This window comes from Amorphus sp. MBR-141 (assembly GCF_053628695.1).
Genome location: NZ_JBRJGW010000015.1, coordinates 56,596 through 111,799 on the forward strand (window position 1 = coordinate 56,596; position 55,204 = coordinate 111,799).

52 protein-coding genes and 1 pseudogene (1 of these 53 cut by a window edge) are annotated in these 55,204 nt (G+C 70.0%); 31 read left to right on the plus strand and 22 right to left on the minus strand.

Annotation, left to right across the window (positions count from 1 at the left end; genetic code table 11):
- Positions 1–45 precede the first annotated feature (45 nt).
- Positions 46–1,359: an adenylate/guanylate cyclase domain-containing protein gene (locus ACSSVZ_RS18870; protein WP_453972285.1), complete on the plus strand. Its 1,314-nt coding sequence runs from the start codon at positions 46–48 to the stop codon at positions 1,357–1,359.
- Here the strand turns inward: ACSSVZ_RS18870 and ACSSVZ_RS18875 are convergent.
- Genes ACSSVZ_RS18875 through ACSSVZ_RS18885 form a run of 3 tightly spaced genes read right to left on the minus strand, consistent with a single transcriptional unit; the run spans position 1,275 to position 6,037 of the window.
- A complete protein-coding gene (locus ACSSVZ_RS18875; RefSeq protein WP_453972286.1) occupies positions 1,275–3,404 on the minus strand; it encodes a PP2C family protein-serine/threonine phosphatase in 2,130 nt (709 codons plus the stop codon). The two genes, ACSSVZ_RS18870 and ACSSVZ_RS18875, sit on opposite strands and share 85 nt — an antisense overlap.
- 3 nt (positions 3,405–3,407) lie before the next feature.
- Positions 3,408–5,282: a hypothetical protein gene (locus ACSSVZ_RS18880; protein WP_453972287.1), complete on the minus strand. Its 1,875-nt coding sequence runs from the start codon at positions 5,280–5,282 to the stop codon at positions 3,408–3,410.
- Entirely contained in the window at positions 5,282–6,037 is a 756-nt protein-coding gene (locus ACSSVZ_RS18885; RefSeq protein WP_453972288.1) for a hypothetical protein, read from the minus strand. Before ACSSVZ_RS18885 ends, ACSSVZ_RS18880 begins: the two co-directional genes overlap by 1 nt.
- 183 nt (positions 6,038–6,220) lie before the next feature.
- On the opposite strand from ACSSVZ_RS18885, the gene ACSSVZ_RS18890 reads away from it, so the two are divergent.
- The 4 genes from ACSSVZ_RS18890 (at position 6,221) to ACSSVZ_RS18905 (ending at position 10,939) form a co-directional block, all read left to right on the plus strand.
- Positions 6,221–6,910 (plus strand): hypothetical protein, encoded by a 690-nt coding sequence (locus tag ACSSVZ_RS18890; protein ID WP_453972289.1) that lies wholly within the window; start codon positions 6,221–6,223, stop codon positions 6,908–6,910.
- Positions 6,907–8,916, plus strand: coding sequence for an MFS transporter (locus tag ACSSVZ_RS18895; RefSeq protein ID WP_453972290.1), 2,010 nt, complete (start codon positions 6,907–6,909; stop codon positions 8,914–8,916). Before ACSSVZ_RS18890 ends, ACSSVZ_RS18895 begins: the two co-directional genes overlap by 4 nt.
- 227 nt (positions 8,917–9,143) lie before the next feature.
- Positions 9,144–10,178 carry an ABC transporter substrate-binding protein gene (locus ACSSVZ_RS18900; protein WP_453972291.1) on the plus strand — a complete coding sequence of 345 codons (1,035 nt, stop codon included), beginning with the start codon at positions 9,144–9,146 and terminating at the stop codon, positions 10,176–10,178.
- 83 nt (positions 10,179–10,261) lie between these two features.
- A complete protein-coding gene (locus tag ACSSVZ_RS18905; RefSeq protein ID WP_453972292.1) occupies positions 10,262–10,939 on the plus strand; it encodes a GNAT family N-acetyltransferase in 678 nt (225 codons plus the stop codon).
- Between the two features lie 70 nt (positions 10,940–11,009).
- Here ACSSVZ_RS18905 and ACSSVZ_RS18910 read toward each other — a convergent pair whose 3' ends face one another.
- Together ACSSVZ_RS18910 and ACSSVZ_RS18915 are read right to left on the minus strand one after the other, a co-directional pair.
- Positions 11,010–11,357: an STAS domain-containing protein gene (locus tag ACSSVZ_RS18910; RefSeq protein ID WP_453972293.1), complete on the minus strand. Its 348-nt coding sequence runs from the start codon at positions 11,355–11,357 to the stop codon at positions 11,010–11,012.
- Positions 11,354–11,797, minus strand: a complete 444-nt coding sequence (locus tag ACSSVZ_RS18915) for an ATP-binding protein (RefSeq protein WP_453972294.1) — start codon at positions 11,795–11,797, stop codon at positions 11,354–11,356. Before ACSSVZ_RS18915 ends, ACSSVZ_RS18910 begins: the two co-directional genes overlap by 4 nt.
- A gap of 250 nt (positions 11,798–12,047) precedes the next feature.
- On the opposite strand from ACSSVZ_RS18915, the gene ACSSVZ_RS18920 reads away from it, so the two are divergent.
- Positions 12,048–13,355 carry a hypothetical protein gene (locus tag ACSSVZ_RS18920; protein WP_453972295.1) on the plus strand — a complete coding sequence of 436 codons (1,308 nt, stop codon included), beginning with the start codon at positions 12,048–12,050 and terminating at the stop codon, positions 13,353–13,355.
- Between the two features lie 3 nt (positions 13,356–13,358).
- On the plus strand, positions 13,359–14,258 hold the full coding sequence (locus tag ACSSVZ_RS18925) for a hypothetical protein (RefSeq protein ID WP_453972296.1): 900 nt from the start codon (positions 13,359–13,361) through the stop codon (positions 14,256–14,258).
- A 58-nt stretch (positions 14,259–14,316) separates the two neighbouring features.
- Here ACSSVZ_RS18925 and ACSSVZ_RS18930 read toward each other — a convergent pair whose 3' ends face one another.
- From ACSSVZ_RS18930 to ACSSVZ_RS18940, 3 genes are read right to left on the minus strand one after another with little or no spacing between them, the layout of a single operon-like run.
- On the minus strand, positions 14,317–14,511 hold the full coding sequence (locus tag ACSSVZ_RS18930; RefSeq protein WP_453972297.1) for a type II toxin-antitoxin system HicA family toxin: 195 nt from the start codon (positions 14,509–14,511) through the stop codon (positions 14,317–14,319).
- Positions 14,508–14,813, minus strand: a complete 306-nt coding sequence (locus ACSSVZ_RS18935) for a DUF1902 domain-containing protein (RefSeq protein ID WP_453972298.1) — start codon at positions 14,811–14,813, stop codon at positions 14,508–14,510. The genes ACSSVZ_RS18930 and ACSSVZ_RS18935 overlap by 4 nt, the downstream gene beginning before the upstream one ends.
- Positions 14,814–14,865: 52 nt before the next feature.
- Entirely contained in the window at positions 14,866–16,041 is a 1,176-nt protein-coding gene (locus ACSSVZ_RS18940) for a vWA domain-containing protein (RefSeq protein WP_453972299.1), read from the minus strand.
- Between the two features lie 387 nt (positions 16,042–16,428).
- On the opposite strand from ACSSVZ_RS18940, the gene ACSSVZ_RS18945 reads away from it, so the two are divergent.
- Positions 16,429–16,596 (plus strand): hypothetical protein, encoded by a 168-nt coding sequence (locus ACSSVZ_RS18945; RefSeq protein ID WP_453972300.1) that lies wholly within the window; start codon positions 16,429–16,431, stop codon positions 16,594–16,596.
- A gap of 59 nt (positions 16,597–16,655) precedes the next feature.
- Here ACSSVZ_RS18945 and ACSSVZ_RS18950 read toward each other — a convergent pair whose 3' ends face one another.
- Together ACSSVZ_RS18950 and ACSSVZ_RS18955 are read right to left on the minus strand one after the other, a co-directional pair.
- The gene (locus ACSSVZ_RS18950) at positions 16,656–17,678 is read right to left on the minus strand and encodes a YcjF family protein (protein WP_453972301.1); all 1,023 of its coding nucleotides are present in this window, start codon (positions 17,676–17,678) and stop codon (positions 16,656–16,658) included.
- Positions 17,675–19,126 carry a YcjX family protein gene (locus tag ACSSVZ_RS18955; protein ID WP_453972302.1) on the minus strand — a complete coding sequence of 484 codons (1,452 nt, stop codon included), beginning with the start codon at positions 19,124–19,126 and terminating at the stop codon, positions 17,675–17,677. The genes ACSSVZ_RS18950 and ACSSVZ_RS18955 overlap by 4 nt, the downstream gene beginning before the upstream one ends.
- Before the next feature lie 487 nt (positions 19,127–19,613).
- Between ACSSVZ_RS18955 and ACSSVZ_RS18960 the strand changes: the two genes are divergently transcribed.
- Together ACSSVZ_RS18960 and ACSSVZ_RS18965 are read left to right on the plus strand one after the other, a co-directional pair.
- Complete coding sequence (locus ACSSVZ_RS18960; protein ID WP_453972303.1) at positions 19,614–20,714, plus strand: histidine kinase dimerization/phosphoacceptor domain -containing protein; 1,101 nt, start codon at positions 19,614–19,616, stop codon at positions 20,712–20,714.
- A 161-nt stretch (positions 20,715–20,875) separates the two neighbouring features.
- Positions 20,876–21,487 carry a LysE family translocator gene (locus ACSSVZ_RS18965; RefSeq protein ID WP_453972304.1) on the plus strand — a complete coding sequence of 204 codons (612 nt, stop codon included), beginning with the start codon at positions 20,876–20,878 and terminating at the stop codon, positions 21,485–21,487.
- Between the two features lie 29 nt (positions 21,488–21,516).
- On the opposite strand, the gene ACSSVZ_RS18970 is transcribed toward ACSSVZ_RS18965, so the two are convergent.
- Both ACSSVZ_RS18970 and ACSSVZ_RS18975 read right to left on the minus strand, forming a co-directional pair.
- Entirely contained in the window at positions 21,517–22,056 is a 540-nt protein-coding gene (locus tag ACSSVZ_RS18970) for a SixA phosphatase family protein (protein ID WP_453972305.1), read from the minus strand.
- Between the two features lie 246 nt (positions 22,057–22,302).
- A complete protein-coding gene (locus ACSSVZ_RS18975) occupies positions 22,303–23,148 on the minus strand; it encodes an AAA family ATPase (RefSeq protein WP_453972306.1) in 846 nt (281 codons plus the stop codon).
- 267 nt (positions 23,149–23,415) lie between these two features.
- Here ACSSVZ_RS18975 and dksA point away from each other — a divergent pair, with 267 nt between their 5' ends.
- Complete coding sequence (gene dksA, locus ACSSVZ_RS18980) at positions 23,416–23,832, plus strand: RNA polymerase-binding protein DksA (RefSeq protein WP_453972307.1); 417 nt, start codon at positions 23,416–23,418, stop codon at positions 23,830–23,832.
- Positions 23,833–24,296: 464 nt separating this feature from the next.
- Here dksA and ACSSVZ_RS18985 read toward each other — a convergent pair whose 3' ends face one another.
- Entirely contained in the window at positions 24,297–25,400 is a 1,104-nt protein-coding gene (locus ACSSVZ_RS18985; RefSeq protein ID WP_453972308.1) for a hypothetical protein, read from the minus strand.
- A gap of 1,136 nt (positions 25,401–26,536) precedes the next feature.
- On the opposite strand from ACSSVZ_RS18985, the pseudogene ACSSVZ_RS18990 reads away from it, so the two are divergent.
- The 9 genes and pseudogenes from ACSSVZ_RS18990 to ACSSVZ_RS19030 form a co-directional block, all read left to right on the plus strand.
- Positions 26,537–28,165 (plus strand): annotated as a pseudogene (locus ACSSVZ_RS18990) (ATP-binding protein); the annotation flags it as partial.
- Positions 28,166–28,314: 149 nt separating this feature from the next.
- Positions 28,315–28,626, plus strand: coding sequence for an XdhC family protein (locus tag ACSSVZ_RS18995; protein ID WP_453972309.1), 312 nt, complete (start codon positions 28,315–28,317; stop codon positions 28,624–28,626).
- Positions 28,627–28,633: 7 nt separating this feature from the next.
- Positions 28,634–29,347 carry an XdhC family protein gene (locus ACSSVZ_RS19000; protein ID WP_453972310.1) on the plus strand — a complete coding sequence of 238 codons (714 nt, stop codon included), beginning with the start codon at positions 28,634–28,636 and terminating at the stop codon, positions 29,345–29,347.
- Positions 29,344–30,966 (plus strand): NTP transferase domain-containing protein, encoded by a 1,623-nt coding sequence (locus ACSSVZ_RS19005; RefSeq protein WP_453972311.1) that lies wholly within the window; start codon positions 29,344–29,346, stop codon positions 30,964–30,966. Before ACSSVZ_RS19000 ends, ACSSVZ_RS19005 begins: the two co-directional genes overlap by 4 nt.
- Before the next feature lie 54 nt (positions 30,967–31,020).
- Complete coding sequence (locus ACSSVZ_RS19010) at positions 31,021–32,337, plus strand: cation:proton antiporter (RefSeq protein ID WP_453972312.1); 1,317 nt, start codon at positions 31,021–31,023, stop codon at positions 32,335–32,337.
- A 159-nt stretch (positions 32,338–32,496) separates the two neighbouring features.
- Positions 32,497–34,926 (plus strand): DNA topoisomerase (ATP-hydrolyzing) subunit B, encoded by a 2,430-nt coding sequence (gyrB, locus tag ACSSVZ_RS19015; protein ID WP_453972313.1) that lies wholly within the window; start codon positions 32,497–32,499, stop codon positions 34,924–34,926.
- 161 nt (positions 34,927–35,087) lie between these two features.
- Positions 35,088–35,546, plus strand: a complete 459-nt coding sequence (locus tag ACSSVZ_RS19020) for an Rrf2 family transcriptional regulator (protein WP_453972314.1) — start codon at positions 35,088–35,090, stop codon at positions 35,544–35,546.
- The gene (locus tag ACSSVZ_RS19025) at positions 35,533–36,435 is read left to right on the plus strand and encodes an NAD(P)/FAD-dependent oxidoreductase (protein ID WP_453972315.1); all 903 of its coding nucleotides are present in this window, start codon (positions 35,533–35,535) and stop codon (positions 36,433–36,435) included. Before ACSSVZ_RS19020 ends, ACSSVZ_RS19025 begins: the two co-directional genes overlap by 14 nt.
- 94 nt (positions 36,436–36,529) lie before the next feature.
- Positions 36,530–37,234: an ArsR/SmtB family transcription factor gene (locus ACSSVZ_RS19030; protein WP_453972316.1), complete on the plus strand. Its 705-nt coding sequence runs from the start codon at positions 36,530–36,532 to the stop codon at positions 37,232–37,234.
- Positions 37,235–37,291: 57 nt separating this feature from the next.
- Here ACSSVZ_RS19030 and ACSSVZ_RS19035 read toward each other — a convergent pair whose 3' ends face one another.
- Entirely contained in the window at positions 37,292–37,933 is a 642-nt protein-coding gene (locus ACSSVZ_RS19035; protein ID WP_453972317.1) for an MBL fold metallo-hydrolase, read from the minus strand.
- A gap of 284 nt (positions 37,934–38,217) precedes the next feature.
- Between ACSSVZ_RS19035 and ACSSVZ_RS19040 the strand changes: the two genes are divergently transcribed.
- On the plus strand, positions 38,218–38,430 hold the full coding sequence (locus tag ACSSVZ_RS19040; RefSeq protein WP_453961489.1) for a cold-shock protein: 213 nt from the start codon (positions 38,218–38,220) through the stop codon (positions 38,428–38,430).
- Between the two features lie 97 nt (positions 38,431–38,527).
- Here the strand turns inward: ACSSVZ_RS19040 and ACSSVZ_RS19045 are convergent, their stop codons facing one another.
- Complete coding sequence (locus ACSSVZ_RS19045) at positions 38,528–38,914, minus strand: DUF488 domain-containing protein (RefSeq protein ID WP_453972318.1); 387 nt, start codon at positions 38,912–38,914, stop codon at positions 38,528–38,530.
- 270 nt (positions 38,915–39,184) lie between these two features.
- Between ACSSVZ_RS19045 and ACSSVZ_RS19050 the strand changes: the two genes are divergently transcribed.
- The 3 genes from ACSSVZ_RS19050 to ACSSVZ_RS19060 all read left to right on the plus strand — a co-directional run bounded on the left by ACSSVZ_RS19050 (position 39,185) and on the right by ACSSVZ_RS19060 (position 40,904).
- A complete protein-coding gene (locus ACSSVZ_RS19050) occupies positions 39,185–39,532 on the plus strand; it encodes a BA14K family protein (RefSeq protein ID WP_453972319.1) in 348 nt (115 codons plus the stop codon).
- Positions 39,533–39,710: 178 nt separating this feature from the next.
- Positions 39,711–40,211 carry a tRNA (N6-threonylcarbamoyladenosine(37)-N6)-methyltransferase TrmO gene (gene tsaA, locus ACSSVZ_RS19055; protein WP_453972320.1) on the plus strand — a complete coding sequence of 167 codons (501 nt, stop codon included), beginning with the start codon at positions 39,711–39,713 and terminating at the stop codon, positions 40,209–40,211.
- Between the two features lie 75 nt (positions 40,212–40,286).
- Positions 40,287–40,904: a glutathione S-transferase family protein gene (locus tag ACSSVZ_RS19060; RefSeq protein ID WP_453972321.1), complete on the plus strand. Its 618-nt coding sequence runs from the start codon at positions 40,287–40,289 to the stop codon at positions 40,902–40,904.
- A 70-nt stretch (positions 40,905–40,974) separates the two neighbouring features.
- Here ACSSVZ_RS19060 and ACSSVZ_RS19065 read toward each other — a convergent pair whose 3' ends face one another.
- The 4 genes from ACSSVZ_RS19065 to serB all read right to left on the minus strand — a co-directional run bounded on the left by ACSSVZ_RS19065 (position 40,975) and on the right by serB (position 46,413).
- Positions 40,975–41,199 (minus strand): hypothetical protein, encoded by a 225-nt coding sequence (locus ACSSVZ_RS19065; protein ID WP_453972322.1) that lies wholly within the window; start codon positions 41,197–41,199, stop codon positions 40,975–40,977.
- A gap of 347 nt (positions 41,200–41,546) precedes the next feature.
- Positions 41,547–43,199, minus strand: coding sequence for an energy-dependent translational throttle protein EttA (gene ettA / locus ACSSVZ_RS19070; RefSeq protein WP_453972323.1), 1,653 nt, complete (start codon positions 43,197–43,199; stop codon positions 41,547–41,549).
- 279 nt (positions 43,200–43,478) lie between these two features.
- Entirely contained in the window at positions 43,479–45,362 is a 1,884-nt protein-coding gene (locus tag ACSSVZ_RS19075; protein ID WP_453972324.1) for a KUP/HAK/KT family potassium transporter, read from the minus strand.
- 157 nt (positions 45,363–45,519) lie between these two features.
- Positions 45,520–46,413 carry a phosphoserine phosphatase SerB gene (serB, locus tag ACSSVZ_RS19080; RefSeq protein WP_453972325.1) on the minus strand — a complete coding sequence of 298 codons (894 nt, stop codon included), beginning with the start codon at positions 46,411–46,413 and terminating at the stop codon, positions 45,520–45,522.
- Here serB and miaA point away from each other — a divergent pair.
- From miaA to ilvN, 3 genes are all read left to right on the plus strand, one after another.
- A complete protein-coding gene (gene miaA, locus ACSSVZ_RS19085) occupies positions 46,391–47,341 on the plus strand; it encodes a tRNA (adenosine(37)-N6)-dimethylallyltransferase MiaA (RefSeq protein ID WP_453972326.1) in 951 nt (316 codons plus the stop codon). The two genes, serB and miaA, sit on opposite strands and share 23 nt — an antisense overlap.
- Before the next feature lie 251 nt (positions 47,342–47,592).
- A complete protein-coding gene (locus ACSSVZ_RS19090) occupies positions 47,593–49,368 on the plus strand; it encodes an acetolactate synthase 3 large subunit (protein ID WP_453972327.1) in 1,776 nt (591 codons plus the stop codon).
- 57 nt (positions 49,369–49,425) lie between these two features.
- On the plus strand, positions 49,426–49,962 hold the full coding sequence (gene ilvN, locus ACSSVZ_RS19095; RefSeq protein ID WP_453972328.1) for an acetolactate synthase small subunit: 537 nt from the start codon (positions 49,426–49,428) through the stop codon (positions 49,960–49,962).
- A 51-nt stretch (positions 49,963–50,013) separates the two neighbouring features.
- Here ilvN and folK read toward each other — a convergent pair whose 3' ends face one another.
- The 3 genes from folK to folP are packed head-to-tail and all read right to left on the minus strand — an operon-like array spanning position 50,014 to position 51,702.
- A complete protein-coding gene (gene folK / locus ACSSVZ_RS19100; RefSeq protein WP_453972329.1) occupies positions 50,014–50,511 on the minus strand; it encodes a 2-amino-4-hydroxy-6-hydroxymethyldihydropteridine diphosphokinase in 498 nt (165 codons plus the stop codon).
- A complete protein-coding gene (gene folB, locus ACSSVZ_RS19105; RefSeq protein WP_453972330.1) occupies positions 50,508–50,888 on the minus strand; it encodes a dihydroneopterin aldolase in 381 nt (126 codons plus the stop codon). The genes folK and folB overlap by 4 nt, the downstream gene beginning before the upstream one ends.
- Complete coding sequence (gene folP / locus ACSSVZ_RS19110) at positions 50,881–51,702, minus strand: dihydropteroate synthase (RefSeq protein WP_453972331.1); 822 nt, start codon at positions 51,700–51,702, stop codon at positions 50,881–50,883. The genes folB and folP overlap by 8 nt, the downstream gene beginning before the upstream one ends.
- A 183-nt stretch (positions 51,703–51,885) precedes the next feature.
- On the opposite strand from folP, the gene ACSSVZ_RS19115 reads away from it, so the two are divergent.
- The 4 genes from ACSSVZ_RS19115 to ACSSVZ_RS19130 form a co-directional block, all read left to right on the plus strand.
- Positions 51,886–53,001 carry an ATP-dependent DNA helicase gene (locus ACSSVZ_RS19115; protein WP_453972332.1) on the plus strand — a complete coding sequence of 372 codons (1,116 nt, stop codon included), beginning with the start codon at positions 51,886–51,888 and terminating at the stop codon, positions 52,999–53,001.
- Positions 53,002–53,153: 152 nt separating this feature from the next.
- On the plus strand, positions 53,154–54,173 hold the full coding sequence (gene ilvC, locus ACSSVZ_RS19120; protein ID WP_453972333.1) for a ketol-acid reductoisomerase: 1,020 nt from the start codon (positions 53,154–53,156) through the stop codon (positions 54,171–54,173).
- A 120-nt stretch (positions 54,174–54,293) separates the two neighbouring features.
- Positions 54,294–55,025: an NUDIX hydrolase gene (locus ACSSVZ_RS19125; protein WP_453972334.1), complete on the plus strand. Its 732-nt coding sequence runs from the start codon at positions 54,294–54,296 to the stop codon at positions 55,023–55,025.
- A gap of 32 nt (positions 55,026–55,057) precedes the next feature.
- A protein-coding gene (locus ACSSVZ_RS19130) for a PhzF family phenazine biosynthesis protein (RefSeq protein ID WP_453972335.1) crosses the window boundary here: on the plus strand, positions 55,058–55,204 show its 5' portion. 768 nt of this gene lie beyond the right edge of the window; only the first 147 of its 915 coding nucleotides appear in the window; its start codon is at positions 55,058–55,060; its stop codon lies beyond the right edge, outside the window.

Sequence of the window (55,204 nt, forward strand, 5' to 3'; positions counted from 1 at the left end):
GGTAAGCCTCGACATTGAAAAGATCGAACGAAAAGGCAGACTTCGGTGAGTTTGGACGAGCAGCGCCGGGACCAGCTTATCTCCGAGCGCATCCTGGAAAGCATGCGCGACGGGGTCGTGACCATCGACCTCACGGGCCGCATCATCACGTTCAACGCGGCGGCGGGGCGGATCCTGGCCAAGCGGCCAGACGAGGTCGTGGGCAAGTCGTTCGGCGAGATCTTCCTCGCGGAGGAGAGTTTCGACGACTTCAACGAGGTGGTGTTCAAGGCGGTCTACGAGGCCGAAACGACCCATTCCACCGAAATCGCGCTTTCGGTGGAGGGACGCAAGCTCAACCTGTTCGTCTCCTCCAGCTTCCTCACCATCCACGGCGAGAGCGGCGAGGAAGAGCGCTACGGCGTCGTGGTGGTGTTCTCCGACATCACCGAGGAACGCAAGCGCCGCAAGATCAAGCGGCTGTTCGGCGAATACATCGATCCGCGGATCGTCGACCGGATCCTGGCGCGCGGCGAGGTCGACCAGACCACCAGCCGCCGAGACTGCATGACGATCTCGTTCGTCGACATGCGCGATTTCACCGGCTGGAGCGAACGCCTCGACGCCGACTGGCTGATCGACCTCCTGAACCGCTTTCTCGCCGCGATGGCGCAGCCGATCGCCGCCAACGGCGGCATCACCGACAAATATATCGGCGACGCGGTGATGGCCTGCTGGGGGCCGCCGTTCACCGACGCCGACACCCAGGCGATCGACGCCTGCAACGCGGCGCTCGGGCAGATCGCGGCGCTTGCCGGCCTGCGCAAGGACCTCGCCGCGGCGGGCTTCCAGACGCCCGACCGGATCAACGCCGTGGTCGGCGTCGCCACCGGCGAGGTGATCGCCGGCGACGTCGGCCCGGAGGCCAGCCGCAACTACACCGTCATCGGCAATGCCGTGAACCTCGCCGCCCGCCTGCAGGAGGCGGCCAAGTTCCTCGGCCACCCGATCATCGTGTCCCAGGAGACCGCGCAGCGCGCCGGCGACGCCTTCGTGTTCCGCGAACTCGAGCGCATCGTGCCGCGCGGCAGCCACATCGCCGAGAGCGTCTACGCGCTGCTCGGCCGTGCCGACGAGGTCGACGAGGCGGCGCGGGCGGTGGCGGGCCTCCACGAGAAGGGCCTGGCGGCGATGTATGCGCGCGACTGGGCGGCGGCGGCCGCCCGCTTCGCCGATTGCCTCGCCCGCGACCCCGACGACGCCTCGGCGGCCATCCAGGCGCGGCGCGTCGCGCACTACGCCGACTGTCCGCCTCCGGCCGACTGGGACGGCGTCTGGACCAAGCCCGGGATCGTTGCCTCCGTAGACGTGCCGAAGTAGCGCAGCGTCAGGCAGGTGATGTCGTCGGCCTGATCGGCGCCGCGCTCGAAGTCGCGCAGGGCCGCGAGCACGGCCGGGCCCAGCCCGTCGACAGGCGTGGCGCTCGCCTGGCGATCCAGCAGCGGCTCCAGCCGGCCCTCGCCGTAGGCCTCGCCGTCGATGTCGAAGGCTTCGGTCACCCCGTCGGTGAACATGAACACCGTGTCGCCGGGCTGCAGGGTGAGCGAATCCTCCCGGTAGACGTGCTCCTCGACCACGGCGAGAGCGGGATCCCCGGTGCTCTTCAGCGGGGTCAGCCCGCTGCGGCCGCGATGGATCAGATAGGGCGGGTTGTGGCCGCAGTTGGCGTAGGTGAACACGCCGGTCTGCAGGTCGAGCACGCCGTAGAACAGCGTCACGAACATCATCTGATCGTTGTCGGCGGCCATGAACTGGTTGACCTGGGTGACCGATGCGGCGGGCGAGTGGGTAAACAGCGCCGTCGCCTTCACCAGCGTCCGGGTGATCGCCATGAACAGCGCCGCCGGCACGCCCTTGCCCGACACGTCGGCGACCGCGATGCCGAGGCGCCGCTCGTCGATCATGAAGTAGTCGAAGAAGTCGCCGCCGACCTCCTTGGCCGTTTCCATGATGCCGTCGATGGCGAAGGTCTCATGGGGCGGCAGCGGGTGGGGCAGGAACGACTGCTGCAGTTCGCGGGCGATCTCCAGCTCCTGCTCCAGGCCGGCCAGCCGGGCGCGGGTGATGATCGCTTCCTGGAGCTCCTTGACGAGGGCGGTGAGGCGCGTGTGCTGGTCGGAGATCCGCGCCGACATCCGCTGCAGCACGGTCGACAGCACGTTGAGCTGGTCGTCGGTGGTGTGCTTGCCTCCCGGCAGGGTGGGATCCTGCTTGCGCCGCACGGCGGCCTGCAGGTCGTCGATGATCTCGGCGCGTCCGTCCACCTCGAGCGTTTCGGCGAGCCGCTCCAACTGGCGCCGGATGACGCGCTCCTGGCGGCGGCGCTGGCGCTCGACCTGCTGCTGCTGCTCCTGCAGCGCGATGGTGTTGCGGCGGAACACCGACACCGCCTCCGAGATCTTGCGGATCTCGCCGCTGCCGGTCTTGTCCAGCATCTCGTTGACGTTGCCCTTGGACAGCCCGTCGAGCACCGAGATGGCGTGCTCCAGCGGCTTGAAGGCGTGCCGCATGTAGAAGTAGAGCGCGATGATCACCAGGATGGTGAAGCTCGCCACCCCGATCAGGCCGGCGCGCTCGAGTTGCTGGCCGGTCTCGAGGATCTCGGTGGAATCCCTGAGCGTCACCAGCGTGCCGATGGTGCCGCCGGCCATGTCCGGCACCGGAACGCCGGTGGCGAGAAGCAGGCGCTCGCCGGCGCGGACCACCTGGGCATCGGCGGTGCGCGGCGGAATGCGCGGGTCGACCTCGCGCCACAGCAACGGCGCGGTGCCCTCCACGAGCCGCCCGCGCAGGGACACGAGATAGCTCGGTTCGCGGATGGTGCCGGTGAAGCGGCCCAGGGCGCGGTCGGCGTCGCTGGCGACCACCACGATCCCGGTGATCTCGTCGTCGTGGAAGACGGGGGCCGCCGAAGCCACGACATAGCGGTCGGGATCGGCCTGGCGCAGCCCGCCCAGATGGGTGCGGTTGGCCAGGATGGTCCGGATCGCCGTGGCGTCCAGGAGCGACCGCTCGTCGATCTCCGGAGCGCTCGAATAGAGCAGCTGGCCGGACAGGGAGACGACCTGAATGTTGTCGGCCGTCTCCGGCGGAATGTCGACGCCGGCGATCGCGGTGGAGACCGTGTCGCGGGAGAGCGTCTCCGACCCGGCGAGGGCCGAGGCGATCTCCATGGCGACCAGCCGCAGGTCGTCGGCCTCTTCGGCGACCAGGCTTTCCCACAGCGAGCGCTGGCCGTCGATGGCGATGCGCGCCAGCCGCTCCTGCTCGAACTGGGAGCGGGCGTAGCCAACGGCCACCAGGCTGGCGATCACCAGCAGGAACGCGATCGACAGGAAGAGGGTGATGCGGGTGCGCAGCAACATGGCTCAGCTCCCCTTTCCGGGGGCGGGGACCCGGCGGACCGGTGGCCGGTGCCACGCCGACCAGGCGAACGAGGCAGCCCCCAGCACGGTGGCGACGGCGGCCGTCAGGACGAGGGGCTGGCTGCCGGTGACGTAGCAGAGGCCGTCCAGGCCGCCGGCCAGCAGCAGGCCGGCGGTCAGCGCGGTCGCCGTCGGCAGCGTGTAGGCGCGGGCGCCGAGGCTGGACCCGACGAGGCCGAACCCCAGCCCCGCCAGCACCGAAACGACGATGGGCGGCACCATCGGCAGCGTGGCGAGCCAGGCGGCCGCCACCGCCAGCACCGCGCCGGCGACCACCGGGAGCCGGACCGACAGCCACCACGGCAGCGCCATTGCCACGGCGGCGACCCCGAAGTGCATCGCCAGGCCCACGTAGTTCTCGCGCATCATGTGACCGGACAGGTGCACCTCCAGCCACGTCGTCAGGGCGAGCACCGCCACCAGCGCCGCCCCGAGCTCGGCAGCCGACGGGGTCCGCCAGGCGAAGGCCGCCCGGCTGGTGGGGCGGGGCGCCTGAAACAGGCTGACCAGAGCGAGAAACGCGATCGCGCCGCCGATCACCACGAAGCCGTTCCGCCGGCCGAAGATCTCGGCGAGGAGGCCGCCGAGTACCGGCCCGGCGCCCCAGGCGCAGAGGAGCAACAGGGCGCCCAGCCACGGCAGGCGGCGCTGCCCGCCGTCGCGCACCAGCAGGCTCCAGACCGCCAGCCACAGGCCGAAGCCGACGGCGATGCGCGCCGCCGCGAAGGGCAGGGTCTCGTGGATCGTGAACGTCGCCGCGGTTCCGGCGGCGGCGATCAGGAGGCCCAGCACGGTGCCGGCCCGGGGCAAATGGACGGCGACGAGGTAGGCGGCCAGCACCCCGAGCAGCCGCCCGAGCGCATCGCCGGTGAGCGCCAGCCCGATGGCGACGTCCGCGAGCGGGTCGGTGCCGATCCGGTCGGCGGCAAAGCCCGCCACGAGGGGGCGCGCCGCCTCGATCAGGATGACGGCCGGCAGCACCAGCCAGCCGTTCCACCCGACGTGCCGGGCGGGCTGGCTGAGATGGTCGAACCGATAGGCCGCCAGCGGCTTCAGGGCCGCCTCGACGCGGCTGGTGAAGGCATGGGTGACATCTATGGCCCGGATTTCCTCGGCCAGGGCGGCGGCGTTCCGCGCCTGTCTGCGCACCGGCGCGATCAGCCGCGCGGCGGAGCGTCCGAGCGGCTGGAGGGGGCTGTCGTCGGGCGGCGGGCTGTAGTCGCCGAACCCGCCGCGTCCGACCGAGCGGCTGGACGCCACGAAGCGGGCGCGCGGCAGGTCGACCATCTCCAGCCGGTAGACGCGCATCCAGACGGCGGCGAACAGCCCGGCAAGGAGGCTCGCGGCGATCGCAGCCGACATCAGCCGCATGCGCACGGTCCGGGCCACCCCGTAGGACGCGTCGATCTCGATGCGTCCGATGGTCGCCTCGTTCAGTTCGATCGGGACGGCGACGGTGCTCTGGAACGGCTGGTCCGGCCACCGGCTGCGCTGGAACAGGACCGTCCCCTCGGGATCGGTCACGGCGATGCCGTCGATCTCGGGGTTCGCCATGATCACGTCATCGAGGTAGTCGTCGACCGAGTAGAGGTCCGGCAGCGGGATGCCGAGCCCGACGGCCCGCGACATCAGCCCGCCGATCGAGTGGCCGATGGAGGCGACGACGTCGTCGGATGCGTTCCTGAGGCCGGTCCGGTCGAGGCGCGCGCCGGTCGCCAGCATGAGCGTGCCGACGGCGGCCACCATCAGGGCCAGCAGGAGACCGAGCGTTCCCGCCCAGAGGGTCGATTGACGTGCGCCGCTGGTCGACCTTGCCATCAGATTTCGCCGTCGATTTGCCGAAGGGTGTCCACGCAGGTGCCGATCTCGTGCCTGACCCGGTTGACCGTCGATATGGCCCGGGGCAGGGCCATGGCCGCCGGGTCCGCGTCGGCGGCGAGCTCGCCCTGCTTGTCCACCTGGCGGGCGAGGCGGCGGAAATGACGGGCGAGGGTCGTGCCGGCCCCGAGGGCCAGCAGCAGCGCGAATGCCAGCCCGCCGACCAGGTAGGGCGCCGCCCGCAGAAGGATACCGGGTAGCAGGTGGCCGGCCGGCGGCTGCACCGAATCGTCGAGGATCAGCGTGATCCAGCCGGCGGTCTGGCCGAAATCGTTCTCGATCGACGTTCCGATGACGACCGTCTCGAGATGGTCGACGCGCCACGGCCGGCCCGGGGAGCGATCGTCGATGGCGCGCTGCCAGGCCGGCGGGATCGGCTCGCCGACGGCGCCGCGGTCGGTGGAGTAGAGCGCCGTGCCGGTCGGGCTGAGCACCTCGATCGCCAGCAGTTCGCTGTTGTTGGCGACCGTCTGTTCAAGGATCCGTTCGATCGGCTGCAGCTCGCTGAGCGGCAGGCCGAGGCTGAGATTGCGCTCGATCGTCTGGTCGAGATCGGCCAGCACGAAGCCGATCTGGGCATCGACGAGATCGCCTTCGCCGCGCTCCAGAACCCGCGTCATCGAGGCCACGAGGAGGACCAGGGCGAGCGCTGCGGCGGTGAGCAGGATCGCGCTGAAAGGTCTGGAAACGCTCATCGGAGAACCGTGCCTTTTTGGCCTGACGGGCGTGATCGTAGTCGGGTGTGCGTGCCGATGACAGTGACATTCCCAGCCGTCGCGCAGTGGTGGCGGCCGGATAATTGTGGTACCCGACGCGTCAATAGTCGCATTCTGCGAACAGATCTACGCGTACGGGGCGATCACGGGAAGAAGGCCAGCATGCGGCGACTCGCATTCGTCTTGATGGTGGCGTTGACGCCCGTCGTCCTGGCCGCCGTGGCGCTCGGCGCGTACCTCAATTACGGCAGCATCCGCCAGAGCTATCTGGACATGGTCGGGGCGCGCCTCGAGACCGTGGCCCGCCGCATCGGCTCGGACGCGGAAGCGGCGCTGTCGATCGGCATCCCGCTGGCCGGCCAGGCGACCTTGCCCCGCCTCCTGCAGCGCGAGCGCGAAGCCGATTCGATCCTGCTGTCGATCGACGTCACGGACACCTCGGACGCGATCCTCTATTCCAGCGATCCCGACCGCGTCGGCACGCGGGAGGCCCCCGATCCGGCGGTCTCCGAATCCCGCGCCGCCGACATCGAGAACGCCTTCGCCACGTCGGCCGGCACCGTCGTCGTGCGCGCCTCGCGCGCCGCGCTGAACCGGGAGCTGGACACGCTGGCGGCGGGCATCCAGCAGACGGCGCTCATCGCGATGGTGGCGGCCCTCCTCGGCTCGTTCGCCGCCGTGCTGCTGGGATTGCGGGTGTTGTGGGCGCGGGTGTCGCGCACCGCCCAGACGGGCGCCGGCGCGGTGGTGCCGCGCGAGACGGTGGCGACCTTCCGCATGGTCGACGACGCCCACCGCGCCATCGCCCGGCACCTCGCGAGCGCCGATCATGCGCCGGAGGCCCGGTCATGATGCGGCGCTTCGACGTCATCATCCTCGGCCTGGTCACGGCGGTGCTGATCGCCGCGCTGGGGGCGATCTCCTGGCAGTCGATCCGCGGCGCCGAGCGCCTCCTGCTGCCCGCCCTCGACAGCAAGGCCGACGTGGTGGCCCGCTCGCTCGCCGGCCTGGTGGCGCAGGCGCTGGAGCTGGGCATCGAGCTCGACGACCTGGTCGGCGCCGACGAGGTGCTGTCGGATGCGCTGAAGGAGAACCCGCAGTTCGCGTTCGCCGCCATCGCGGCGCCCGACGGCCGCGTGGTGGCGCTGTCCGGCGGCACGGCCAAGGCCGGGCCGATGACCGATGTGGCGCAGCTCTCCGAGGAGATGCGCACCGTCTCGCTGCCGGTGACCGTCGACGGCCGGACGGCGGCGACCATCCTGGTCGGCATTCCCAATGCGGTCGCCGAGACGCTGCTGCAGCGGCTCTGGCTCGACATCGCCGTGCTGCTGCTGGTGTCGCTGCTGGTGACGCTGGAACTGCTGTCGTTCGCCTTCACGATCTCCTCGGCGTCCCTGCTGCGCGGGCTGGCGCGGCGGCTCGATGCCCTGGTCAAGCACGACTTCCGGCCGCACGCGCCGCTCGCCGGCACCGGGCCGCTCGCCGAAGAGGTGGAGAACGTCGATCACGAGATCGCCCGGGTGCGCGCCGAGCACGCCCGGCTGACCGCCGAGGCGACGGCGAAGCGCGACGAGGAGGCGCTGGCCGACCTCGACGTCATCGGCCGGCGCTATCATCTGGCGACCGAGCGCACCGACCCGCCGGTGAGCCTGCTCGCCGTCCGCGCCCCGGTCTTCCTGTTCTTCTTCGCCGAGGAGCTGACGCGGTCGTTCCTGCCGAACTACATCAAGGGGCTGGCCGAGCCGATCGCCGGGCTGTCGATCGAGATGGTGATCTCGCTGCCGATCGTGCTGTTCATGGCGATCGTCGCCATCGCCCAGCCGACCCTCAACGGCGTGACCGAGCGCTACGGCCGCGGCCGCTCGCTGCGCGTCGGCGCGCTGCTGGCGCTGGTCGGGTTCGTCGGCACGGCCTACGCCGGCGACATGCTGCAGCTGATCCTGTTCCGCTCGCTGACAGCCATCGGGCTCGCCACGGTGTTCGTCTCGGCCCAGGGCTACATCGTCGACCGCACCGGCGCGGTGAACCGGGCGCGCGGCATCGGCCTGTTCGTCTCCGGCATCATGGTGGCGATGCTGTGCGGCCCGCCGATCGGCGGCATCGTGGCGGCACGGCTGGGCCCCAGCGCGGCGTTCCTGGTCTCCGCCGGCCTGTGCCTGGCGGCCTATCTGTGCGCCACCGCAGCGCTGCCGAGCGACCGGCCGCGGCCGGAGACCCTGTCGCCGGCGCTGCGGCTGTCGCAGGTGGGGGCGGTGCTGCGGCGGCCGATCATGGTGCTGCTGCTGGTCGGCTGCGCGCTGCCGGCGAAGATGCTGCTGATCGGCTTCTGCTTCTACTACCTGCCGCTGTCGCTGTCCGCCGCCGGCTTCGATTCCGCCACCATCGGCCGGGTGCTGATGCTCTACGGGCTCGCCATGGTGATCATCATCCCGCTGATCTCGCGGGTCAGCGACGACGTCGGGCGGCGCGGTTTCTTCGTGGTGCTGGGGGCGCTCCTGTCCGGGCTCGCTGTCGCACAGCTTTATCTGTGGCCCGAGCCGTGGGGGGCGGCCATCGCGGTGCTGCAGATCGGCATCGCCCAGGGCCTGTCGACGACGCCGCAGTCGGCGCTGGTCGGCGAACTCGGCGGCCGCTTCGTGCCGGACCTGTCGCAGGGCGGGCTCTACGGCGTCTTCCGGCTGATCGAGCGCGCCGGCACGGCGATCGGCCCGGCGGCGATGGCCTTCGTCTGGGGCGCCTACGGGGCCGAGGCGGCGGTGCTCGGGATGGGGCTGCTGGTGGCGCTCGGCGGGCTGCTGTTCGCCATCGCCGCGGTCGCCTCCAGCGGCGGCACCGAGGCATCGGCGACGCCGCACTGATTCGGTGCGTTTTTCCGGCACGGCTACATCGCCGCGTCGCGAAGCGGCGTCACCATCGTGCCGGGCAAGGACGATGGGGGGCGAATCGGCGGCGCCGGAGCCGGACGCGCAACGGCGCGGCGGCCGGTTTTCAGCGCGCCTTGCGATCGCGTATGATCGAACCGAGCGCGTGTCATGATCGCAGGTCGCGCCGACCCGCGATCGGCGCGCTCCAGGAGGGGGACGAGATGACCAGCCGGATACTCACGCGACGCGGCCTGCTGGCCGGCGCCGGGGCCGTGGCGCTGTCGGCCGGCCCGCTCGCCGGGCTCGCCCGGGCCCAGGACGCGGCCAAGCGCGACACGCCCTTCCGCATCTACCAGATCACCTACCGCGGCCCGACCGACGTCGAGCGCGGCTTCGCCGACTATCTCTCCCAGCGCGGCATCCCGGTGGAGATCATCGCGCGCAACGCCGACCTGGATCCGTCGCGGGTGGCGGGGTTCGTGGAGGAGATCAAGCGGCTGAAGCCGGACCTCGTCTACACCTGGGGCACGCCGGTCAGCATCGCCACCTACGGCAAGGACACCGATCCGGACCCGGCCAAGTACATCACCGAGATCCCGGGCGTCTTCACCATGGTGTCGACGCCGGTGGGCGCCGGGGTGGTGCCGAGCCTCGCCTCGTCGGACCGCAACATCACCGGCACGTCGCACGTGGTGCCGCCGGAGCCGCAGATCCGGGCGATGCAGTCCTACCGGCCGTTCAAGACCCTCGGCGTCCTCTATACGACGACCGAGCAGAACTCGATCGTCATCGTCTCGTCGCTGCGCGAGATCGCGGCGCGGATGGGCTTCCGGCTGGTGGAGCGCACCTTCCCCGTCGGCGACGACGGCAAGCCCAGCGCCGCCACCGCCGGCGAACTGGTGCGCGAGCTGCACGCCGACGGCGCGGAATGGCTCTACTACCTGCCCGACACGTTCCTCTCCACCAACATCGACAAAGTGGCGCCGGTGGCGACCAGCCTCGGCCTGCCGGGCTTCTCGGCCACCGAGCTGCTCAAGAACGACGCGCTGGTCAGCCTGATCAGCCGCTATTACTCGCTGGGCCAGCTGACCGCCTACAAGGCGGAACAGATCCTGGTGGAGGGCGTCGCGCCGGAGGCCATCCCGATCGAGACGCTGAAGCGCTTTTCGCTGATCATCAACATGCCGCTGGCTCGCGAGCTGAAGCTCTATCCGCCGCTGGCGATGCTGAACTACGCCGAAGTCATCACCGGCTGAGGTTCGGATTCGATACGTTGAGCATGTCCCGCCGGGAGCGGGAGATCTGAACGGCAAATGCTCCAGCTTTCGAGGATGCCCGCATGGCCGCCGCCGCGACGCTCGACGACCCCATCGAAACCGTCACGCTCGGCGTGGGCGACATCGCCGCGATCGACCACCTGTTCCGGGCGACGGTGGCCGCCGTGCCCGATCCGGCCGCCGTCCGGCCCGACGAGCCCGCCTTCTTCGAGGACGTGCTGGCGCGCGGCGGCGAGATCATCGGCCTCACGGTCGCAGGCGCGCTGATTGCCTATGGCGTGCTGCGCCCGGAGTTCGGCGACCAGCACGACCGCGACGGCCTGGGGCGGCTGGTCGACCTGGATGCCCCGCTGTTCGTGGTCGACGGCTCGGCGGTGCATCCCTCGTACTGGTCGCGGTCGCTGCAGCGCGTGCTGATCCGCGAGCGCATCGACCGGGCGGTGCGCCAGGGCGGCCGCGCGGTGATCGCCAAGGTCTCGCCGGCCAACCTGCCGAGCACGCGCAATCTCCTGCGGGAGAATTTCCGCATCGTCGCGCGGGTGCGCAAGCCCTACGGCTGGCGCTACGTCCACCAGCGCGCGGCGGTCGACTTCGCGCCGACGCCGGAGGCGGAGATCTGGCGGTTGGCCGCCGACGTCGACGCGGCGCAGGCGCTGTTCGACGACGGCTATGGTGCCGTGCGCTTCCGCATCGGGCCGGACTCGCTGCCGGAACTGGGCTTCGTCAAGATCGACGCCTGAGCGCGCCAGGCCTCTCCGTCCGGATCGGGGCGGTTCGCATGACAGATGCGTTCGGCAGGGGGCGGTGGGCTCAGCCGCGGGTCGCGGCGATGGCCTCTTCGCGGGTGTCGTGGACGGGGAACAGCGAGATGAAGCCGGAGATCTCGAAGACGTCGCGGATCGTCGGGCCGAGTTGGCAGAGCGCCAGAACGCCGCCGGTGGCCTTCACCTTCTTGCCGGCGATCAGCACCACGCGCAGCCCGGCGCTGGAGATGTACTCAAGCTCGGCAAAGTCGAGCACGAGGCGCGTCTTGCCTTCCTGGATCTTCTGAAGAACCTGGGATTCGAACGCCTTGGCGTTGGCGCTGTCGACCCGGCCGACGGGCGCCAGCACCACGACGTCGGCGACCTCTTCTTCGGTCACGGTGAGTGTGGTCAATGCGTCTCCTCCTTCAGGGGCGGCGTGTCGTCGGCAATGCTGAAGCGGACGACATTGGTGTTCCCGACACGGGTATAGGTCAATTCGCGGGTGAACTTGCGGCTGAGAAAGACGCCGAGGCCGCCGATGTTGCGCTCTTCCAGCGGGGCGTTGACGTCCGGGTCGGGCAGGCCGGTGGGGTCGAATTCGGGCCCGGAGTCGATGACCTCGCCGGTGACGAGATCGTCCTCGCGCGCCAGCCGCAGCGTGATCGGGTCGCCGTCGGCGCCGTCGTAGCCGTGGTTGACGATGTTGGTCAGCAGTTCTTCCAGCACGAGCGTGAGAACGAAGTTCGTGCGCGGCGACAGGTCGTGCGCCTCGCAGAACGCTTCAATGTCGGGCTCGACCGACATGACGGCATCGATCGACGCTTCCAGTCTGACATCGATCGCTTTTGGCATCCGTCCCGAACTCGACGCGCGGCCGTTCGAAGGGAACCTTTCTCCCTCGCCGGCACATCCGCGACGACCGTACCAACATTCAATCCCAACACCAAGCCAATCGGCATCGGGTGCTCGCCGAAACGTGAGCGAACCTCGTGAGTTGGATGTGGTTGGGATAGGAGCGCACGCCGCTTGCGGCCTGTCCGGCTGGACAGGCGGGGCGAAGTGCGGTCTCGTTTGGCGAAATCCACGGCCGGTCAGGGGCGTCATGTCGCAAGCACTCAGGGCGGGCCTCGCACGGCTCGACACCACCACGCGGATCACCCTCGCCGTGCTGGCGCTCGCCTCCGGTGTCTACACCTATCTGGGCGTCCGCGACCTCCTGGAGGGGGAGGGACTGCCGGTGTTCTTCGCCGCGGTGGTCTATTCCACCGCCGTCTCCGTCGGCATCTACGCCTTCTGGTCCTATCTGCTGTTCTTCCTGCCCCACGTGCGCAGCTGGAAGGACCGTCGCACGCTGTCGGTGGCGCTGGTGCTCGGCTGTGCGATGATCGTGGCGATGTCGTCGTGGCTGAACGCGGCGGCGCTCGCCGGCGGCGCCGCGTTGGAGCAGCACCTCGCCACCACGGCGGAGGAATACCAGCACCGGCTCGACGCGGCGCATTCCAACGCGCTCGCCGCCCAGGGGCTGCTGCCGGACATCGAGCTCGCCTCGTCGCGCTTCCGGCGCCTCGCCGAGGAGGAGGAGGCCGGCGGCGCGCTGACCGGCACCTCGGGCTCCGGCACCGTGGTGCAGTTGCTGCGGCAGATGGCGTCGGATCTCGCCAGCCTGGCGGGCGAGGTGCGGGCGTCGCGCGAGGTGGTCGACCAGCTCTACAAGGACGGCGGCGAAAACCTTGCCGCCATGCGCACCATCGTCTCGGCGCAGGGCCCGGTGGAAGAGCGCTCCAACGCGTTCGGCGAGGAAGCGGTGGCGCTGGCCGGCGTCATCGCCAGCCTGCAGCAGACCTCGATCGCCCCGGCGGTGAAGCGCGCCGCGGACGATCTCGCCGCCACCTTCGTCGCGCCAGCCGCCGGCGGCGGCAGCGCCGATCTGGCGGCGCGCCAGAGCGAGGTCGTCGGGCGCGTGCAGGACGCGGTGGAGGCCCAGGCGAACGCCCTGGCGGCGGCGGCCGAGCAGATCCTCGACCGCGAGCCCGTGCAGCCGCTGCGCTTCACCGCGCTGTCGACGCCGGAGGCGGTCGTCCGCTACGCCCGCGACTTCCTGCCGAGCTGGGCCGGGGCCATTTCGATCGATCTCCTGCCGGCGGTGATGATCCTGATCCTCGCCGGCGTCCAGTCGGCCATCCGCCGGGAGGAAGGCGAGGAGCTGGAGGAACACTCGATGACCGCGGGCGAGCTGATGCGCGCCATGCGCATCTACCACCGCATGCGCGACGAGGAACGCGACATTGAGGCCGGCGTGCCCGAGGACGAGCGGGGGGGCGACGCGGCTGCGGGCGCGCGCGATCACCCGCCGCAGGTGACGCGGTTGGCCGATGCCGGTCCCCGGCGCACCGCCCCGCCGGGAGACTAGGCGGTGGCGGCGCGCGGACAGCGGCCCGGCGGTCGACCGGAAGATGCCGAGGGCCCGGCGCGGCCGCGCCGGCTGCAGGCGATCGAGGACGGCATCCTGAAGCTGGTGTTCGCCGTGCTGCTGGTTGGCACGGCGGTGGTGCTGGGCGCCGACGCGCGCCCGGGCATCGAGGCGGCCCGGGAGGCGCTGCCGGACACCCTGTCTCCGGCGCGCACCGGCCCGATCCCGATGGCGCCGCCGGCGCCCGGCGACCAGGTCCGCCGCTACAGCCCGTCGGGGGTGCCGGCGCTGCCCGAAGACGGGCCGGATCCGCTGCCCGGCCATGTCGACCGGCCCGGCGGCGATGCTCTGGTGCAGCCGATGGAATTCCGGCGCGGCACGGAAGGCCGGGCGAGCGCCGTCGGCCGCATCGATGTCGGCACGGCGAGGGTCTTTGCCGATTTCCTCGAGAGCCAGGGCGACGAACTCACCGTGCTGGTGCTGCACTCGCCGGGCGGCTCGGTGCGCGATGCGATCGCCATGGCCCGGGCGCTGCGCGAGAAGGGGATCGCCACGGAGGTGCCGACGAACGGCTACTGCGCCTCGTCGTGCCCGCTGGTGTTTGCCGGCGGCGTTCGGCGCAGCGTGGGGGAGCCGGCATGGCTCGGCGTCCATCAGGCGTTCACGGCGGGCGAGGAGGAGGGCACCGTCGCCGACGGGCTTGCCGGCGGCCAGCGGATCAGCGCCGAGGTGCTGGCGCTGCTGGTGGAGATGGACATCGACGCGGCCGCCTGGATCCCGGCCATGCGCACGCCGAAGGACCGGCTCTACGTCTACACGCGGGAGGAGCTTGCGGAGTACGGGTGGGTGGCGGAGGGGGAGGTTGCTGCGGCGGAGGGGGCGCCGGGCGAGGCCTCGAACTGACCGTCAGCCAAACTCGGGTCGGTCAAAGTCAGACGCCCGGAGTGTGCCCCCAGATATCTCAGAAAGCCTTCGGAAGCCCGGCCTGCTTGAGAACGGCGTTGGCCGTGTGGCGCGACTTGATTTTCTTGTCGACGGTAATTTTCCGGTCAACCAGCGGGCTGTGCCACATTTCGTGATCGCCCTTTCCGGAGCGAACGAAATAACACCCGGCCGCTTGCAGGAGCTTTCTGACGTCTGGCCCGAAGTCGCTCACGCGGCCGTTGAGTAACGGGCCGATGTGGTGCGGTGCGCGATCACCTCGATCGGAAGTTCGCCGCTCTGTGCGCCATCAACGAAGCCGTTCTCTTCGATCAGATCCGTGACGAGCACGGGAAGCCGTTCGATGAGGGCTTCTAGGGTCTCCGCTTCGCCGGAGAGCCCCGGTAGGTTGGCCTCCTCGACGTACCAGACGGACGCGTCCGGATCGAAGGCGACGTGGACCGTCACGCTTTTCTGCACGACCCCGCTCCTTTGCAACTGATCTTCGCCCCGCACTTCGGTGCGCTCAACCAGCATACATGGAGTGCTCTCCCCACGAAATCGCGCGTTTTCGAAGGGCTTTCGGGTCCTACCGCGCCAGGCCGCGCATGGCCGCGTCGAGGCCGTCGAGGGTGAGCGGGTACATGCGGTCGCCGATGAGCTGGCGGATCAGCTGGATGGACATGGTGTACTGCCAGTGGGTTTGCGGCACCGGGTTGATCCAGGCGAGGCCCGGATAGGTGCGCACCAGCCGCTCCAGCCAGACCTGGCCGGCCTCCTCGTTCCAGTGCTCCACCGAGCCGCCCGGCATGGTCACCTCGTAGGGGCTCATGGAGGCGTCGCCAACCACCACCACCTTGGAATCGGCCGGATAGGTGTGCAGCAGGTCCCAGGTCGGGATGCGCTCGGCGTGGCGGCGCCGGTTGTCGGTCCACACGCCCTCGTAGAGGCAGTTGTGGAAGTAGAAGTGGTCGAGCGACTTGAACTCCATGCGGGCGGCGGAGAACAGCTCCTCGCAGACCCGGATGTGGTCGTCCATGGAGCCGCCGACGTCGAGGAACAAGAGCACCTTCACCGCGTTGCGCCGTTCCGGCCGCATCTGGATGTCGAGATAGCCCTTTTCGGCGGTGGCCCGGATGGTGTCGTCGAGGGCAAGCTCCTCGGCCGCCCCGGTGCGGGCGAAGCGGCGCAGGCGGCGGAGCGCGATCTTGATGGTGCGCGTGCCGATCTCGACGGTGTGGTCGTAGTCCTTGAAGTCGCGCCGGTCCCAGACCTTCACGGCGCGGCGGTGGCGGCTCTTGTCCTGGCCGATACGCACGCCTTCCGGGTTGTAGCCGTAGGCGCCGAACGGCGAGGTGCCGGCCGTGCCGATCCACTTGGAGCCGCCCTGGTGGCGGCCCTGCTGCTCGGCGAGCCGCTCCTTCAGCGTCTCCATCAGCTTCTCGAAGCCGCCGAGCGCCTCGATCTCGGCCTTCTCCTCGTCGGTCAGGAACTTCTCGGCGAGCTTGCGGATCCACTCCTCGGGGATCTCCGCCTCGACCGCGTCGCCGACGGTCTCGATCCCCTTGAAGGTCTGGGAGAACACCCGGTCGAAGCGGTCGATGTTGGTCTCGTCCTTCACCAGCAGCGCGCGCGACAGATAGTAGAAGTCCTCCACCCGCTTGTCGGCGAGATCGGCCTCCAGCGCCTCCATGAGGGTGAGGTACTCGCGCAGCGACACCGGCACGCCGGCGCGCTTCAGGTCGTGGAAGAAGGTGAGGAACATCGACGCTCTCGACGGCTGTGGGTCCGGGCCGTTCCCGGTCCGGCCGGCGCTGCCTGGCCGGAAGGGAGCGGACCAGCTTTCTGAATCGCCCGTGCTTCGGCGGCCGGAAAAGACAAGCCGCGTGGCCGAAAGCGGATCCGGTCGAAGCTTACACCACGCGTGCCCGCAAGGCACGCGGCGCGCCGCAATCGCCCGGATCGTGACCGGCGTCACATGCGGTTGCGGGGCCCGGCAGTAGCTCACCTCCCGGCGACGACGTAACTGGGGAGGCAATCATGAGCCATGCGAACCTGCATCGGGGGTCGGTCGGATGAACCCGGCCGGCTGCCCGGCTGCCCGGCTGCCGTCTGCGTCTTTGCGCCGCCGGCGATCCAGCGGGAATTGACCTTGGCGGAACGGGCCCGCCTGCCCGCCGACATGCGGTCGCTGCCGGACCGGCCGCTGATCTGCCAGGCGTGCGGGTGCGTCTACTGGCGCGACCGGGGCGGCTTTGCCCATATCTTCGGGCACCTGAACGAAGATTTCCGGCCGCATCGCCCTCTCGCCGGACGCTGACGGTGATCTGGCTCCGGCGCACCAGCCGCCTTGTCGGGGCCTGGCGAGCCGGAGCCAGGTCATCGCTTGCCCTTGGCGTCGTCGCCGCTCGTCGATCCAAGCTCGGAGACGATGTCGGAGACGCGCGGCCGGCGGGTGGTCACGAACGGCAGCGGCCGGCAGACGTCGATGGCGGCGAGGCCCAGGCGGGCGGTCATCAGGCCGTTGACGACGCCCTCGCCGAGCCGGGTGGAGAGGCGCGACACCACCGATCCGCCGACGACCTCGTGGAGAAGGGAATCGCCCGCCGCCATGCCGCCGGTGACCGCGAGGTGCTGGATCGTGTGGCGGGCCAGCCGCAGGAAGCCCAGCGTGCCCGGGCGGCCGGAATAGAGGGCGGCCAGCCGGCGCATCAGCCGGAATGCCTCGATCGCCACGTAGAGGATGTCGACGAGAGCGCGCGGCGACAGGGCGGTGACGACTGAGACCCGCTTCGCCGAGGCGATCACCAGGGCGCGGGCCTGGGCGTCGATGGGGCTCAGGATCTCGCGCTCGGCGAGCCCGATCAGGTCGCGCCCGTCGATGATCTCGTCCATGTGGCCGGCGAGGGCCGTGCGGCCGCGCGCCGTGGAGGGGCGGGTCGAATAGAGCGTGACCAGCGACCGGCAGACGCGCAGCGCGGCGTCGCGGTCGTCGGTGTCGGCCGCTTTCTGCCCGTCGACCCGCAGATGCTCGATCTTGGCGATGCGGCGGAGCGCGATCGCCTCCTTGATGACGACGCCGAGCGCGCCGACGGCGGCCATCGCCGCCAGCACCACCGCCACCCAGCCGAGCCAGGGCGCGCGGTCGAACAGGTCGGCGATCAGCCGGTCGACGGCGAAGCCGACGCCGAGGCTGACGAGGCCGCCGAGACCGATGGAGAACACGGTGCCGAGCGACCAGCCGCGGCGCGGCGCGGCGGCGGGATCGTCGCGGGGGATGAGGTCGCCCTTGCTGGCGATCTCCTCGAAGCCGGTCTCCGGATCGGCCTCGAACGGCGGCGGGGCGGAGGAGATCTCGGCCTCCTCGACGCGGAACGCGGTGGGACGGCGGGGCCCGCTCATGCCAGACGGTCTCCGATGAGGAACTGCAGCACCCGGTCCAGCCGGATGTGCGGAAGCGACAGGGTGGTGCCGCTGGCGGTGGTCTCCAGCCGTGGCGGGCGGAAGCGCAGAAAGGCGAGCGCGCCGGCATCGCCGGTCTCGGTGCGCAGCACCGAGCGGGGCTCGGACGGCAGGTCGCCCGGAAACAGCGCGATCTCGGTGTCGCCGTCGTAGACGGTGCCGTCGACCCGCTCGCCGGGCAGCGGCGTGCCGATGATGGCGGGAAGCTGCTCCAGGCCCTGGCGGACCCGGCCCTCGCGGGTGGCGCGCACGGCGGCGATGGCGGCCACGTCGACCTCGGCGCCGGCGAAGGCGGCGCGGCTGGTGGCGCTCTCCACCAGGGTGGCGAGGATCGCCTCCAGCTTGTCGTGGTCGGAGTGGTGGATGTGGTCGGCCTTGGTGGCGGCGAACATCAGCCGGTCGACGCGGCGGTCGACCAGGCGGGTCAGCCAGGACAGCCGGCCGGGGCGGAAGCAGGCGAGCACCTCCGACAGCGTCGACTGCAAAGCGCGGACCGCCTCGGGGCCGGCGTTCAGCGCCGCCAGCACGTCGACGAGGACGATCTGCCGGTCGAGACGGGCGAAGTGGTTGCGGAAGAACGGCCGCACCACGTGGGATTTGTAGGCCTCGTAGCGCCGCTCCATCATCGTCCACAGGGCGTCGCGCGCGACCTCGCCCGACGGCGGATCCAGCGGCGCGAAGGTCAGCGCCGGCGAGCCTTCCAGATCGCCGGGCATCAGGAAGCGGCCGGGCGGGAAGGTGAGCGGCGTGGTGGAGTCCTCGCGAACCGCACGCAGGTAGCCGGTGAAGGCTTCCGCGAGCGTGCGGGCGGTCACCTCGTCAGCCGGCTTGCCGGAGTCCACCCCCTGGAGCGCGGCGAGCCAGGGGGCGGCGCTCGCCGCATGGAACGGCCGGCGGGCCTCCGACAGGGATTCCCGCGCCCAGGTCCGATAGTCCTTGGCGAGCAGCGGCAGGTCGAGCAGCCATTCGCCCGGATAGTCGACCAGATCGAGGTGCAGCCGGCCCGGCCTGAGGTTGCGGTTCAGGAAGGAGGCGGACTCGTACTCGATGGTGACGCGAAGTTCGGCGATGCGGTGGGTGGAGTCCGGCCAGATGCGGTCGTCGATGAGGGCGCGGACGTGGTCCTCGTAGGCAAAGCGCGGCACCGCGTCGTCCGGCTGGGGCTCGAGATGGGCGCGCGTCAGCCGCCCCTGGGCGTAAGGGGCGAACACCGGCAGCCGGCCGCCGTGCACCAGATTGTGGACGAGCGACGTCAGGAACACGGTCTTGCCGGAGCGGGCAAGGCCGGTCACGCCGAGCCGGAGGCTCGGGGACACCAGTCCGCCGGTGCGGCTTGCCAGCGTCTCGATCGCGAGCCGGGCATCGTCGGTCAGGGTGGTGAGTTTCATGCGCGGTGCGGGGGCGCCTTGCTGGAGACTGTCGGATCGGCCGGAGCCGGGCGGTAAACGGGAAGCCGGCGGGAGGGAAACGCCGCTCGCGCGCGACGCCGTGCGCCGGCCCCAACATGGGCATTCGCGCCGCCGGGTGGAAGACTGCCACGGAACATGTGCCGCCTCCCGGCAATTGTGCAAGACGCTGCGCCGGGGCCTGTGCGCGTCCGGATCGGTCCGGTCCGGACACTGCGTGCGCCAGAGCGCGCTGAGATCAGCTCCGATCGACAGGGTCTCACAGGACGCGATCGATTCTCATATCCTGGAGCGAAATGCGGATGGAAAAGCGGTTTCCCCTTTTCCGCATCCCGCTCTAGGCTGCCCATCGGCCTGCGCGCCGGGGCGGCGCGACAGATTCCCGCCGCAGCGGCTGGTTCCGTCCTCCGGTTCCCGATAGACCACTGGTTCCCCACACGTTCGTTGCCGAAGGTTTCAGCAGCACCCCATGGAAGCGCGTTCCCATCCCCGCCAGAGTGACCGTCTCAAGGCGCTTCATTCCTACGAAATCCTGGACACGGACCGCGAGAAGGACTTCGACGACATCGTCGGCCTGGCGGCCGAGATCTGCGGCGCGTCGATCTCGGTGGTGACCCTGGTCGACGCCGACCGCCAGTGGTTCAAGGCGGAGACGGGTCTCGGCGTCAGCGAGACGCCGCTCGGCTCGTCGATCTGCTCGCACGCCATCCTGGAAGAGGACTTCATCGAGATCCCGGACACGCTCCAGGATCCGCGCACCCTCGACAACCCGCTGTGCGGCGGCGACTCGGGGCTGCGCTTCTATGCCGGCGCGCTCCTGAAGACCGACGACGGGCTGCCGCTGGGCACGCTGTGCGTGCTCGACTACAAGCCGATGCGCCTGACGCCGCTGCAGCGCGATGCGGTTCGCGTGCTGGCCCGCCAGGTGATGGCGCAGCTGGAAATGCGCAAGGCGCTGAACGCCGCCAAAGTGCTCCGCCAGGAGGTCGATCACCGGGTCAAGAACTCACTGCAGTCGCTGTCGGCGCTGATCCGCCTGCTGGATCGCCAGGCGCAGTCGGAGGAGACCCACGCGGCGCTGTCGACCATCCATTCCCGGATGGAAGCCGTCGCCTCGCTGCACGCCGAACTCTACCGCACCGATGCCGGCCCGGTCGTGGACCTGGCCCGCTACAGCTCGAACCTCGGCGCGCATTTTTCCACGGTCGCCCCCCAGAACGTCACGCTGGAACTCGACGTGGAACCCATCGACGTCTCGTCGCGGCAGGCCGTGGCGGTGGGTACGCTGATGAACGAGTTCGTCGCGAACTCCTTCAAGCACGCTTTCCCGGGCGATCGGACCGGCACCGTCCGGATTTCCATTTCGCAGACCCAGGGCGGCCAGTCCGTCCGCCTGGTCTGCCGGGACGACGGGGTCGGGCTGCCCGACCCCGAAGCAACCGCGCGCGGAGGCATCGGGATGAAGATCGCCCAGGTGATCTGTTCCGAGCTGCAATGCGAGCTGAACGTCAATTCCTCGGCGGGCGGGCTGGCGGTGTGGCTGCAGTTCCAGAAAGAGCCGACCTACTGACGGGAGCCGGCTCCCCGGTGGGCGCCGTCGCGATCGTGCCGGCGGGGGCGAACGGGACCGGCCCGGACGATCGATTTCTGCAGCCACGTCCCGGCGATCCGGTGTATGCAGCCGATGGCAAAAGGCTGCGGCCGCCCGACCTCGCTTGCGGAGCCTGACCGGTGCTTCTCGATTACCTCCCCTACGCCATCGCGCTCGCCATTGCGGCGGCCATCCCGGGCCCCGGCATCGCCGCAACCGTCGGCAAGGCGCTCGGCTCCGGCTTCCGCCCGGCGTTCTATTTCATGAACGGGCTGGTGCTCGGCGATCTCACCTACCTGACCTTCGCGGTGCTCGGCCTTGCGGCGATCGCCGACGTGTTCGGCGAGGTCTTCGTCGTGGTGCGGCTGGCGGGGGCGGCCTATCTCGCCTGGCTCGCCTGGTCGTTCTGGCGGGCGGGCATCGACCCGGAACGGGTGCATGCGCGCCAGGGGGCGGGCTTCTGGCCGTCTTTCCTGTCGGGCTTCACCATCACGCTGGGCAACCCGAAGACGATCATCTTCTACATGGCGCTGCTGCCCACCGTGGTGGATCTGCATTCGGTCACGCCGCAGTCCTACGGCGTCCTGGCCGTCGTCACCGTGCTGGTGCTGTATGCGGTGGTGATCCCCTACATCGCGCTGGCGACGCGGGCGCGGGCGATGCTGCGCAACCCGCGCGCCCTCAAGCTGATGAACCGCAGCGCCGCGGCCGCCATGGCCGGTGCCGCCGCCGTCATCGTCGCGCGGCACTGACGCGCCTGAGCCTGACGGTCCGGTTCGCGCTACTTCCTGCCGCGCTTGCCGGCGTCGCCGTCGAGATCGCGCGGCCGGACGAAGGAGACGAGGCGGCCGCTGTCGGGCTCGAGCGCCGCCCACTCGGCGATGTCGAAGTCGATCACCGCCAGCGCCCCGGTCGGGAAATGCGATTCCAGGCTGTGCACGAGCCGGTCGTCCCCGTCGCTGATCAGGTCGGCCGCGCATTCCTGGATGCCCGGGTTGTGGCCGATGACCAGCACGCTCTCGCCGCCGCCGTGGACCCGGACGATGCCGGCCACATCATCCGCCTCGGCGTCGTAGAGCTCGTCCAGCAGCCCGACCGCGAGCGGATCGGGAAAGTGCGGGACACAGGCGGCCAGGGTTTCGCGGGTGCGCTGGGCCGTCGAACACAGCACGTGCTGGGGAACGCAGTCGTTGGTGACCATCCAGGCCGCCACGAGGGGGGCGGCCGCCCGGCCCCGGGCGTTCAACGGGCGATCGAAATCGCGCAGCGCCTGATCATCCCAGGATGACTTGGCGTGCCGGAGCAGCATCAGGCGGCGCATGCGGTTTCTCCTGTCGATCCGGTGACCGTCCCGGACCGGGAACGGGCCTCAACTCAGTCGGACCCAGAACCCTTCCCGATCAGGTGGCATCACCCGATCGAAGGGAAATGGCTCAAGAATCAATTCCTTGAGCAATTCCTTTTCGTTCAGATCGCTTCGATTTGAACGGGAAACGCTCGCGGGCGGGAGGAGGAAGGCGGCATACCGGCTCTGCGCCCGCATCCCGCTCCAGGATATGATCGTGATCTAGCGTCCGTCGCGGCGGGCCATGAAGGCGAGCCGCTCGAACAGGTGCACGTCCTGTTCGTTCTTGAGGAGGGCGCCGTAGAGCGGCGGGATCAGCTTCTTCTGGTCGTGCTCGCGCAGCACCGTCTCGTCGATGTCCTCGTTGAGCAGCAGCTTCAGCCAGTCGAGCAGCTCGGAGGTGGAGGGCTTCTTCTTCAGGCCGGGCAGCTCGCGGACCTGGAAGAAGATCCCGAGCGCCTCGCTGAGCAGGCGCTGCTTGATGCCGGGGAAGTGCACCTCGACGATCTCGGCCATCGTCTCGGGATCGGGGAAGCGGATGTAGTGGAAGAAACAGCGGCGCAGGAAGGCGTCCGGCAGGTCCTTCTCGTTGTTGGAGGTGATGATGACGATCGGCCGCTGGCGGGCGCGGATCGTCTCGCCGGTCTCGTAGACGAAGAACTCCATGCGATCGAGCTCCTGCAGGAGGTCGTTCGGGAACTCGATGTCGGCCTTGTCGATCTCGTCGATCAGCAGGACGGGACGCTGCTCCGCCGCAAATGATTCCCACAGCTTGCCGCGCCGGATGTAGTTGGCGATGTCGGAGACGCGCGGATCGCCGAGCTGGCTGTCGCGCAGGCGCGAGACGGCGTCGTACTCGTAGAGGCCCTGATGGGCCTTGGTGGTCGACTTGATGTGCCATTCCAGCATCGGGGCCTTGAGGCCGCGGGCGATCTCGTGGGCCAGCACGGTCTTGCCGGTGCCGGGCTCGCCCTTCACCAGAAGCGGCCGCTCCAGCGTGATGGCGGCATTGACCGCCACCCGCAGGTCCTCGGTCGCGACATAGTCCGCTGAGCCTTCAAATCGCATGTCGGTCCTCGTGGTCGGTCGGGGAGGTCAATCAGGGGCGCGGGCAGGGGCGCGGGAGCGCCCTCCCACGACACCGGCGGCCGGGCGCGGCCGGGGCGCGGGACGGCTCACGAATATACGATCGGACCGGTCGCGCAAAGCGGACCGAGCGGCCGTCACGGGTCGCCCGGGTAGAGGGGTGTGAATCCTGCATCCTTATGGCGTTGTCCCGCCGGAAGGCCGCCGCTATAAAGGCGCCGCTTTCAACCCGAGTGCCGAGGACCTTTTATGGCGGTTGAGATCGACGCAGACTACCGACCCTCGGAGGACGAGCCGTTCATGAACGAACGGCAGCGGGGGTACTTCCGCAAGAAACTGCTGGTCTGGAAGGAAGATATCCTTCGCGAGGCCAAAGAGACGCTCGAGCAACTCCAGGAGGATTCGAGCAACCATCCCGACATCGCCGACCGTGCATCGTCGGAGACCGACCGGGCGATCGAGCTCAGGGCAAGGGACAGGCAGCGCAAACTGATCGCGAAGATCGATTCGGCGCTGCAGCGCATCGACGACGGCAGCTACGGCTACTGCGAGGAGACCGGCGAGCCGATCTCCCTGAAGCGTCTCGATGCACGTCCCATCGCCACCCTGTCGATCGAGGCCCAGGAACAGCACGAGCGGCGCGAACGGATCTACCGGGACGACTAGAGACTTCCGACCAAGGAGACTTGCCGCATCGGCCTTTTCTCATGGCGGGTCCGATGCTGCAGACAAGGGCGGGGTCGGCCTTGCGCCCGCATCCCGCTCCCGAGCCTTGAAGCGGACCGGCCTCGCAGCTTCGGGTCAAACCGACCTGACGTCATCGTGATCCGAGGCCGTTCGCGGCTCGAACCGACTGGAAGGACCGGAACTCCGAATGGCCACTCTGGCCGGCCGGGCCTCCGCGTGTCTTCAAAAATGCCGGTACCGCAAAGCGGGAGCCGGCTTTTTTTTGGCCGGACCGTCGCGCTCGGGGGCGTGACGGACAGGACGGCCGCGCGGGGCCGGCTAGCGGGACCTGAAGCGGGGCATTCCTCGCCGACCAGGGGAGGCCACCTGACTGAAATGCTCAAGGTATTGATTCTGAAGCCATTTCTTGTCGGCCAGGTGATTCCACCTGACCGGAAAGGGCTCTAGCGCTCGCCGACGCCGCGCAGGAGGCGGGCCATCTCGTCGTCGAGATCCAGATCGTCGCCGTCGCCATCGGCGCTGGACTCACGCTCGGCCGTGTCCTTCGGCTGAGCGTCGGGCTGCGGCTGCGTGTCGGCCTGGGCGGCGGGGGACGGTGCAGGCGGAGACGGACGGACGGCCTCGGGCTTCGGATTGGCGGCAGGCGCCGCGTCGGCTGCCGGCTCGGCGGGGGCCTTCGGCTCGGCAGCGGCCGGCTGGGGATCTGCCGGCGGCGGCGCCACGAAGGCGGGGGCGGCCGGCCGGCCCTCGGCCGGGGCCGGCCGTGCGGGCTGCGGGGGGGCGGGCATGTCGGTGCCGGCAGGCCGCACGGTCGGCCGTGCGGCCTGGGGCGGGCGGGCCGGCTGGGGCGGACGCGGTGCGGCTGCCTGGGGCGCAGCAGGGCGCGGCGGTTGCGGCGGTTGCGGCGGTTGCGGCTGCCGGCCGGCGGCGGCCTCGTCGGTCGACGCGGAGACGCTCGTCGGGCGCCAGCGCCGGGGTTCGGCGGCCTCCGGCTGTCCGGCCGGACGGGGCCGGGCGGTGGGCTGCTGCACCGGAGCACGGGCGGCGGGGGTGCCGCCGTTGGCCGGGCGCGCGGCGACGGCGGGGCGGGCGAGCGGGGCCGGCGCCGGGGCAGGCGGAACCTCGGGCGCCGGGGCGGGCGCGGACGGTTCGAACTCGGTGGCGGCGGCGCCGCTGTCGGCCTCGTCCTCGTCGCCGGCCATCCTGCGGCCGCGGGTGCCGCGTCCGAGCGTGTCGGCGGCGGCGTTGCGGATGATGTTCTCCTCCACCACCACGTCCACGGGCCCGCCGATCAGCAGCAGGTGCTCGACGTGGTCGCGGCGCACCAGCACCAGCTGGCGGCGATGGTCGATGTCGGTGGTGTCCATGACGGCCAGGCGCGGCTGGCGATTGCGCTTGGCGCGGCCGAGGCGGCCGGACGTGAGGCCGCGCACGAAGGCGAGGATGGCCCAGACGATCGCGAACAGGATCGCCGCGGTGAAGACGAATAACACGCCGCGGGCGAAGCCCGGGTCGATGCCGAAGGTCGTCGCGAGCCAGGTCGCCATTCATTCCCCCAAGTTGCAGACGCCGAACATCCCCGGGCCGTGTCCGGCGATCCGGACTGCAAAGCGGGCCGCCGGGCGCCGACGGTACCGACCTTATCCGGACACGTCCCATCCGGTTAAGCAAAAATCCGGCCGGGTTGGCAAACGCTGAGTTTTCCACGTCCAGGATTCCGGCGCCGGTCTTTGACACCCTGGGGCGGTTGCGCGCCGCCGGCAGCGGCCCCGAAATGCGTCCCTCTGCTTGCCACAATCTGCCGTGCACGCTTGAACGATCAGCCGAAGCCGGTGATTCGCGGCGGCGGGACGTCCGGGCGGGATCTGCCGGGACCCCGGATCAGGGATGCGGACCGGGCGCCGCCGTCTTGCCGTCAGGCGTCATCGCCTGATCTCGAACGGCGCCGGCGGCCGGAGGGAGACGAGGGCGCATGGTGGATATCGGACCAGCCGGGGAACGGGGCAACGCCTTGCGCGACGGCGTGCGCGGCGTGGGGCCCGACGCGTTCCCCGCCGCCGCCGACACTGCCGCCTTTGACACTGCCGCGCGCGGTGGGGCGACGCTGGTGATCGCCGCCGCCGTGCTGGCGGTCGCCGCGGCGGTGGGCGGCGCGGTGCTGCTCCTCGCCGACGACGCGGTGGCGGCCGGGCCGCTGGCCGGCATCGGTGCGCTCGTCGCCGGCGTCGCCATCGCCGTCCTGGCGGGGCTGCGGCGGCGGACGGAGCGGGCAGGCGCCGTCCATGCCGGCGCGCTGGTCGATGCGCTCGCCGCCCCGGCGCTGCTGGCGACGCCATCGGGCGTGCCGCTGCACGCCAACGCCGCCTATGCCGACATCAACCGGTCGCTGGGGTTCGCCCGCCTCGCCTCGCCGCTGCGCTGGGCGGCGTCCGACGCCGAGACGGCGGCGCTGCTCTACGCGGCGCTGAAGCGCGCCCGCGGCGGCGCTGCGTCCGACGCCGCGATCCCGCTCGTCCCGCCGGCAGGGGCCGGCGCCCCTGCCGAGGTGCGCCTCAACCCGGTGCGCGACGGCGACGGCGCGGTGGCGGCGCTGCTGTTCGTGATCGGGACGCCGCCAGCCGTGGCCGCCCCCGCCTCCGATCCGGTCGCCGTGCCGACCGCCCCGCCCGCCGACGGGGCGCTGTTCGCGCGGATCTTCGAGACGATGCCGGTGGCGGTGGCGCTGGTCACCGGGGCGGGGGCCGTCGACGAGGCGACGCCGCGCTTCTGGCGGCTGCTGGCGAGCGGACTGGACGGCGCCCGCGAGACGACCTCGCCGCTGGCGGAGATGATCGCGGAAGCCGACCGCGACACGGTCGCCGAGGCGATCGCCCGCGGTGCCTCGGGCGAGGCGCAGCCGGCCCCCATCGACGTGACGCTGGCCGGCACGCCGCCGCGCGACGTGCGCCTCTACGTGGCGCCGTTCCCCGAGGACGGCGGCCCGGCCGGCCGGGCGATCCTCTACGCCGTCGACACCACCGAGCAGCGCGCCCTGGAGATGCAGTTCGCCCAGAGCCAGAAGATGCAGGCGGTCGGCCAGCTCGCCGGCGGCGTGGCGCACGACTTCAACAACATCCTGACGGCGATCATCGGCTTCTCCGACCTGTTGCTGATGAACCACCGGCCGACCGATCCGTCGTTCGCCGACATCATGAACATCAAGCAGAACGCCAACCGGGCGGCCGGGCTGGTGAAGCAGCTGCTGGCGTTCTCGCGGCGGCAGACGCTGCGGCCGAGCCGGCTGCGGCTGACCGACGTGCTCGCCGATCTGTCGGTGATGCTCGACCGGCTGCTCGGCGAGAAGGTGCCGCTGACCGTCGTGCACGGCCGCGACCTGTGGCCGGTGCTGGCCGACCAGAGCCAGTTCGAGCAGGTGATCACCAACCTGGCGGTGAACGCCCGCGACGCGATGACCGACGGCGGGCAGCTGATCATCCGCACCTCCAACGTGCCGGCGGCGGAGATGGCGCGCCACACCGACGAGGGCACGGCGGGGGCGGACCACGTGCTCATCGAGGTGGTCGACACCGGCACCGGCATTCCGCCGGACGTGCTGGAGAAGATCTTCGAGCCGTTCTTCTCCACCAAGGAGGTCGGCCGCGGCACCGGGCTCGGCCTGTCGACGGTCTACGGCATCGTCAAGCAGACCGGCGGCGCCATCGTGGTCGACAGCCGGGTCGGCGAGGGCACCACGTTCAAGGTGTTCCTGCCGCGCGCCGGCGAGGTCGCGCCGAAGCTCGTCGCCCCGGTGCTCGCCGACGCCGACGCCGACGGCGCCACCGCCGCCGTGCTGGAGGCGCTGGAGGCGGACGCACCGCAGCTGCAGGACGACGAGGCGCCCGCACCCGCTCCGCCCGCCCCGATGGAAGACCTGACCGGCAGCGCCACCATCCTGCTGGTGGAGGACGAGGAGACCATCCGGGCCTTCGCCACCCGGGCCCTGTCGGCGCGCGGCTACCGCATCCACGAGGCGGCGACCGGCGAGGATGCGCTGGCGATCGCCCGCGAGCTCGGCGGCGACATCGATCTCCTCGTCTCCGACGTGGTGATGCCGGAGATGGACGGGCCGACGCTGGCCATCGAACTGCGCGCGATGGCGCCCGACATCCCGATCATCTTCATGTCGGGCTACGCCGAGGACGTGTTCTCGCGGGCGCTGCCGGACGAGCTGGAGTTCGCCTTCCTGCCGAAGCCGTTCTCGCTGAAGGCGCTGGCGACCGCGGTGAAGGACGCGCTGGAACCGGCCGAGGGGTCCAAGGGGTCGAAGCCGTAGCGGGAAGTCTTTCCCGCCTGCGCCGGCGGGGCCTCTCCGCTCGGGCCACGGCGGGTTGCCGGGCCGGCTTGGACTCGCGCTCCGCCACCGCCATATTCCGTGGTATACAGCCGCCGGCGACGGGTGCGGCTCCGACACGGGAGAGACGGATGGACGATCCCCTGAAGATTGCAGAGACGTGGCGCGAGGCGGGACATCAGGTCGCGCTCGCCACCGTGATGGACACCTGGGGCTCGGCGCCCCGGCCGACCGGCAGCCACCTGGTCATCGACGAGGAGGGCCGGTTCGAAGGCTCGGTCTCGGGCGGCTGCGTCGAGGGCGCGGTGGTCGCCGAGGCGATGGACGTGATCGCCACCGGCAAGCCGCAGATGCTGGAGTTCGGCGTGGCCGACGAGACGGCGTGGGAGGTGGGCCTGTCGTGCGGCGGCACCATCCGCGTCTACGTCGAGAAGGTGAATTGAGGCGGCCATGGATCTGGCACTCCTGAAGGCTCTCAACGCCGAGCGGGCCGCCCGCCGCGCCGCCATCCTGGTCACCGACGTCGATACCGGCGATCAGCGGCTGGTGAAGGAGGCCGACGACCTGTCTGGAGATTCCCTCGCCGAGACGCTCGCGTCACGGTTCCGCTCCGGCAAGTCCGGCCGGATCGAGGCCGAGGACGGACATTCGGTCTTCCTGACCGTCAGCGTTCCGCCGGCGCGGATCCTGATCATCGGCGCCGTGCACATTTCCCAGGCGCTGGCGCCGATGGCGAAGTTGGCCGGCTTCGACGTGACCATCGTCGATCCGCGCACGGCGTTTGCCACGCCGGAGCGCTTCGAGGGTGTGCGGCTGCTGGCCGAATGGCCCCAGGACGTGCTGCCGGAGATCGCGCTGGATCCCTATACCGCGGTGGCGGCACTCACCCACGACCCGAAGATCGACGACCCGGCGCTGCAGGCGGCGCTCACGACCGGCTGCTTCTACGTGGGCGCGCTCGGCAGCCGCAAGACCCACGGCAAGCGGCGCGACCGGCTGCTGGGGCTCGGGCTGAGCGAAGCGGCGCTCGACCGCATCGCGGCGCCGATCGGGCTGCCCATCGGCGCGGCGAGCCCGGCGGAGATCGCGGTGGCGGTGCTCGCACAGATCATCGAGGCGCTGCGCACCCGCCCGGCCCGGGAGCAGGCGGGGCTGGCGGCGTGAAGTTCGGCCCGGTCGCGCTCGCCGACGCGGAAGGGGCGGTCCTCGCCCACACGGTCCGGCTCTCCGCCGGCGTCCTGAAGAAGGGGACCGTCCTCGACGGCGAGGCAATCGCGCGCCTCGGGGGCGACGGCATCGCGGAGGTGGTGGCGGCGGTCCTGGAGCCGGGCGACGTCGGCGAGGACGACGCGGCGGCACGCCTGGCCGGGCGGCTGGCCGGCGGGATGGTGCGGGCCGACGCGGCCTTCACCGGGCGGGCGAACCTGTTTGCCGAGGCGGCCGGCGTGCTGGTCGTCGACCGGGACGCCGTGAACCGTCTAAACCGGATCGATCCGTCGGTGACGCTGGCGACGCTGCCGGCGTTTCAGGCGGTGGAGGCCGGCCGCATGGTGGCGACCGCCAAGATCATCCCGTTCGCCGTGTCGGCGGAGGTGATGGCGCAGGCGCTGGCCGTGCTCGACGCCGCCCAGCCGATCCTCTCGGTGGCGCCGTTCCAGCCGATGAAGGTGGGGGTGGTCTCGACGCTGCTGCCCGGCCTGAAACCGAAGATCGTCGACAAGACCCTCGCCGTACTGACCGACCGGCTGGCGCCGGCGGGCGCCGCGATCGTGGCGGAGGAGCGGGTCCCTCACGAGGCGGCCGCGCTGGCGTCTGCCCTCGCTCGCGTGTCGGCGGCCGGCGCCGACCTTCTGATCGTGTTCGGCGCCTCGGCGGTGGTCGACCGCCACGACGTGATCCCGGCGGCGATCGAGGCGGCGGGCGGAACGGTCGAGCATTTCGGCATGCCGGTCGATCCGGGCAACCTCTTGCTGCTCGGCCGGCTCGACGGCAAGCGGGTGATCGGCGCGCCCGGCTGCGCCCGCAGCCCGAAGGAAAACGGCTTCGACTGGATCCTGCATCGCACGCTGGCCGGCCTGGAAGTGACGCGCGACGACATCGTCGGGCTCGGCGTCGGCGGGCTGCTGATGGAGATCGTGTCGCGCCCGCAGCCGCGCGCCGAAGCCGTGGTGGAACGCGAGGCCGATCGCGGCCCGGTCGCGGCGCTGGTGCTCGCCGCCGGCCGGTCGTCGCGGATGGGCAGCCCGAAGATGCTCGCCACCGTCGACGGCGTGCCGCTGGTGCGCCGGGCTGCGGAGACGGGGCTGGCGAGCCGGGCCGACCGCGTCGTCGTCGTCACCGGCCATCGCGCCGACGACGTGGCCGACGCGCTCGACGGCCTCGACGTCACGTGCGTGAACAATCCGGCCTTCGCAGACGGCCTGTCGACGTCGCTCGCGGCGGGGCTCGCGGCGCTCGGCGACGACGTGGCGGCGGCGGTGGTGCTGCTCGGCGATATGCCGATGATCGAGGCGCCGATGATCGACCGGCTGATCGACGCCTTCGATCCCAACGCCGGAGCGCTGATCGTGGTGCCGACCCATGACGGCCGGCGCGGCAACCCGGTGCTCTGGTCGCGGCGGTTCTTCCCCGAGCTGATGGCGGTGGCGGGCGACAAGGGCGGCCGAGAGATCCTGGCCGACTATCCCGACGCGATCGCCGAGGTCGAGCTCGGCGCGGCGGCGGCCGTCGACATCGACACGCCGGACGCCCTGCGCGAGATTGGCGGCAGGCAGGCCGACTGAGGTCGCTTCGCGGAGCGGCACGCGAGGCGTGAACCGGCGACGGAGAGGATCTGCATGACGGTCGAAGCGGTGGCCCTGGCGGCGTTCGGGATGCTGCTGTTCGCGCTCGTCGGCGATCGGCTCGCCCGCTCGCCGCTCAGCCCGCCGATGGTGTTCATCCTGTTCGGCGCGGCCATCGGTCCGCTGTTCCTCGGTGTCGTCGAGATCGACGCGGCGGCCGGCGCGGTGCGCCTGGTCGCCGAGCTGACGCTGATCCTGGTGCTGTTCTCCGACGCGTCGCGCATTCGGATCACCGAGTTCGATCGCTACCATTCGCTGCCGCTCCGCACGCTCGGCATCGGGATGCCGCTGACCATCGCCGCCGGCACGCTGGTGGGGGTGCTGCTGTTTCCCGACGTCACCGTGTTCGAGGCGGCGCTGCTGGCCGCCGTGCTGGCACCGACGGACGCAGCACTCTCCCAGCCGGTGATGACCGATGCCTCGGTGCCGCCGCGCGTCCAGCAGGCGACCAACGTGGAAAGCGGCCTCAACGACGGCCTGGCGCTGCCGGCGGTGCTGTTCTTCATCGCCTGCGTGGGGGCGGAGGGAAACATCCTCGACGGCAGCCGCGGGGTCGGCGGCTGGATGGCGTTCGCCGCCGCCCAGATCGGGTTCGGCGCCGCCGTCGGCGGCGCGGTCGGCTGCGGCGCGGCGCTGGCCATGCGCCAGCTGGCGGCGCGCGGCGCGGCGGCGGAGCCCTACGAGGGCATCGGCGTGCTGGCCGCCGCGATCCTCGCCTACGGGGCGGCCGACATGATCGGCGGCAACGGCTTCATCTCGGCGTTCGTGGCCGGCCTCTGCTTCGGCAACACGCTGGGCCGGCCGGCGAAGTTCCTCTTCGGCTTCATGGAGACCGAAGGGCGCCTGCTGATGCTGCTCACCTTCCTGGTGCTCGGTGTGGCGCTGCTGCCGGATGCGGTCGCGCGGTTCGACCCGGCGATGCTGGTCTACGCCGTGCTCAGCCTGACCGCGATCCGCATGGTGCCGGTGGCGATCGCGCTGATCGGCACCGACGTGCGCTGGCCGACGCGGCTGTTCATCGGCTGGTTCGGGCCGCGCGGCATCGCCTCGATCCTGTTCGCGCTGCTGATCGTCGAGCGCGAGGACATCACCCGCGGCGCCACCATCATGGCCGTCACCGTGGTCACGGTGGTGCTGAGCGCCTTCCTGCACGGGATCAGCGCGCCGCTGCTGTCGGCCCGCTACGGCGGCTGGGCGCGGCGCATGGGCGACGCCGCGGAGGAGGCGGCGCCGGGGGCTTTGCCCACCCCGCAGAGGCCGCACCGCGGGCGGCCCGGGGCCGGTCCGGACGGCGGAAACGGCACCCCGTGAGGGCGGGCGCACGAGGCGCGGCTCAAGGCGGCGGCCGACGGCCCTGGAAGAGCCGAGAATTCGACCTATATATCAAACGGTTGCGGTGTCCTTTGATGTGCCCTTCCAAGCCCTTATAAGGGGGCTCACTCTTCTCTTGATTCGGACGGCACGCTCTTGGTGACGGAACCCACCCACCCCGATTACCCGAACGACTACGGCGCCGATTCCATCAAGGTCCTCAGGGGCCTGGATGCGGTTCGCAAGCGCCCGGGAATGTACATCGGCGATACCGATGACGGCTCCGGTCTCCACCACATGGTCTACGAGGTCGTGGACAACGCGATCGACGAGGCGCTGGCCGGCTATGCGGACACCGTGTTCGCGCGGCTGAACCCGGACGGATCGGTGACGGTGTCGGACAACGGGCGCGGCATCCCGACCGACCTGCACTCCGAAGAGGGCGTCTCGGCGGCCGAGGTCATCATGACCCAGCTGCACGCCGGCGGTAAGTTCGACCAGAATTCCTACAAGGTTTCCGGCGGCCTGCACGGCGTCGGCGTGTCGGTGGTGAACGCGCTGTCGAGCGAGCTCGACCTGCGCATCTGGCGCAACGGCAAAGAGCACTTCATGCGGTTCGCCCATGGCGTTGCCGTGTCGCCGCTCGAGATCGTCGGTGATTCCGGCGGCCGCACGGGCACCGAAGTGCGCTTCCTGCCGTCGACCGACACCTTCACCCAGGTGGAGTTCGACTTCTCGATCCTGGAGCGGCGGCTGCGCGAGCTCGCCTTCCTGAATTCCGGCGTGAAGATCACCCTCGTCGACGAGCGTGGGGTCGAGCGCAAGGAAGAGGTGATGATGTACGACGGCGGGCTGGAGGCGTTCGTGCGCTGGCTCGACCGCACCAAGCAGCCGATCCTGCCGGTCCCGGTGGCGACCAGCGGCGAGCGCGACGGCGTCATCGTCGAGGCGGCCATGTGGTGGAACGAATCCTACCACGAGAACGTGCTCTGCTTCACCAACAACATCCCGCAGCGCGACGGCGGCACCCATCTGGCCGGCTTCCGCGCCGCGCTGACCCGGCAGTTGACCTCCTATGCGGACCGGCACGGCATCGGCAAGCGCGAGAAGGTGACGCTCACCGGCGACGACTGCCGCGAGGGGCTGACCTGCGTGCTGTCGGTGAAGGTGCCGGATCCGAAGTTCTCGTCGCAGACCAAGGACAAGCTGGTCTCCTCCGAGGTGCGCCCGGTGGTGGAGAACGTGCTCAACTCCGCGATCGGCACCTGGCTGGAAGAAAACCCCAACGAAGCCCGGCTGATCGCCGCCAAGGTTGTCGAGGCTGCGTCGGCGCGCGAGGCGGCCCGCAAGGCGCGCGAGTTGACGCGCCGCAAGGGCGCGCTCGATATCGCGTCGCTGCCCGGCAAGCTTGCGGACTGCCAGGAGCGGGATCCGGCGAAGTCGGAAATCTTCCTGGTCGAGGGTGACTCCGCAGGCGGCTCGGCCAAGCAGGGCCGGCACCGGAACTACCAGGCGGTGCTGCCGCTGCGCGGCAAGATCCTCAACGTGGAGCGCGCGCGCTTCGACCGGATGCTGTCGTCGAACGAGATCGGCACGCTGATCACGGCGCTCGGCACCGGCATCGGCCGGGAGGAGTTCAACCCGGACAAGCTGCGCTACCACAAGATCATCATCATGACGGACGCCGACGTCGACGGCGCCCATATCCGCACCCTGCTGCTGACGTTCTTCTTCCGGCAGATGCCGCAGCTGATCGAGCGCGGGCACATCTACATCGCCCAGCCGCCGCTCTACAAAGTGCGCCGCGGCTCGTCGGAGCAGTACCTCAAGGACGACGAGGCGCTGGAGGACTATCTCACCTCCACCGGCCTCGACGACACCACGCTGACGCTCGCCTCGGGCGAAGTGCGCGCCGGCCCGGACCTGCGCGCCGTGGTGGAGAAGGCGCGCACGGTGCGCACCATCGTCGACGGGCTGAACTCGCGCTATCCGCGCGACATCGTCGAGCAGGCGGCGATCGCCGGCGCGCTCAACGACGCCATCCTCCACGATCCGGAGAAGGCGGCGGAGGCGGCCGCCTACATCGCCCGGCGCCTCGACATCCTGGCCGAGGACTGGGAGCAGGGCTGGGAAGGCCGCGCCGACGCGGACGGCAGCCTGCGCTTCGAGCGGACCGTGCGCGGCGTGCGCGAGATGGCGATGATCGACGCGGCGCTGATCGCCTCGTCCGACGCGCGCAAGCTCGACCATCAGGCGGCGCACCTGAAGGAGATCTACGGCAAGGCGGCGACGCTGACCCGCAAGGACAAGTCCCAGGAGATCCGCGGACCGCGGGCGCTCATCGAGGCGGTCTACGAGGTCGGCCGCAAGGGCATCGCCATGCAGCGCTACAAGGGGCTGGGCGAGATGAACGCCGACCAGCTGTGGGAAACCACGCTGGACCCGGACGCCCGCTCGCTGCTGCAGGTGCGCATTTCGGAAGCCGACGACGCCGACGACGTGTTCTCCCGCCTGATGGGCGACGCCGTCGAGCCGCGCCGCGAGTTCATCCAGGACAACGCGCTGCAGGTGGAAAACCTGGACGTGTAGAGCGCGCGCGCCATCGCGCGGCTGACGCCAGGGTTTCCAGCCAAGTCACCGATATCCAGAAGGCCTCCGCGCGGATTGCGCGGGGGCCTTTTGCGTTCGGCGCCGATCGATCTGCAGGCAGGCTCTAGCGCGCGCGCCTATCTTGTAACATATGAAGTTACATGAAGCTCGACAGCCGCCTCTCCTCCGTCCTGCACGTCCTCCTGCACATGGCGGAGAAGGACACCCCCGCGACGTCGGAGGTGCTCTCCCGCCATCTCGGCACCAATCCGGTGGTGGTCCGCCGCACCATGGCGAACCTCCGCGAGGCGGGACTGGTCGCGTCCGGCCGGGGCAGGGGCGGCGGGTGGAGCCTCAGCCGCCCGCTCGCGGAGATTTCCCTCAAGGACGTTTACGACGCCTTGGGAGCCCCGCCGCTGTTCGCCTTCGGCAACCGCACCGAGGCCCCTCAGTGCCTGGTGGAGCAGGCGGTGAACGCGCAGATCGCCGGCGCCATGAGCGAGGCCGAAGCCCGGCTGCTCGCGCGCCTGTCCGCCGTCACGCTGGCCGACCTCGACCGGGATTTCCGGGCGCGGCTCGAAGCCCATCCTGAGTGGAAGACCCACCATGCAAACCCATGATGTCATCGTCGTCGGCGGCAGCTTTGCCGGCCTGTCGGCAGCCCTCACCCTTGGCCGCGCCCGGCTGGACGTGCTGGTGATCGACGCCGGCCTGCCCCGCAACCGCTACGCCTCCGCCTCGCACGGCTTTCTCGGTGCCGACGGCGACAATCCGGCGGCGATCCTGGAGCGCGCCCGCGCGCAGCTTGCGCCCTACCGCGGCGTGCGGATGCAGGCAGGACAGGCGGCTTCGGCGCGCCGCGGGGACGAGGGCGGCTTCGTCGTCGAGATGGACAACGGCGAGACGGCGCGGGCCGGGCGGCTCGTGCTGGCGACCGGGGTGACCGACATCCTGCCCGACGTGCCGGGGCTTGCCGCGCGCTGGGGCGAGAGCGTCATCCACTGTCCGTTCTGCCATGGCTACGAGTTCGGCGGCGGGCCGCTGGGCGTGCTGGCATCGAAGCCGGTGTCGCTGATGCAGGCGCGGATCATTCCGCAATGGGGGCCGACGACGCTGTTCGTCAACGGCGCGGTGGAGATCGGCGCCGAAGACCGCGCGGACCTTCTGGCCCGCGGCGTCTCGCTGGAGGAAACACAGGTCGCCGCGCTGGAAGGGAAGGGGCAGACCGTCGAGGCGGTCCGGCTCGTGGACGGGCGCGCGATCCAGGTCGTCGGGCTGTACGTCGCGCCGGAGCTGGGGATGACCAGCGGGCTCGCGACGGACCTCGGTTGCGCGACCGACGAGACGCCGCTCGGCCGGTTCGTCACCGTCGGCGAGGACAGGCAGACCAGCGTGCCGGGGGTCTATGCGGTCGGCGACATGGCCCGGATGCAGCACGCGGTGACGCTCGCCGTCGCCGACGGCTTCATCGCAGCCACCTCGATCGTCCATTCCAGGATGTTCGGCTGAGCGGGCGGTGTACACTTCGGCCGACGCCGAAGCGTCGTCCCACGTTCCACGCTAGACTGGTCCCGAACACCAACGGGGAACGGGAAAGCGGCGGATGTCCACCCATGCGGCCTTTGCGGAGATTGCAGCGCTTGCCGGCGATCCGGCGCGCGCCTCGATGCTGCACGCGCTGATGGACGGCCGGGCGCTGACGGCGAGCGAACTCGCGGGCGTGGCCGGCGTCACGCCGCAGACCGCCAGCGGCCATCTCGCCCGGATGACCCAGGCCGGGCTGCTGGCGGTCGAGAAGCAGGGGCGCCACCGCTATTTCCGGCTGGCCTCGGCAAGCGTCGCGCAGATGGTGGAAAGCCTGATGCAGGTTGCCTCCGCGCTGCAGAAGCCGGGCCGGGCGGTGGCGACCGGACCGCGCGACCGGGCGCTGCGGACCGCGCGCACCTGCTACGACCACATCGCCGGACAGCTGGGCGTGGCGCTGGCCGACGCGCTGGTGGCGGGCGGCTACGCCGAGCTTGGTCCCGACGCGGGCGAGGTGACCGAGCGCGGCTTTGCGTTCCTGGCCGGGGCCGGCATCGATCTCGGGCCGGCGGCGGACGGGCGGCGCTCCGGCCGCGTGCTCTGCCGGCCATGCCTGGACTGGAGCGAACGGCGGCCGCACCTGGCCGGAAAGCTCGGCGCGGCGCTCTGCGCCCGCAGCCTGGAGGCCGGCTGGATCCGGCGGGGCGAGGCCGCCCGCGTCCTCGCCATCACGCCGGCCGGACGCACCGCCTTCCGCGAGGTCTTCGGCGCGGTGCTGGACTGAGGCCCGGCCGCCCTCGACAAGCAGGTGTCGGGCTGCGCCGGGAAGCTCCGGGCGGCGTCAGCCCTGCAGGAACGGATTGGTCTTGCGCTCGTGGCCGATGGTGGTCGCCTGGCCGTGGCCGGGCAGGACGATGGTGTCGTCCGGCAGCGGCAGCAGCTTGGTCCGGATGCCGGCGATGAGCGCGTCGTGGTCGCCGTAGGGGAAGTCGGTGCGGCCGATCGAGCCGGCGAACAGCACGTCGCCGCCGATGACGATCTCCTGGGTCGAGAACACGAACGAGACGTGGCCGGGCGAGTGGCCGGGGATGTGGAGCACCTGGAAGCTGCTGGCGCCGATGGTGACGTCGTCACCCTCGTCGAGCCAGCGGCCGGGGGTGACCGGGCGGCCGGGAATGCCCATCTTCGCGCCGTGCGCCTCCAGATCGTCGAGCAGGAACTTGTCGGCGATGTGCGGGCCCTCGATGGGCAGGCCGAGTTCTTCGGAAAGCTCGGCCGCGGCCGCCGCGTGGTCGATGTGGCCGTGGGTCAGCAGGATCTTCTCCGGGGTGGCCCCGCTTTCCCCGATGGCCGCCTTGATGCGGTCGATGTCGCCGCCCGGATCGACGATCGCCGCCCGGTTGGTCGCCGTGCAGCAGGCGATCGAGCAATTCTGTTGAAACGGCGTGACCGGGACGATCAAGAACTTGAGGGGAGAAGCCATGGCGGGATGCAGAACCTTTCAAACTTGAGAACGAGATCTTGCTATCTGTTCACGCTCGACAGCACAACGCCAATGGGAGCTCCAAACCCGCTTGAGTCGTCAGCAAAACCACGGCAATGTAGAGGTGTAGCGCCTCGAAACGAGACGTGAGGCGCGCTCGGACGTTTGGTTAAGACGTGTCGCCCGGCGGGGTGGGCCTGGCTTTCCCGATGCTTCCGAGATCGGACCGGTCTCGGTCCAGTGCGTTGCGATCGCGATCGATCATCGGGGGAGAGGGCCTTCTCATGCGCCAGAACGGCACGATGAAATTCTTTAATACCACGCGCGGCTTTGGCTTCATCACGCCGGATCAGGGCGGCAAGGACGTGTTCGTCCACATCACGGCGCTCGAGCGCGCCGGGCTGCAGGCGCTGGACGAAGGCACCAAGGTGTCCTTCGAGGTGGAGAACGACCGGAGGGGCCGCGGTCCGCAGGCGGTCAACATCCAGCTGGCCTGAGCGTCCCGAGAGACATCCCGGGCAGGAGGTGCTCCAGCGCCGTCGGTTCTCCGGCGGCGTTTTTCGTTGGGACGCACGCCGCAAGCGGTCCCGGCGGTCAGGCGAGAACAGCGCCGCGATCCTCAAGCAGCGTCCGCAGGACTGAACGGTGGCAGCGCGCCTCGTTCTCGCAATAGCAGCCGACCGAGATGTCGGTGGTCGTCGACAGCGCCGCGATCAGGTCGAGAAGGTGGCTCGCCGCGGGCGTCGAGAGCTCCTTGCGGAACGCGCGCACGAACCGGCCCCAGTCCGCGTCGCTTTCCGCGTGCAGGGCCTCCTTCACCAGCTCCGGGCTCGGAGAGAGTTCCGGCAGCCAGGCGTCGTACCAGTCATCGACGGCGTGCCGCTCCTTCGGAACGCCGCGCGGCGGCCGCCGCACGGTGCCGATGCGCAGTCCCTCGTCGGGACGGCGCGGGGTACCGAGGCGAACGATGCGAAGAGCCATGGTCGGGTTCCTTGTGTGGGCGTTACTCAACGGTTTGAATCTGCAGCCATTTCCTGTCGATCAGGTGAGTCCGCCCGATCCGACAAGGCTCTAGCGGATCGAGGCCGGGCTGCCCAGGCAGGCCAGCGGTGCCGCGCCGACCTCTGATGATCGACCGTCCTGTGACTGCCGTCACTTCGGTATCGTCGCGGCTTTGCCATCTTATCATCATCAGGCGACGCGGAAGACAAGCGGAAGCGGCCTGATCCAGAGACGAGAGGGAGAACAGCCATGAACCGCGCCATCCGGAATACTTCTCTTGCCGCCGCCGTTACTGCCACGCTGGCGACGGCATTCATCGCCATCCCGACGGGAGGGGCCGAGGCCGGGCACAAGCACTATCACGGCGGGTCGGCCGCGGCCGCCGGCGTTATCGGCTTCGCCACCGGCGCCATCGTCGCCGGCGCACTCAGCCAGCCGCGCACCGTCACGGTCTACGAGGAGCCCGTCTACTACGGCGGCCGCCTGCAGCCGTGGACGCCGTCCTGGTACGCCTACTGCAGCGAGCGCTACCGCTCGTTCAACCCGCGCTCCGGGACCTTCACCGGCTACGACGGCCGCACCCACTTCTGCCGTTGACCGGGAGCGACGGGCGCAGCGCAGCGTCAGATGCACGCACCGACCGTCGTCCGCTTTCCGGGTTTCCGGGAAGCGGCGGCGGTCGCGGCGTTTCGGGGCCGTGCGGCGGCTTGATCGGCGGCGGAAAGGGGAGCTTCCTTGAGGCGTCCGGACGTCCGGAGGCAAGGGAGATGCGCTGATGCCCGAGTATGCGACGCGGCTCGATGCGGTGGCCGGCGGCGACGCGGAGCTGGTGTTCCTGGGCGAAGTCCGCACGCCGTGGACCGACCGTGCGACGTGCCCGAAGAACGGCGCCGAGAGCACCGCGCCCGGCCGGATCGTGCTCGCGCCGCGCTACCGTCCGGGGCTCGCCTCGCTGGAGACGGTCAGCCACGTCATCGTTCTCACCTGGCTCGACCGCTCGGCCCGTGACGTGATCGCGCTGGTGCCGCCGACCGACGTCGCCCGGCACGGCGTGTTCGCGACCCGCGCGCCCGACAGGCCCAACCCGATCGGCGTGACGGTGGTGGAAATCGCCGAGGTCCACGAAGACGGCCTGACGGTGCTGGGCATCGACTGCCTGGACGGCACGCCGGTGATCGACATCAAGCCCTATTTCGCCTCCACCGACGCCCGGCCCGAGGCCGTTGTCGGCTGGCACACCCAGCGGGCGAGGCCGCTGCCGCCGCTCGAGGCTTGACCGGCGTCACCGAACCGTTGCTCTCTTTCCGCACAAGGTCGGTGGACGATCGTGTCCGTTTCGCGGGGGCTGCGCATGAGCGAGATCGAAATCATCGGGTTTGAGCTTTCGGTCTACGTGCGCGCGGTCCGGCTGGCGTGCGAGGAAAAGGGCGTGCCCTATCGGCTCGTGCCGGTCCGCCCCCATGAAGGCGAGGCGGCACGCCTGCATCCGTTCGGAAAGATCCCGGTGCTGCGTGATGGCGACTTCGTGCTGTGCGAGTCCCGCGCCATCGCCGGCTATCTCGACGAGGCTTTCGACGGTCCGCCGCTGTTTCCCGAGGACCGGATCCTCAAGGCCCGGGCGGAGGAGTGGGTGTCGTTCGTCAACACGACGATCGATCCGACCATGATGCGGCGCTACTACGTGGAGCTCATCCTCCCGACCGGGGAGGGCGGCGTCCCCAACCGGGATGTGATCGAGCCGCTCCTGCCGGCGATGCAACGCCAGATCGGCGTGATCGACCGGGCGCTCGAGGCGAGCGGCTGGCTGGTCGGCCCGGACCTGACCTACGCCGACCTCAACATCTATCCGGTGCTCGCCTATTTCCGGCAGAGCCCGCACGGCAGGCCGATGGTCGACGCCGCGCCCGCTGTCCTCGATTTCATGGCGCGGATGGACGCGCGCGACAGCGTCAAGCGGGTTTGCGCCTAGAGATTTTCGCGTGCGGATGGAGGCGATCGGAACGACGAAGACGCGTTCGATGGCCAGGGCCTGAAAGGCGCTAGACGCCGATTTCCCAGGGCTTCGAGAGACTTTCTGCCTCGACGATCTCGGACCGGCGGACCTTCAGATTGGCCTCATCCCACTCGGACCGCTCCACCGCGAAGCGGCTGTTGGGATTTCTCTGCACGTTTCCAGCGGCCGAGAGGGCCAGGTCCTCGCTCGCAGCCGTTCGTCCGACGTTGTGGCGATCCGCAAAGTCGACCACGCGGAAAGTAACTTCCATGGCGCAACTCCATTCGTACGCGCGTCCATCCCAGGGCATGTCCCGAAGCGATCTGAACGGGAAATGCTCAAGGGTTTGACTCTGAAGCCATTTCTTATCGATCAGGTGTGTCCACCTGATCGGAAAAGGCGCTGGCGTCCGATGCGCACACCGGACGCCAGACCAGAAAAAGATGGAGATTAACCTCTCGCGCGTCAATCCAGGCCAGGCAACGAAAGTCCCCGTTGCCTGGCTAGAGCATTTCCCGTCCCGCTCGAAGCGATCCGGACGAGAAAAAATGGCTCAAGGTTCTTGAATCCGGAGCGATTTCTTGCCGATCAGGTGTCTCCACCTGATCGGAAGAGGCTCTAGCGGGTGAGACGCTTGTACTTCACCCGGCGCGGCACGATGGCGTCCGGCCCGAGGCGGCGCTTCTTGTCCTCCTCGTAGTCGGCGAAGTTGCCCTCGAACCACTCCACGTGGCTGTCGCCCTCGAAGGAGAGGATGTGGGTGGCCAGCCGGTCGAGGAAGAAGCGGTCATGCGAGATGACCACGGCGCAGCCGGCGAAATCCTCCAGTGCCTCTTCCAGTGCGGCCAGCGTCTCGGTGTCGAGGTCGTTGGTCGGTTCGTCGAGCATCAGCACGTTGGCGCCCGACTTCAGCATCTTGGCCAGATGCACCCGGTTGCGCTGGCCGCCTGACAGGTTGCCGACCTTCTGCTGCTGGTCGCCGCCCTTGAAGTTGAAGGCGCCGACATAGGCGCGGCTGTTCACCTCGCGCTTGCCGAGCACGATGATGTCGTGGCCGCCGGAGATCTCCTCCCAGACGTTCTTGCCGGCGTCGAGCGAGTCGCGCGACTGGTCGACGTAGCCGAGCTTGACCGTTTCGCCGATGGAGATGGTGCCCTGATCGGGTTTCTCCTGGCCGGCGATCATGCGGAACAGGGTGGTCTTGCCGGCGCCGTTGGCGCCGATCACGCCGACGATGCCGCCGGGCGGCAGCTTGAAGGTCAGGTCGTCGATCAGCAGCCGCTCGCCGTAGCCCTTCGACAGGTTCTCGAAATCGATGACGGTGTCGCCGAGGCGCGGTCCGGGCGGGATGGCGATCTGGGCGGAGCCCATCATCCGATCCTCGTTGCGCTGCAGCAGCTCGTCATAGGCGCGGATACGGGCCTTCGACTTGGCCTGGCGGGCCTTCGGGCTGGACGAAATCCACTCCCGCTCCCGGTCGATGGCGCGCTGGCGGGATTCGTCCTCGCGGCTCTCCTGGGCAAGCCGCTTGGACTTCTTCTCCAGGTAGGCGGTGTAGTTGCCCTCGTAGGGGATGCCGCGGCCGCGATCGAGCTCGAGGATCCAGCCGGTCACGTTGTCGAGGAAGTAGCGGTCATGGGTGACGATCAGGATCGCCCCCGGATACTCGCGCAGATGGTTTTCCAGCCAGGCGACCGTCTCGGCGTCGAGGTGGTTGGTCGGCTCGTCGAGGAGCAGCAGGTCGGGCTGGTCGAGGAGCAGCCGGCAGAGCGCGACGCGGCGCTTCTCACCGCCCGACAGCTTGGAGACGTCGGCCTCGTCGGGCGGGCAGCGCAGCGCGTCCATCGCCTGGTCGACCTGACTGTCGAGGTCCCAGAGGTTCTGGCTGTCGATCTCGTCCTGGAGCTTCGCCATCTCGTCGGCGGTCTCGTCGGTGTAGTTCATGGCGAGTTCGTTGTAGCGGTCGAGGATCGCCTGCTTCGCGGCGACGCCGTCCATGACGTTCTCGCGGACCGAGCGGGCCTCGTCGAGCTGCGGCTCCTGGGCCAGGTAGCCGACGCGGGCGCCCTCGGCGACCCAGCCTTCGCCGGTGTACTCGGTGTCGATGCCGGCCATGACGCGCAGCAGCGTCGACTTGCCCGAGCCGTTCGGGCCGAGAACGCCGATCTTGGCGTCCGGGTAGAACGACAGGTGGATGCCGTCCAGAACCTTCTTGCCGCCGGCGTACGACTTCGTAAGGCCCTGCATATGGTAGATGAATTGGCGTGCCATGGAGATCCTGTAGGGGAGGTTCGGCCCCGGTCGGGGGGCGTTGGGGCAGGTCCGCGAACGGCCGTCTCGGCGCGTCCCCGTCGAACTGCCCGAAAGGGGCGATTGGCAAACTGGATCCGTCGCGTGCGTGCAGGCGGCCGGCTCTCCGGCCGTGTTCTACGCGAGCGGCGGGTCCGCTTCAATTGTGTCCGTGGCGCCGCGTGCGCAAGGCGTCGGGCCGGTATCGGGTCTGGAGCCGTTTCCGATCGACCGGGTGATTCCGCCTGATCGGAAAAGCCTCTACAGGCGGATCGGCACGCCGATCTCCAGCGTGCGCCGGGGCGGCAGGCAGAAATGGTCGGCGGCGCGCTCGTTGAACCGCGCCAGGATCGCGAACATCGCGGCGAGCACGTCGCCGGGCGTGCGGATGCGCTCGGGCGACACCGGCCGCTCGAAGCCGACGACGTAGACGACCGCGTCGGTGTCGATGCTCTGGGACTTCAGCACCGGGCCGAGGATGGCCGGAAGGTTGACCGACTGCATGTAGCCGACGGTGACGGCGAGGCGCAGCACGCCGCCGTGCAGAACGTCGATCTTCACGCGGTCGTCGCCGGCGACGCGGGGGCGGCCGACCACCGAGACCGAAACGACGATGGCGTGGGTGAAGGTGGTGTCCAGCAGACGGTCGAGGAGGACGAGGGTGGTCGGCGTCACGGAGCCGGCGCGGCGGGTGAGGAACACCACCGGCCGGGTCAGGTTGGCCTGCTCCTTCTCCTCCTTGATGGCGAACTGGGCGAGCGGCATGGTGTGGGGGGCGAGCCAGGACTGCGTGCGCCGCAGGCCGACGCGCCAGGCGGCCACGACCAGCAGGGCGAAGCCGGCGAGCGACAGCGGCAGCCAGCCGCCGCTGCCGATCTTGCCGAGGTTGGCGGCGAAGAACACCAGGTCCACCGTCAGAAGCGCGGCCGCCACGGCCCAGGCGAGCGGTGCCGGCCACACCTTCCGGCGCACCAGCGCGGCGGCGTAGAGCACGGTGGTGGTGATCATCGCGGCGGCCACCGCAAGGCCGTAGGCGCCGGCCAGCGCCGTCGACGAGCCGAAGCCGATGACCACCAGGATCGACAGCGTGCCGAGGATGAAGTTCACCCCGGGGATGTAGATGTGGCTCTCGTGCTCGGCGGCGGTGTGAACCGTGCGCAGCGGCACCAGGTAGCCGATCTCCATGGCCTGGCGGGAGATGCTCATCACCCCGGTGATCACCGCCTGGGAGGCGATCACCGTGGCGCCGGTGGCCAGCAGCACCAGCGGCAGCCGCAGTGCGTCCGGGGCGAGCAGGTAGAACGGATTGTCGATGGTGGAGGGATCGTCGAGGATCAGCGCGCCCTGGCCGTAGTAGTTGAGCAGCAGGCCGGGCATCGCCACGAAGTACCAGGCCCGGGCGATGGCGCGGCGGCCGAACTGCCCGAGGTCGGCGTAGAGCGCCTCGCCGCCGGTGATCGCCAGGAACACCGCCGACAGCACCAGCAGGCCGCGCAGCGGATCGGCGAGGATGAGCATCGCGCCGTAGTGCGGCGACAGCGCCTTCAGGATGCCGGGGTGGGCGGCGATGCCGACGGCGCCGAGAATGCCGAGGACGACGAACCAGACCAGCATCACCGGGCCGAACAGGACGCCGATGCGGTGGGTGCCGGCGCGCTGGGCGATGAACAGGACGGCCAGCACCGTGACGGTGATCGGCACGACGTAGGGCTCGAGCGCCGGCGCCGCGAGCTTCAGCCCCTCGAACGCCGACAGCACCGAGATCGCCGGGGTGATGACGCCGTCGCCGAACAGCATCGCCGCGCCCACGAGGGCCGCGCCCAGCAGCGGAATGCCCCAGCGGCGCGGATTGGCGTGCACGCCCAGCAGGGTGGCCAGCGCCAGGATGCCGCCTTCGCCCTCGTTGTCGATGCGCAGCACCAGGCCGACATACTTGACCGCGATGGCGAAGATGATCGCCCAGGTGACCAGCGACAGCACGCCGGGGACGGCGACGTCGGGAGACAGGTGGCCGGCGGCGAGGACGGCTTCGCGCAGCGAATAGAGCGGGCTGGTGCCGATGTCGCCGAAGACGATGCCGAGCGCGCCCACCACAAGCAGCGTGGCACGCGGCTTTGCCTGGGCCGGAGCCGCCTTGTCCGTCATGCGGCGCGCATCGTCAGCGGGACCTCGCCAGTCGGGATGAGGGGGCGCGCGGGCCCCGGAATGCACGACGCCGCGCCTGCCCGATCCCCGTTCTTACCGAAACGCCGGCGGGCCGCAACGCCAAATGCGGGCGCGCGCCGCTTATGACAGGGCGATGTCAGTCGACGAAGGCGTCGCGGCCGTAGCCCTGGAGATAGAGGAGGGCGGTGAGGTCGCCGTGGTCGATGCGCGCGTCGGCGGCTTCCGCCACCTTGGGCTTGGCGTGGAAGGCGATGCCCAGCCCGGCGCCGTCGAGCATGGCGAGGTCGTTGGCGCCGTCGCCGACGGCCAGCGTGTCGGCGCGGGCAATGCCGCGCTCGGCGATCAGCTCTTCCAGCCGGGCGCGCTTGGCGTCGCGGCCGAGGATCGGCTCGCCGACGGTGCCGGCGAGCAGGCCGTCCGCGACGTGGAGGGTGTTGGAGCGGTCCTCGTCCATGCCGAGGCGGTCGCGGACCGCGCCGGTGAAGGCGGTGAAGCCGCCCGAGACGAGCGCGGCATAGGCGCCGTTGGCCTTCATGGTCTGGACCAGGGTGCGGGCGCCGGGCGTGAGCGTGATGCGCTTGTCCAGCACCTCGGCGATGACGGCTTCCGGCAGGCCCTTGAGCAGGCCGACGCGCTCGCGCAGCGCCGGCTCGAAGTCGATCTCGCCGCGCATGGCGCGTTCGGTGATCGCCGCGATCTTCGGCTTCAGGCCGAGCTCGTCGGCCAGCTCGTCGATGCACTCCTGGCCGATCAGCGTGGAATCCATGTCGGCGATGAGGAGCTTCTTGCGGCGGGCAAGCGGCGCCTGCACCACCACGTCGATCGGCAGGCCTTCGAGCGCGGCGCGCAGCCGCTCCTGCCAGACGCGGGCGCCGTCACTCGACGAGTCGACAAACGCGAGGTCGACCGCCACGTTGTCGGCGAGCACGGCGAGGTCCGCATGGGGCACGAGCCGATGGGCCGCGGCGATCGCGGCGGTGTCGACGGCGGGTTCGGCCGGGGCGGCAATGAGGGTTGCGACGAGGTCCATCGTGGAGCGGATCACGGATCTGGCAGGGGGAGGGCGGGCCATCTTGATAGCCGGGCCGACCGCCAGCGGCAAGTCGGCGCTCGCGCTGGCGCTCGCCGAGGAGACCGGCGGGACGGTGGTCAACGCCGATTCCATGCAGGTCTACCGGGAGCTGGAGGTCCTGTCGGCGCGGCCCGGGCCGGACGAGACGGCGCGGGCGCCGCACGTCCTCTACGGCCACGTGCCGATGGCCGAGCCCTATTCGGTGGCGCGCTGGCTCGCCGAGGTGACCGAGGTGCTGGCGGATCTCGAAGCGGCGGGACGGATGCCGATCGTCGTCGGCGGCACGGGGCTCTACTTCACCGCGCTCACGGAGGGCCTGTCGGAGGTCCCGGAGATCCCCGAAGACATCCGGGCGCACTGGCGGGCGCGCGGGCGCGAGGAAGACAGCGCGGCGCTGCATGCCGAGCTCGGCGTCCGGGATCCGGTGATGGCCGGGCGGCTGCGGCCGTCGGACGCCCAGCGGATCGTGCGGGCGCTGGAGGTGCGCGAGGCGACCGGCCGCTCGCTCGCCGACTGGCAGGCCGACACGCCGCCGCCGCTGCTGCCGGCCGCCTGCTGCCGGCGGATCGTGCTGGCGCCAGAGCGCAGCCGGCTGCGCGCGCGCATCGCCCGCCGCTTCGACACGATGCTCGACCACGGCGCGCGGGCGGAGGCGCAGCGGATCGCGGCGCTGCATCTCGACGCCGCGTTGCCGGCCATGAAGGCGATCGGGCTGGCGCCGCTGATCGCCCATGCGCTCGGGCTGGTGACGCTGGAAGACGCCCGGGCCCGCGCGATCGCCGACAGCGCGCGCTACGCCAAGCGCCAGGAGACCTGGTTCCGCAACCGCTTCGCCGACTGGGACCGGCTGGACCCGGACGAAACTTTCGCAAAGCCTGCCGGCTGATCGCTTCCTGAAACTTTCCGCTTGACCGCGCCCTGGACCCTTTCTACCGTGCCGCCCAACGCAATCTCCGGGGTTTCCATGAAACGCTCGCTTCTCGTAATTCGCACGCGCATCGCCAGGACGGGGTAACTCCCCGGCCGCGATTGGTGGTGCGCGTGATCCAAGGGCCCTCGGGGCCCTTTTTTATTTTCCGGCAATGGCCGTGGTCGGCGGCCCTCGACAAGCCCGACCGAAGACACTTGGAGGATGACATGCAGCGGGAGATGACGGGCGCCGAGATGGTCGTTCAGGCGCTGATCGATCACGGGGTCGACAAGCTCTTCGGCTATCCGGGCGGTGCGGTGCTGCCGATCTACGACGAGATCTTTCAGCAGACCGAGGTCCAGCACATCCTCGTGCGCCACGAGCAGGGCGCCGGCCACGCGGCGGAGGGCTATGCGCGCTCCACCGGCAAGCCGGGCGTCTGCCTGGTGACCTCGGGTCCGGGTGCCACCAACGCGGTGACCCCGCTCACCGACGCGCTGATGGATTCCATCCCGATGGTCTGCATCAGCGGGCAGGTCGCGACCCATCTGATCGGCAACGACGCCTTCCAGGAGTGCGACACCGTCGGCATCACCCGGCCGTGCACCAAGCACAACTGGCTGGTGAAGCGCATCGAGGACCTGCCGCGCGTCCTGCACGAGGCCTTCTATGTCGCCACCACGGGCCGTCCGGGCCCGGTGGTCGTCGACATCCCGAAGGACATCCAGCTGGCGCGCGGCACCTACACCGGTCCGCACAATATCGTCCACAAGACCTACCAGCCGCGGATCAAGGGCGACCTCGACCACATCCGCGCGGCGGTCGACCTGATGGCGACGGCGCGCCGGCCGATCTTCTACACCGGCGGCGGCGTCATCAATTCCGGTCCGCAGGCGAGCCAGCTCCTGCGCGAACTGGTGAAGCTGACGGGCTTCCCGGTCACCTCGACGCTGATGGGGCTGGGTGCGTTCCCTGCCAGCCACCCGAACTGGCTCGGCATGCTGGGCATGCACGGCACCTACGAGGCGAACCTCGCCATGCACGGATGCGACGTGATGGTCTGCGTCGGCGCGCGCTTCGACGACCGCATCACCGGCCGCATCGACGCGTTCGCCCCGACCGCCAAGATCATCCACATCGACATCGATCCGTCGTCGATCAACAAGATCGTCCAGGCCGACATTCCGATCGTCGGTGACGTCGCGCACGTGCTGGAGGACATGATCCGGCTGTGGAAGGCCGCGGCGGTGACGCCGGACAAGAAGGCCGAGAAGGCCTGGTGGGACCAGATCGCCGAGTGGCGGGGCCGGGACTGCCTTGCCTACCGGACGCGGCCGGACGTGATCATGCCGCAGCAGGCGATCCACGCGCTCTACGACGCGACCCACGACAAGGACGTCTACATCACCACCGAGGTCGGCCAGCACCAGATGTGGGCGGCGCAGCTGTTCAAGTTCGAGGAGCCGAACCGCTGGATGACGTCGGGGGGTCTCGGCACCATGGGCTACGGCCTGCCGGCGGCGGTTGGCGTCCAGGTCGCGCATCCCGACAGCCTGGTCATCGACATCGCCGGCGATGCCTCGGTGCTGATGACCATCCAGGAGATGTCGACGGCGGTTCAGCACGACCTGCCGATCAAGATCTTCATCCTGAACAACCAGTACATGGGCATGGTCCGCCAGTGGCAGCAGCTGCTGCACGGCAACCGGCTGTCGCACTCCTACACCGATGCGCTGCCGGACTTCGTCAAGCTGGCGGAGGCCTATGGCTGCGTCGGGCTGAGGGCGGAGAAGCCCGGCGACCTCGACGGCGCGATCCAGGAGATGATCAATGTGAAGCGGCCGGTGCTGTTCGATTGCCGGGTGGCGAACCTCGCCAACTGCTTCCCGATGATCCCGTCGGGCCGCGCCCACAACGAGATCCTGATGGGGGCCGAGTCCGACGACGTGGAAGCGGAAGCGATCGAGAACGCCATCGACGCGGAGGGGGCCGCACTCGTCTGAGGACGGGTGACGCCAGGGGTGGGGCCGCAGCGCCCCTTCAGACGACGGACAACCGAGATGCTGATGAAACCGATCCAGCCTGCCCGCGCCCCCGATCCGGTGGAGCGCCACACTTTGTCGATCCTCGTCGACAATGAACCGGGCGTCCTTGCCCGGGTCATCGGCCTGTTCTCCGGCCGCGGCTACAACATCGACACGCTGACGGTCTCGGAGACCGAGCACGAGCGCCAGGTGTCGCGGATCACCATCGTGACCACCGGCACGCCCAACGTGATCGACCAGATCAAGCACCAGTTGGAGCGGCTGGTGCCGGTGCACCGGGTCGCCGACCTGACCGTCGAGGGCGAGGCGATCGAGTGCGAGCTGGCGCTGGTGAAGGTGGCCGGCCGCGGCGAGGCACGCTTGGAAGCGCTGCGGCTCGCCCAGGCGTTCGACGCCCAGACCGTGGACGCGACGCTGGAGTCGTTCATCTTCCAGCTGACCGGGTCCACCGCCGAGATCGACCGCTTCATCGGCCTGATGACGATGATCGGCCTGGTGGAGGTGTCGCGCACCGGCATCGCCGCCATCAGCCGCGGCCCCAAGGGGATGTGAGGGGAGCCTCAGGGCTCCCTTTTTCCCGTCAGCCGCCAACAGGCGCGCCGCTCATTCCGGCACCCACGCGGGCGCGATCTCGCGAATCGGATCGTCGGCGTAGCGCGCCGCGGCGTCGGCGACGCGCTCGCCCGCGACTTCCATGTCCGGCCGGATGGTGGCGAGCGGGATCAGCACGAAGGCGCGGTTCAGAAGTTCCTTGTGGGGGATGACCAGGTCCGGCTCGCCGATCTCGCGATCGCCGTAGGTCAGGATGTCGACATCGATGATCCGCGGCCCCCAGCGGAAGGTCTCCGTGCGTCCCAGCTCCGCCTCGATCGCCTTGCAGGTGGCAAGCAGGTCGTGGGGCGAGAGGGTGGTCGTGCCCGCGGCGCAAGCATTGATGAACCAGTCCTGCGCCTCGAACCCCCAGGGCGGCGTCGTGAAGAACGGCGAGGCGGCGTCGAGGCGGATGCCGTCGGCCCGGTGCAGGAGGCCGAGGGCGGCGCGCACGGTCGCCAGCGCGTCCCCGACGTTGGCGCCGAGCCCGAAGGTGACGGCCACCGTCATCGGGATGCGCGGCTGCGCCGGATCGACAGGCCGATCGTGTCGAAGATGCCGGCCACCGGCGCCGAGGGCTTGCGGATCTCGATCTCGACGGCGGTGAGGCGCGGATAGTCGGCCAGCAGCCGCGCCGCGATGGTTTCGCCCAGCGCCTCGATCAGCTTGAAGCGCTGGCCCTCGGCGATGTCGCGGACGGTCTGGAACACCGAGCCGTAGCAGACGGTGCGGGAGTAGTCGTCGGTGCGGCCGGCCTCGCCGGTGTCGAGCTCCAGAACCAGATCGATGTCGAAGCGCTGGCCGAGCTCGGCCTCCGCCGCGTGCAGGCCGTGGCGGGCGAACACGGCGATGCCGCGGATGAACAGGCGGTCGGAACGGTCAGACACGGGCGATCGCCTCCACGAGGGTGCGGGCGGCGACGTGCTCGGCGACGTCGTGGACCCGGATGATGTCGGCCCCGGCGGCGAGCGCCAGGGTGTCGAGAACGACGGTTCCGATCAACCGGTCGCCGACCTCGGTGCCGAGCAGCTTGCCGATCATCGACTTGCGCGACAGGCCGATGAGGACCGGATAGCCGAGCGCCCTGATCCGGCCGATGCCCTTGATGAGGGCGAGGTTCTGCTCGAGCGTCTTGCCGAACCCGATGCCCGGATCGAGCACCAGGCGGCCGTCGGAGACGCCGGCGCGGTGGGCGAGCTCGATGCTCCGGCCGAAGAAGCGCTCGAGATCGGCGAAGATGTCGAGGGTGCCGTCGACGGTCTCGCGGTTGTGCATGACGATCGTCTCGACGTCGAAGGCGGCGGCGACGGAGGCGATCTCCGGATCGCGCTGCAGGCCCCAGATGTCGTTGAGGATCGTGGCGCCGGCCGACAGCGCCCGCTCGGCGACCGCCGCCTTGGAGGTGTCGATGGACAGCGGCAGCCCGATGCGCGGGCGCAGCTCGCGAATGACCGGGATGACCCGGGCGATCTCGGTGTCCGCATCGACCTTCGCGTGGCCCGGACGGGTGGATTCGCCGCCGATGTCGATGATGTCGGCCCCGGCCTCGGTCATCGCGGCGGCGTGCTCGACGGCCGTGTTCAGGCGGTCGAACTGGCCGCCGTCGGAGAAGGAATCGGGAGTGACGTTGAGGATGCCCATGATGCGGGCGCGGAGGGGAGAGGGCGCGGGAGCCGCGCCGAGAACGGTAGTGACGGTCATGGGCGGGTGATGGATGCGGGCATCGGAGTCGATCGGCCTCCCTCGGCGGAAAGGGGATCGCTGGACGTACAATCGTCCCGCGTCAAGAAAGTTCGGTGCCCGGCCGGCGTTGCGGGTGGCCGTTCGGGGGCATTCGTGCAAACTCCCACCGGTTTTCAGATAGGGCGCGAATCGCGAAGTCCCATGGAGTGGTCGCAACAACAGGAAGCCGCGCTGACGGCGGTGAGCCGCTGGCTGAAGCGCGGCGACAGCCAGGTGTTCCGCCTGTTCGGCTATGCCGGCACCGGCAAGACGACGCTTGCCAAGGCGCTGGCCGAGGGCGTCGACGGCGACGTCCTGTTCGCGGCCTTCACCGGCAAGGCGGCGCAGGTGCTGCGCGAGAAGGGCTGCGAGAGCGCCCGGACGATCCATTCGCTGATCTACCGCCCGCGCGGCGAGACCGCCGAGGACGACGACGGCCAGCGCTCGCCGACCTTCTCGCTGAACCGCCAGAGCTCGGTGGCGAAGGCGGCGCTGGTGGTCATCGACGAATGCTCGATGGTGGACGAGGCGCTCGGCAAGGATCTGCTGTCGTTCAACACGCCGATCCTGGTGCTCGGCGACCCCGGCCAGCTGCCGCCGGTGGCCGGCGGCGGATTCTTCACCGACGCCGAGCCGGACTTCATGCTGACCGAGGTGCACCGGCAGGCGCGCGACAACCCGATCATCGACCTGGCCATGCGGGTGCGCGAAGGCAGCCCCATCGAGTTCGGGCGCTACGGGGAGAGCTCGGTGATCGGCCGCGCCGACGTGGACCAGGAGATGGTGCTGGCGGCCGATCAGGTGCTGGTCGGAACCAACCGCACCCGGCGCCTCTACAACGGCCGCCTGCGGCAGCTGAAGGGCTTCACCGACGTGCTGCCGGAGACCGGCGACAAGCTCGTCTGCCTGCGCAACAACACCGAGAAGGGGCTGCTCAACGGCGGCCTGTGGTCGGTGTCGTCGGTGTCGCGCAAGCCGGGCCAGTCGGTGCAGATGCTGGTGAAGGCGGAGGACGCGGGGCCGCGGCCGCCGGTCGCCAAGATCAAGGTGCTGAAGCAGGCCTTCCAGGAGGGGCCGGAATCGATCCCCTGGCAGCTTCGCCGCGGCACCGACATGTTCGACTACGGCTACGCGCTGACGGTCCACAAGTCGCAGGGCTCCCAGTGGGATGACGTGGTGCTGTTCGACGAGAGTTTCGCCTTCAAGGAGCATCGCGATCGCTGGCTCTATACGGCGATCACCCGGGCGGCGAAGCGGCTGACCCTCGTGAAGTCCTGATTCCCGGGAATTTCCGGCCTACGCACCATTTGCATTCGCCCGCAGGAGCGCTACAACGCGCACGCTGTCGTTCGGCCGACGGTCGTCAGAAGGGCCGGGCCATTCGCTGCCCACCCGGTTCGACAGGCACATTCAAGGAGAACACTACGGTCATGCGCGTGTATTATGATCGGGATGCCGACCTCAATCTCATCAAGGGCAAGAAGATTGCCATCGTCGGTTACGGCAGCCAGGGTCACGCCCATGCGCTGAACCTGCGGGATTCCGGCTGCGGCGAAGTAGCCGTTGCGCTGCGCGAAGGGTCGTCCTCGGCGCGCAAGGCCGAGGCCGAGGGCTTCAAGGTGATGTCCGTGGCCGACGCGTCGCGCTGGGCCGACATCGTGATGATGCTCACCCCGGACGAGTTGCAGGGCGACATCTACCGCGAGCACATGCACGACAACCTGAAGGACGGCGCGGCGATCATGTTCGCCCACGGCCTCAACGTGCACTTCAACCTGATCGAGCCGCGCGCCGATCTCGACGTGCTGATGGTCGCGCCGAAGGGCCCGGGCCACACGGTGCGCTCGGAGTATCAGCGCGGCGGCGGCGTGCCGTGCCTGGTGGCCATCGCCCAGGATTCCTCCGGCAACGCCCACGACATCGGCCTCTCCTATGCGAGCGCCGTCGGCGGCGGCCGGGCCGGCATCATCGAGACCACCTTCCGCGAGGAATGCGAGACCGACCTGTTCGGCGAGCAGGCCGTGCTGTGCGGCGGTCTGGTCGAGCTGATCAAGGCCGGCTTCGAGACGCTGGTCGAGGCGGGCTACGCCCCCGAGATGGCCTATTTCGAGTGCCTGCACGAGGTGAAGCTGATCGTCGACCTCATCTACGAGGGCGGCATCGCCAACATGAACTACTCCATCTCCAACACCGCCGAGTACGGCGAGTACGTCACCGGCCCGCGCATCGTGACGGCCGAGACCAAGGCGGAGATGAAGAAGGTCCTGACCGACATCCAGACCGGCACGTTCACGCGCAACTGGATGCTGGAGAACAAGGTCAACCAGACCTCGTTCAAGGCGACCCGCGCCCACAACAACGCCCACCAGATCGAAGAGGTCGGCGCCAAGCTCCGCGACATGATGCCGTGGATCCGCGAAAAGGCGCTGGTGGACAAGGCCAAGAACTAGTCCCGATCCGGGCCGAAGGCGTGCGCGGCCGCCCTGGTTGCGCCGCCGCTGACGACGATCTGCTGCCCCGGGATGGCGTCATCCCGGGGCAGTTCCATTTTGGACCCACCGATCGGGATCATGCGTGGCGGGGATACCATGGACGGCGGTGACGACGACCTTGCGCTCCACCCGATTCGGTCCATCGCGATCGGCTACCGCGACACCGCTCCCGAGTTCGCCGCCACCCGGCGCGCCGAGATCGAGGCGCGGTGGACGGCCGAAGTCGCCGCCAATCCCGCCCTCTTCAACGGCACCGTGCTCCTCTTCGAGGACGTCGCGCTTTCCGACGGCACGCTGACGGCCACGGGCGTTCCGATCGACTACGCGGGGTTCTCCGCCTTCAAGGCCTGGGGCGGCCCGGAGCCCCGCCTGATGAACCTCTTCGGCGCGGCCGCAATCGTCTCGGCCGAAGGGCATCTTCTGCTTGGCCGGATGGCCCAATCCACCGACGATCCCGGCATGGTGAAGCTCGCCGGCGGGACGCCGGACCGCGCCGACATCGTGGACGGGAGGGTGGACATCGTTGCCTCCATCGCCCGCGAACTGGCCGAAGAGACGGGTCTGTGCGCTGAGGACGCGAGCGCTGGAGAGCTGCTCGCCCACATCGACTTTCCCTCCTGCGCGATCATGCAGGTGCTGCGCTTTCCCGCGTCCACGGCCGACCTCGTTGCACGGATGAGCGCGCATCTTGCGGCATCCGAGGCCCCCGAACTCTCCGGCATTGCCGTCGCCAGGACACGATCGGATGGTGGTGTGCTAGGCTCGCCGCGCTACACACGCGCCATTGCCCGCCACCTTCTGCCGGCCTGACAGGGCGGCTCCCGAGACCGAGAGAGGCCCCGATGGATCGACGCTACGCCGTCCTTGACGTCTTCACCGACCGGGCGCTCGCCGGCAATCCGCTCGCCGTGGTCCGCGACGCCGAAGGGCTCGACGACGCCGCCATGCAGGCGATCGCCCGGGAGTTCAACCTGTCGGAGACGGTGTTC

Coding starts and splice junctions, on each gene's coding strand:
- ACSSVZ_RS18875 (WP_453972286.1), bottom strand. CDS start 3,404: ATGTTGCTGCGCACCCGCATCACCCTCTTCCTGTCGATCGCGTTCCTG.
- ACSSVZ_RS18880 (WP_453972287.1), bottom strand. CDS start 5,282: ATGGCAAGGTCGACCAGCGGCGCACGTCAATCGACCCTCTGGGCGGGA.
- ACSSVZ_RS18885 (WP_453972288.1), bottom strand. CDS start 6,037: ATGAGCGTTTCCAGACCTTTCAGCGCGATCCTGCTCACCGCCGCAGCG.
- ACSSVZ_RS18890 (WP_453972289.1), top strand. CDS start 6,221: ATGCGGCGACTCGCATTCGTCTTGATGGTGGCGTTGACGCCCGTCGTC.
- ACSSVZ_RS18895 (WP_453972290.1), top strand. CDS start 6,907: ATGATGCGGCGCTTCGACGTCATCATCCTCGGCCTGGTCACGGCGGTG.
- ACSSVZ_RS18900 (WP_453972291.1), top strand. CDS start 9,144: ATGACCAGCCGGATACTCACGCGACGCGGCCTGCTGGCCGGCGCCGGG.
- ACSSVZ_RS18905 (WP_453972292.1), top strand. CDS start 10,262: ATGGCCGCCGCCGCGACGCTCGACGACCCCATCGAAACCGTCACGCTC.
- ACSSVZ_RS18915 (WP_453972294.1), bottom strand. CDS start 11,797: ATGCCAAAAGCGATCGATGTCAGACTGGAAGCGTCGATCGATGCCGTC.
- ACSSVZ_RS18920 (WP_453972295.1), top strand. CDS start 12,048: ATGTCGCAAGCACTCAGGGCGGGCCTCGCACGGCTCGACACCACCACG.
- ACSSVZ_RS18935 (WP_453972298.1), bottom strand. CDS start 14,813: ATGCTGGTTGAGCGCACCGAAGTGCGGGGCGAAGATCAGTTGCAAAGG.
- ACSSVZ_RS18940 (WP_453972299.1), bottom strand. CDS start 16,041: ATGTTCCTCACCTTCTTCCACGACCTGAAGCGCGCCGGCGTGCCGGTG.
- ACSSVZ_RS18950 (WP_453972301.1), bottom strand. CDS start 17,678: ATGAGCGGGCCCCGCCGTCCCACCGCGTTCCGCGTCGAGGAGGCCGAG.
- ACSSVZ_RS18955 (WP_453972302.1), bottom strand. CDS start 19,126: ATGAAACTCACCACCCTGACCGACGATGCCCGGCTCGCGATCGAGACG.
- ACSSVZ_RS18960 (WP_453972303.1), top strand. CDS start 19,614: ATGGAAGCGCGTTCCCATCCCCGCCAGAGTGACCGTCTCAAGGCGCTT.
- ACSSVZ_RS18970 (WP_453972305.1), bottom strand. CDS start 22,056: ATGCGCCGCCTGATGCTGCTCCGGCACGCCAAGTCATCCTGGGATGAT.
- ACSSVZ_RS18975 (WP_453972306.1), bottom strand. CDS start 23,148: ATGCGATTTGAAGGCTCAGCGGACTATGTCGCGACCGAGGACCTGCGG.
- dksA (WP_453972307.1), top strand. CDS start 23,416: ATGGCGGTTGAGATCGACGCAGACTACCGACCCTCGGAGGACGAGCCG.
- ACSSVZ_RS18985 (WP_453972308.1), bottom strand. CDS start 25,400: ATGGCGACCTGGCTCGCGACGACCTTCGGCATCGACCCGGGCTTCGCC.
- ACSSVZ_RS18995 (WP_453972309.1), top strand. CDS start 28,315: ATGGACGATCCCCTGAAGATTGCAGAGACGTGGCGCGAGGCGGGACAT.
- ACSSVZ_RS19000 (WP_453972310.1), top strand. CDS start 28,634: ATGGATCTGGCACTCCTGAAGGCTCTCAACGCCGAGCGGGCCGCCCGC.
- ACSSVZ_RS19010 (WP_453972312.1), top strand. CDS start 31,021: ATGACGGTCGAAGCGGTGGCCCTGGCGGCGTTCGGGATGCTGCTGTTC.
- ACSSVZ_RS19020 (WP_453972314.1), top strand. CDS start 35,088: ATGAAGCTCGACAGCCGCCTCTCCTCCGTCCTGCACGTCCTCCTGCAC.
- ACSSVZ_RS19025 (WP_453972315.1), top strand. CDS start 35,533: ATGCAAACCCATGATGTCATCGTCGTCGGCGGCAGCTTTGCCGGCCTG.
- ACSSVZ_RS19030 (WP_453972316.1), top strand. CDS start 36,530: ATGTCCACCCATGCGGCCTTTGCGGAGATTGCAGCGCTTGCCGGCGAT.
- ACSSVZ_RS19035 (WP_453972317.1), bottom strand. CDS start 37,933: ATGGCTTCTCCCCTCAAGTTCTTGATCGTCCCGGTCACGCCGTTTCAA.
- ACSSVZ_RS19040 (WP_453961489.1), top strand. CDS start 38,218: ATGCGCCAGAACGGCACGATGAAATTCTTTAATACCACGCGCGGCTTT.
- ACSSVZ_RS19045 (WP_453972318.1), bottom strand. CDS start 38,914: ATGGCTCTTCGCATCGTTCGCCTCGGTACCCCGCGCCGTCCCGACGAG.
- ACSSVZ_RS19050 (WP_453972319.1), top strand. CDS start 39,185: ATGAACCGCGCCATCCGGAATACTTCTCTTGCCGCCGCCGTTACTGCC.
- tsaA (WP_453972320.1), top strand. CDS start 39,711: ATGCCCGAGTATGCGACGCGGCTCGATGCGGTGGCCGGCGGCGACGCG.
- ACSSVZ_RS19060 (WP_453972321.1), top strand. CDS start 40,287: ATGAGCGAGATCGAAATCATCGGGTTTGAGCTTTCGGTCTACGTGCGC.
- ACSSVZ_RS19065 (WP_453972322.1), bottom strand. CDS start 41,199: ATGGAAGTTACTTTCCGCGTGGTCGACTTTGCGGATCGCCACAACGTC.
- ettA (WP_453972323.1), bottom strand. CDS start 43,199: ATGGCACGCCAATTCATCTACCATATGCAGGGCCTTACGAAGTCGTAC.
- ACSSVZ_RS19075 (WP_453972324.1), bottom strand. CDS start 45,362: ATGACGGACAAGGCGGCTCCGGCCCAGGCAAAGCCGCGTGCCACGCTG.
- miaA (WP_453972326.1), top strand. CDS start 46,391: ATGAGGGTTGCGACGAGGTCCATCGTGGAGCGGATCACGGATCTGGCA.
- serB (WP_453972325.1), bottom strand. CDS start 46,413: ATGGACCTCGTCGCAACCCTCATTGCCGCCCCGGCCGAACCCGCCGTC.
- ACSSVZ_RS19090 (WP_453972327.1), top strand. CDS start 47,593: ATGCAGCGGGAGATGACGGGCGCCGAGATGGTCGTTCAGGCGCTGATC.
- ilvN (WP_453972328.1), top strand. CDS start 49,426: ATGCTGATGAAACCGATCCAGCCTGCCCGCGCCCCCGATCCGGTGGAG.
- folK (WP_453972329.1), bottom strand. CDS start 50,511: ATGACGGTGGCCGTCACCTTCGGGCTCGGCGCCAACGTCGGGGACGCG.
- folP (WP_453972331.1), bottom strand. CDS start 51,702: ATGACCGTCACTACCGTTCTCGGCGCGGCTCCCGCGCCCTCTCCCCTC.
- ACSSVZ_RS19115 (WP_453972332.1), top strand. CDS start 51,886: ATGGAGTGGTCGCAACAACAGGAAGCCGCGCTGACGGCGGTGAGCCGC.
- ilvC (WP_453972333.1), top strand. CDS start 53,154: ATGCGCGTGTATTATGATCGGGATGCCGACCTCAATCTCATCAAGGGC.
- ACSSVZ_RS19125 (WP_453972334.1), top strand. CDS start 54,294: ATGCGTGGCGGGGATACCATGGACGGCGGTGACGACGACCTTGCGCTC.